General features: G+C 71.5%; 49 protein-coding genes and 1 pseudogene (2 of these 50 only partly in view). 27 read left to right on the top strand and 23 right to left on the bottom strand.

The annotated features are described in order from the left end of the window. Positions 1-463 carry the 3' portion of an ANTAR domain-containing response regulator gene (locus ABT078_RS09160; RefSeq protein WP_351225464.1) on the top strand. 203 nt of this gene lie to the left of the window's left edge, so 463 of the gene's 666 nt are visible here — the last part of the coding sequence; its start codon lies beyond the left edge, outside the window; it ends in the stop codon at positions 461-463. Between the two features lie 97 nt (positions 464-560). On the opposite strand, the gene ABT078_RS09155 is transcribed toward ABT078_RS09160, so the two are convergent. The 7 genes from ABT078_RS09155 to ABT078_RS09125 all read right to left on the bottom strand — a co-directional run bounded on the left by ABT078_RS09155 (position 561) and on the right by ABT078_RS09125 (position 8,321). Next, positions 561-1,277, bottom strand: coding sequence for an ABC transporter ATP-binding protein (locus tag ABT078_RS09155; RefSeq protein WP_351225462.1), 717 nt, complete (start codon positions 1,275-1,277; stop codon positions 561-563). Then, the gene (locus ABT078_RS09150; RefSeq protein ID WP_351225460.1) at positions 1,274-2,293 is read right to left on the bottom strand and encodes an ABC transporter ATP-binding protein; all 1,020 of its coding nucleotides are present in this window, start codon (positions 2,291-2,293) and stop codon (positions 1,274-1,276) included. The genes ABT078_RS09155 and ABT078_RS09150 overlap by 4 nt, the downstream gene beginning before the upstream one ends. A gap of 5 nt (positions 2,294-2,298) precedes the next feature. Then, positions 2,299-4,032, bottom strand: coding sequence for a branched-chain amino acid ABC transporter permease (locus tag ABT078_RS09145; RefSeq protein ID WP_351225620.1), 1,734 nt, complete (start codon positions 4,030-4,032; stop codon positions 2,299-2,301). Positions 4,033-4,037: 5 nt separating this feature from the next. Further along, complete coding sequence (locus tag ABT078_RS09140; protein WP_351225458.1) at positions 4,038-4,970, bottom strand: branched-chain amino acid ABC transporter permease; 933 nt, start codon at positions 4,968-4,970, stop codon at positions 4,038-4,040. A gap of 102 nt (positions 4,971-5,072) precedes the next feature. Continuing rightward, the gene (locus ABT078_RS09135; RefSeq protein WP_351225456.1) at positions 5,073-6,305 is read right to left on the bottom strand and encodes a branched-chain amino acid ABC transporter substrate-binding protein; all 1,233 of its coding nucleotides are present in this window, start codon (positions 6,303-6,305) and stop codon (positions 5,073-5,075) included. Positions 6,306-6,945: 640 nt separating this feature from the next. After that, on the bottom strand, positions 6,946-7,383 hold the full coding sequence (locus tag ABT078_RS09130; protein ID WP_351225454.1) for a hypothetical protein: 438 nt from the start codon (positions 7,381-7,383) through the stop codon (positions 6,946-6,948). 56 nt (positions 7,384-7,439) lie between these two features. Beyond that, the gene (locus ABT078_RS09125) at positions 7,440-8,321 is read right to left on the bottom strand and encodes a trypsin-like serine protease (RefSeq protein ID WP_351225452.1); all 882 of its coding nucleotides are present in this window, start codon (positions 8,319-8,321) and stop codon (positions 7,440-7,442) included. 202 nt (positions 8,322-8,523) lie between these two features. Here ABT078_RS09125 and ABT078_RS09120 point away from each other — a divergent pair, with 202 nt between their 5' ends. Then, entirely contained in the window at positions 8,524-10,500 is a 1,977-nt protein-coding gene (locus tag ABT078_RS09120; protein WP_351225450.1) for a Xaa-Pro dipeptidyl-peptidase, read from the top strand. A gap of 114 nt (positions 10,501-10,614) precedes the next feature. Here ABT078_RS09120 and ABT078_RS09115 read toward each other — a convergent pair whose 3' ends face one another. Together ABT078_RS09115 and ABT078_RS09110 are read right to left on the bottom strand one after the other, a co-directional pair. Continuing rightward, a complete protein-coding gene (locus ABT078_RS09115) occupies positions 10,615-11,103 on the bottom strand; it encodes a PaaI family thioesterase (RefSeq protein WP_351225448.1) in 489 nt (162 codons plus the stop codon). A 70-nt stretch (positions 11,104-11,173) separates the two neighbouring features. Beyond that, entirely contained in the window at positions 11,174-13,510 is a 2,337-nt protein-coding gene (locus ABT078_RS09110; RefSeq protein WP_351225446.1) for an FdhF/YdeP family oxidoreductase, read from the bottom strand. A gap of 178 nt (positions 13,511-13,688) precedes the next feature. On the opposite strand from ABT078_RS09110, the gene polA reads away from it, so the two are divergent. Further along, positions 13,689-16,343, top strand: coding sequence for a DNA polymerase I (polA, locus tag ABT078_RS09105; RefSeq protein WP_351225618.1), 2,655 nt, complete (start codon positions 13,689-13,691; stop codon positions 16,341-16,343). Between the two features lie 92 nt (positions 16,344-16,435). On the opposite strand, the gene ABT078_RS09100 is transcribed toward polA, so the two are convergent. Next, positions 16,436-17,284, bottom strand: a complete 849-nt coding sequence (locus tag ABT078_RS09100; protein ID WP_351225444.1) for a DUF4184 family protein — start codon at positions 17,282-17,284, stop codon at positions 16,436-16,438. Positions 17,285-17,523: 239 nt separating this feature from the next. Between ABT078_RS09100 and ABT078_RS09095 the strand changes: the two genes are divergently transcribed. Beyond that, positions 17,524-19,209 carry a lytic transglycosylase domain-containing protein gene (locus ABT078_RS09095; protein ID WP_351225442.1) on the top strand — a complete coding sequence of 562 codons (1,686 nt, stop codon included), beginning with the start codon at positions 17,524-17,526 and terminating at the stop codon, positions 19,207-19,209. A 246-nt stretch (positions 19,210-19,455) separates the two neighbouring features. Here the strand turns inward: ABT078_RS09095 and ABT078_RS09090 are convergent, their stop codons facing one another. Next, on the bottom strand, positions 19,456-19,746 hold the full coding sequence (locus tag ABT078_RS09090) for a hypothetical protein (protein ID WP_351225440.1): 291 nt from the start codon (positions 19,744-19,746) through the stop codon (positions 19,456-19,458). Positions 19,747-19,919: 173 nt separating this feature from the next. On the opposite strand from ABT078_RS09090, the gene ABT078_RS09085 reads away from it, so the two are divergent. Then, entirely contained in the window at positions 19,920-20,057 is a 138-nt protein-coding gene (locus ABT078_RS09085; protein ID WP_351225438.1) for an SPW_0924 family protein, read from the top strand. A gap of 17 nt (positions 20,058-20,074) precedes the next feature. Further along, positions 20,075-21,067, top strand: coding sequence for a cell envelope lipid trafficking protein PgfA (gene pgfA, locus ABT078_RS09080; protein WP_351225436.1), 993 nt, complete (start codon positions 20,075-20,077; stop codon positions 21,065-21,067). On the opposite strand, the gene hrpB is transcribed toward pgfA, so the two are convergent. Continuing rightward, entirely contained in the window at positions 21,057-23,549 is a 2,493-nt protein-coding gene (hrpB, locus tag ABT078_RS09075; protein WP_351225435.1) for an ATP-dependent helicase HrpB, read from the bottom strand. The two genes, pgfA and hrpB, sit on opposite strands and share 11 nt — an antisense overlap. Positions 23,550-23,553: 4 nt before the next feature. Next, a complete protein-coding gene (locus ABT078_RS09070; protein WP_502981178.1) occupies positions 23,554-24,447 on the bottom strand; it encodes a class I SAM-dependent methyltransferase in 894 nt (297 codons plus the stop codon). A 384-nt stretch (positions 24,448-24,831) separates the two neighbouring features. On the opposite strand from ABT078_RS09070, the gene rpsA reads away from it, so the two are divergent. The 5 genes from rpsA to ABT078_RS09045 all read left to right on the top strand — a co-directional run bounded on the left by rpsA (position 24,832) and on the right by ABT078_RS09045 (position 29,016). Continuing rightward, complete coding sequence (gene rpsA / locus ABT078_RS09065; protein ID WP_351225433.1) at positions 24,832-26,325, top strand: 30S ribosomal protein S1; 1,494 nt, start codon at positions 24,832-24,834, stop codon at positions 26,323-26,325. A 222-nt stretch (positions 26,326-26,547) separates the two neighbouring features. After that, a complete protein-coding gene (locus ABT078_RS09060) occupies positions 26,548-27,486 on the top strand; it encodes a PAC2 family protein (RefSeq protein ID WP_351225431.1) in 939 nt (312 codons plus the stop codon). Between the two features lie 31 nt (positions 27,487-27,517). Continuing rightward, positions 27,518-28,117, top strand: coding sequence for a dephospho-CoA kinase (gene coaE, locus ABT078_RS09055; RefSeq protein WP_351225429.1), 600 nt, complete (start codon positions 27,518-27,520; stop codon positions 28,115-28,117). A gap of 78 nt (positions 28,118-28,195) precedes the next feature. Further along, complete coding sequence (locus ABT078_RS09050; RefSeq protein ID WP_351225427.1) at positions 28,196-28,603, top strand: DUF3592 domain-containing protein; 408 nt, start codon at positions 28,196-28,198, stop codon at positions 28,601-28,603. Positions 28,604-28,653: 50 nt separating this feature from the next. Next, a complete protein-coding gene (locus ABT078_RS09045) occupies positions 28,654-29,016 on the top strand; it encodes a tetratricopeptide repeat protein (protein WP_351225425.1) in 363 nt (120 codons plus the stop codon). An 11-nt stretch (positions 29,017-29,027) separates the two neighbouring features. Here the strand turns inward: ABT078_RS09045 and ABT078_RS09040 are convergent, their stop codons facing one another. Beyond that, a complete protein-coding gene (locus tag ABT078_RS09040; protein WP_351225614.1) occupies positions 29,028-29,354 on the bottom strand; it encodes a DUF6343 family protein in 327 nt (108 codons plus the stop codon). Between the two features lie 270 nt (positions 29,355-29,624). Here ABT078_RS09040 and ABT078_RS09035 point away from each other — a divergent pair, with 270 nt between their 5' ends. Further along, positions 29,625-30,080, top strand: a complete 456-nt coding sequence (locus ABT078_RS09035; RefSeq protein ID WP_351225423.1) for a DoxX family protein — start codon at positions 29,625-29,627, stop codon at positions 30,078-30,080. Between the two features lie 99 nt (positions 30,081-30,179). Here ABT078_RS09035 and ABT078_RS09030 read toward each other — a convergent pair whose 3' ends face one another. Then, positions 30,180-30,515, bottom strand: coding sequence for a hypothetical protein (locus ABT078_RS09030; protein ID WP_351225421.1), 336 nt, complete (start codon positions 30,513-30,515; stop codon positions 30,180-30,182). 202 nt (positions 30,516-30,717) lie between these two features. On the opposite strand from ABT078_RS09030, the gene ABT078_RS09025 reads away from it, so the two are divergent. The 3 genes from ABT078_RS09025 to ABT078_RS09015 all read left to right on the top strand — a co-directional run bounded on the left by ABT078_RS09025 (position 30,718) and on the right by ABT078_RS09015 (position 36,276). Further along, complete coding sequence (locus ABT078_RS09025) at positions 30,718-31,806, top strand: SPFH domain-containing protein (RefSeq protein WP_351225612.1); 1,089 nt, start codon at positions 30,718-30,720, stop codon at positions 31,804-31,806. 98 nt (positions 31,807-31,904) lie between these two features. Continuing rightward, the gene (locus ABT078_RS09020) at positions 31,905-34,967 is read left to right on the top strand and encodes a DEAD/DEAH box helicase (protein WP_351225419.1); all 3,063 of its coding nucleotides are present in this window, start codon (positions 31,905-31,907) and stop codon (positions 34,965-34,967) included. Positions 34,968-34,977: 10 nt separating this feature from the next. After that, on the top strand, positions 34,978-36,276 hold the full coding sequence (locus tag ABT078_RS09015; RefSeq protein WP_351225417.1) for an SWIM zinc finger family protein: 1,299 nt from the start codon (positions 34,978-34,980) through the stop codon (positions 36,274-36,276). Positions 36,277-36,318: 42 nt separating this feature from the next. Here ABT078_RS09015 and ABT078_RS09010 read toward each other — a convergent pair whose 3' ends face one another. Beyond that, positions 36,319-36,699: a hypothetical protein gene (locus ABT078_RS09010; RefSeq protein ID WP_351225628.1), complete on the bottom strand. Its 381-nt coding sequence runs from the start codon at positions 36,697-36,699 to the stop codon at positions 36,319-36,321. A 14-nt stretch (positions 36,700-36,713) separates the two neighbouring features. Between ABT078_RS09010 and ABT078_RS09005 the strand changes: the two are divergent. After that, positions 36,714-37,346, top strand: a pseudogene (locus tag ABT078_RS09005) (amidohydrolase family protein); the annotation flags it as partial. A gap of 147 nt (positions 37,347-37,493) precedes the next feature. After that, on the top strand, positions 37,494-38,117 hold the full coding sequence (locus ABT078_RS09000) for a chaplin (RefSeq protein ID WP_351225415.1): 624 nt from the start codon (positions 37,494-37,496) through the stop codon (positions 38,115-38,117). 179 nt (positions 38,118-38,296) lie between these two features. Here ABT078_RS09000 and ABT078_RS08995 read toward each other — a convergent pair whose 3' ends face one another. Then, complete coding sequence (locus ABT078_RS08995) at positions 38,297-38,950, bottom strand: DUF2293 domain-containing protein (protein ID WP_351225413.1); 654 nt, start codon at positions 38,948-38,950, stop codon at positions 38,297-38,299. A gap of 92 nt (positions 38,951-39,042) precedes the next feature. Here ABT078_RS08995 and ABT078_RS08990 point away from each other — a divergent pair, with 92 nt between their 5' ends. After that, positions 39,043-39,774, top strand: coding sequence for a DUF7873 family protein (locus ABT078_RS08990; protein WP_351225411.1), 732 nt, complete (start codon positions 39,043-39,045; stop codon positions 39,772-39,774). Between the two features lie 449 nt (positions 39,775-40,223). Here ABT078_RS08990 and ABT078_RS08985 read toward each other — a convergent pair whose 3' ends face one another. After that, positions 40,224-41,435, bottom strand: coding sequence for a pyridoxal phosphate-dependent aminotransferase (locus ABT078_RS08985; RefSeq protein WP_351225409.1), 1,212 nt, complete (start codon positions 41,433-41,435; stop codon positions 40,224-40,226). 85 nt (positions 41,436-41,520) lie between these two features. Here ABT078_RS08985 and ABT078_RS08980 point away from each other — a divergent pair, with 85 nt between their 5' ends. The 3 genes from ABT078_RS08980 to ABT078_RS08970 are packed head-to-tail and all read left to right on the top strand — an operon-like array spanning position 41,521 to position 43,383. Further along, positions 41,521-42,243 (top strand): winged helix-turn-helix transcriptional regulator, encoded by a 723-nt coding sequence (locus tag ABT078_RS08980; protein WP_351225407.1) that lies wholly within the window; start codon positions 41,521-41,523, stop codon positions 42,241-42,243. Then, positions 42,240-42,731 carry a hypothetical protein gene (locus tag ABT078_RS08975; RefSeq protein ID WP_351225405.1) on the top strand — a complete coding sequence of 164 codons (492 nt, stop codon included), beginning with the start codon at positions 42,240-42,242 and terminating at the stop codon, positions 42,729-42,731. Before ABT078_RS08980 ends, ABT078_RS08975 begins: the two co-directional genes overlap by 4 nt. A gap of 7 nt (positions 42,732-42,738) precedes the next feature. Beyond that, positions 42,739-43,383: a nucleoside/nucleotide kinase family protein gene (locus tag ABT078_RS08970; protein WP_351225403.1), complete on the top strand. Its 645-nt coding sequence runs from the start codon at positions 42,739-42,741 to the stop codon at positions 43,381-43,383. 24 nt (positions 43,384-43,407) lie between these two features. Here ABT078_RS08970 and ABT078_RS08965 read toward each other — a convergent pair whose 3' ends face one another. Both ABT078_RS08965 and ABT078_RS08960 read right to left on the bottom strand, forming a co-directional pair. Continuing rightward, positions 43,408-44,334, bottom strand: a complete 927-nt coding sequence (locus ABT078_RS08965; RefSeq protein WP_351225401.1) for a carbohydrate kinase family protein — start codon at positions 44,332-44,334, stop codon at positions 43,408-43,410. After that, entirely contained in the window at positions 44,331-45,239 is a 909-nt protein-coding gene (locus ABT078_RS08960) for a pseudouridine-5'-phosphate glycosidase (protein WP_351225399.1), read from the bottom strand. Before ABT078_RS08960 ends, ABT078_RS08965 begins: the two co-directional genes overlap by 4 nt. 434 nt (positions 45,240-45,673) lie before the next feature. Between ABT078_RS08960 and ABT078_RS08955 the strand changes: the two genes are divergently transcribed. Then, the gene (locus ABT078_RS08955) at positions 45,674-46,081 is read left to right on the top strand and encodes a cupin domain-containing protein (protein WP_351225397.1); all 408 of its coding nucleotides are present in this window, start codon (positions 45,674-45,676) and stop codon (positions 46,079-46,081) included. Here ABT078_RS08955 and ABT078_RS08950 read toward each other — a convergent pair. Continuing rightward, complete coding sequence (locus ABT078_RS08950) at positions 46,041-47,456, bottom strand: MFS transporter (RefSeq protein WP_351225610.1); 1,416 nt, start codon at positions 47,454-47,456, stop codon at positions 46,041-46,043. The genes ABT078_RS08955 and ABT078_RS08950 overlap by 41 nt on opposite strands. A gap of 119 nt (positions 47,457-47,575) precedes the next feature. Further along, positions 47,576-48,196, bottom strand: a complete 621-nt coding sequence (locus ABT078_RS08945) for a methylated-DNA--[protein]-cysteine S-methyltransferase (RefSeq protein ID WP_351225395.1) — start codon at positions 48,194-48,196, stop codon at positions 47,576-47,578. Positions 48,197-48,358: 162 nt separating this feature from the next. On the opposite strand from ABT078_RS08945, the gene ABT078_RS08940 reads away from it, so the two are divergent. The 5 genes from ABT078_RS08940 to ABT078_RS08920 all read left to right on the top strand — a co-directional run bounded on the left by ABT078_RS08940 (position 48,359) and on the right by ABT078_RS08920 (position 55,610). Then, positions 48,359-49,255: an MHYT domain-containing protein gene (locus ABT078_RS08940; protein WP_351225393.1), complete on the top strand. Its 897-nt coding sequence runs from the start codon at positions 48,359-48,361 to the stop codon at positions 49,253-49,255. A gap of 91 nt (positions 49,256-49,346) precedes the next feature. Next, a complete protein-coding gene (uvrB, locus tag ABT078_RS08935) occupies positions 49,347-51,488 on the top strand; it encodes an excinuclease ABC subunit UvrB (protein ID WP_351225391.1) in 2,142 nt (713 codons plus the stop codon). Between the two features lie 220 nt (positions 51,489-51,708). Beyond that, complete coding sequence (locus ABT078_RS08930) at positions 51,709-52,275, top strand: TerD family protein (RefSeq protein ID WP_351225608.1); 567 nt, start codon at positions 51,709-51,711, stop codon at positions 52,273-52,275. 97 nt (positions 52,276-52,372) lie between these two features. Then, on the top strand, positions 52,373-54,304 hold the full coding sequence (locus ABT078_RS08925; RefSeq protein WP_351225389.1) for a TerD family protein: 1,932 nt from the start codon (positions 52,373-52,375) through the stop codon (positions 54,302-54,304). Positions 54,305-54,587: 283 nt separating this feature from the next. After that, the gene (locus tag ABT078_RS08920; protein WP_351225387.1) at positions 54,588-55,610 is read left to right on the top strand and encodes a TerC/Alx family metal homeostasis membrane protein; all 1,023 of its coding nucleotides are present in this window, start codon (positions 54,588-54,590) and stop codon (positions 55,608-55,610) included. Positions 55,611-55,770: 160 nt separating this feature from the next. Here the strand turns inward: ABT078_RS08920 and ABT078_RS08915 are convergent, their stop codons facing one another. Continuing rightward, positions 55,771-56,312, bottom strand: the 3' end of a protein-coding gene (locus tag ABT078_RS08915; protein ID WP_351225385.1) for an MFS transporter. It continues 739 nt past the right edge of the window; the window shows 542 of its 1,281 coding nt (coding positions 740-1,281); the start codon falls outside the window, past its right edge; it ends in the stop codon at positions 55,771-55,773.

Here is a 56,312-nt window from a genome sequence, read left to right as displayed (position 1 = left end):
GGAGCACCGGCCGGATCTGGTCATCCTCGATGTGAAGATGCCGGTGCTCGACGGCATCTCCGCCGCGGAGAAGATCGCCGAGGAGTCGATCGCCCCGGTCCTCATGCTCACCGCGTTCTCGCAGCGCGACCTCGTGGAGCGGGCCCGGGACGCCGGTGCGATGGCGTATCTGGTGAAGCCGTTCAGCAAGAGCGACGTGGTGCCGGCCATCGAGATGGCGGTGTCGCGGTTCGCGGAGCTGAGGGCGCTGGAGAAGGAGGTCGCGGACCTCGCTCAGCGGCTGGAGACGCGGAAGCTGGTCGACCGGGCGAAGAGCATCCTGCAGACGCAGTACGGGCTGACGGAGCCTGCCGCGTTCCGGTGGATCCAGAAGACGTCGATGGACCGGCGGCTGTCGATGCAGCAGGTCGCGGAGGCGGTCATCGAGGACGCCGAGGAGAAGAAGGCCGCGAAGGGGCAGTAGCCCCGGCTGCCGGGATGCCCGGTTGTAGGTGTCGGTACGTATGAGGAGGCCCGCCCCCCGATCCCGGGGTGCGGGCCTCCTCGTGTGCCTGTCGTGCTCAGTCCTCGCCGAGGTACGTCTTGCGGACGTTCTCGTCGTGGAGCAGGTCCTGGCCGGTGCCGGTGAGCTTGATCTCGCCGACCTCCATGACGTACGCCTGGTCCGCGAGGGAGAGCGCGGCCTGGGCGTTCTGCTCGACGAGCAGGATCGTCGTGCCCTGGGCCTTCAGTGCGGTGATGGTCTCCATGATCTTCTGCATCATGATCGGGGAGAGACCCATCGACGGCTCGTCCAGCATCAGGAGCTTGGGCTGGGACATGAGGGCCCGGCCCATCGCGAGCATCTGCTGCTCACCGCCCGAGAGGGTTCCGGCGGCCTGCTTGCGGCGCTCTCCCAGGATGGGGAAGAGGTCGTAGGCGCGCTGGATGTCCTTCTCGATGCCGTCCTTGTCGCTGCGCAGGAACGCTCCCAGCTGGAGGTTCTCGGCGATGCTGAGGCGCGGGAAGATGTGCCGGCCCTCGGGGGAGTGGGCCAGTCCGAGGGACACGATCTTGTGGGCGGGGATGCCGTTGAGGATCTGTCCGTCGAAGGCGATCTTGCCGCTGGTCGGCTTGAGCAGCCCGGAGAGGGTGCGCAGGGTGGTGGTCTTACCGGCGCCGTTGGTGCCGATGAGGGTGACGACCTGGCCGGCCTCGACGGAGAAGGAGATGCCCTTGACGGCCTCGATCTTGCCGTAGGCGACCCGGAGGTCCTCGACTTCGAGGAGTGCGGTCACTTCGCGTCCCCTTCCTTGCTGGTGGTGCTGGTGTCGCTGTCCGCGCCGGAGGTGTCGTCGGCGTCGCTCGGGTCCGCGGCGTCGTCCGAAGCCTCGGTATCGCCGGCGTCCGGGGTCTCGTCCGCGGCGGCCGCTTCGGCGGGTTCGTCGGCGGCGGCCCCCGCCGTCGCCTGCTCGGCCGCCTCGACCTCGGCGACCTCTTCCTGGCCCGGCGCGCCCTCGAAGGGCGTACCGAGGTAGGCCGCGATGACACGCTCGTCGCCCTGGACGACCGACGCGGTGCCCTCGATGAGCTTTTCGCCCTGGACGAGGCAGGCGACCCGGTCGCACAGGTTGAAGATGAAGCGCATGTCGTGCTCGATGACGAGGACGGCGATGCCCATGTCGCGGATCGCGAAGATGAGTTCTTCGGCGGCCCGGGTCTCCTGCGGGTTCATGCCGGCCGTGGGCTCGTCGAGGAGGAGCAGGCCGGGGTCGCTCGCGAGTGCCCGGGCGATCTCCAGCTTGCGCTGTTCGCCGTAGGGCAGGTTGCGGGCGAGGTGGTCGGCCTTGTGCGAGAGGCCGATGAACTCGAGGAGTTCCATGGCGCGTTCGTGGGACGCGGCTTCGGCCTTCTTGAAGCCGGGTCCGCGCAGCAGTGCCGACCAGAGGCCTTCCTTGGTCCTGGTGTGGCGTCCGACGAGGACGTTCTCCAGGACGGTCATGTTGGCGAAGAGCCGGATGTTCTGGAAGGTACGGGCGATGCCGGCCTTGGTGACGAGGTGCGGCTTGGGCGGTAGCACCGTGCCCTTGTAGCTGACTTTGCCCTCGGTGGGCACGTACAGACCGGTCAGGCAGTTGAAGAACGTCGTCTTTCCGGCACCGTTGGGGCCGATGAGGCCGACGATCTCGCCCGAGCGGACCGTCAGGTCGACGGAGCGTACGGCGGTGAGGCCGCCGAAGCGCATGGTGACGCCGCTCGCTTCGAGGACCGTCTCGGCCGTGGCGGTTGTGGTGGTTTCGGTGGTGGTCGTCATGACGTTCACGCCCCAGCCTTGGCGATGCCGACGCCGGGTTCCAGGCCCTTGTCCGGTACGTCGGTCTGGTCGGTCTCGTGGTATTCGAGCTGAGCGCGACGGTTGGCGATGAGGCCTTCGGGGCGGAAGCGCATCAGCAGGATGAGGGCGATACCGAAGCCGAGGAGCTGGTAGTCCTGGAGGAACTGCAGCTTGGCCGGGATCATGTAGAGCAGCGTGGCGCCCAGCAGCGGTCCGCTGATGGTGCCCATGCCGCCGAGGATGACGGCCGCCAGGAGGAAGGCCGAGTTGGGCGGTACGGGTCCGGCGAACTGGTACATCTCGGGGACCACGGTGTGCTGCACGTGTGCCTGCACGGTGCCGGCGAGGCCGGCGAGGGTGGCGCCGAGTGCGAAGGCGATGAGCTTGACCCGGAAGCCGTTGATGCCCATGGCGGTGGCTGCGGTCTCGTCCTCGCGGATGGCGACCCAGGCGCGGCCGATGCGGGAGCTGCCGGCCCGGGCGAAGACCACGATGACCAGGACCATCGCGAGCAGCATCAGCAGGTAGTAGTTGGCGTAGGCGCCGAGTTCGAAGCCGAGGATGTTGTGGGCTTCCCCGAAGTTGTATCCGAAGAACTCGAGGTCCGGGATGTTGGGGATGCCGTTGGGGCCGTTGGTGATCTGCGGGCCGGAGACGCCGTCGAGGTTGCCCATGGCGATGCGGAAGATCTCTCCGAAGCCGAGGGTGACGATGGCGAGGTAGTCGCCGCGCAGTCGCAGGGTGGGGGCGCCGATGACGACGCCGAAGATCAGCGAGACAACGGCGCCGGTGATGACCGAGGCCCAGAAGGGGAACTGGACGCCGAAGGCGGAGGCGGTCGAACCGGAGACGAGGGCGGCGGTGTAGGCGCCGACGCCGAGGAAGGCGACGTATCCGAGGTCGAGGAGGCCGGCGAGGCCGACGACGACGTTCAGGCCCAGGGCGACGGTCGCGAAGATGAGGATGTTGACCGCGACCAGCGTGTACTGGTCGGTGCTCTGGGTGAACGGGAAGGCAGCGGCTGCGGCGAAGGCCGCGATGACCGTGACCTGGCGGTACTTGGCGGTGACGGCGGAGAGGCGGGCGACGAGTCCGGCCTTGAAGAACGCGCCGACGCCGAAGCCGACGGTGATGAGGTAGCCGGTGAAGAGCTCGGCGTCCTCGGTGTCGATGCCGTACGTGATCACGAAGAGGCCGACCGCGAAGGCGGCGACGATGATCAGGATCTCGGCCCAGGAGGGGAGTTCCATGGGCCGGGGGGCCTTGCGGGTGTCGTCCGGCAGCAGGAATGCGGTGACGACGGGGATCGCGGAGGCCACGGCGGCGACGAAGCCGCCCGGTTCGAGGTTGACCACACCGCCGAGCTTGACGGAGATGGCGACGACGGTGAACCAGGTGGTGCCCACGGCGCCCAGGGCGAGCAGTTGCAGGGCCTTGGTGGTGCCGGCGGGGGCGAGCCAGCGGAGGCCCTTGATGCCGAGCGATGCCAGCGCGAACAGGGTGATGAGCAGTCCGGCGACGAGGGTCAGGACCTGCAGGCCGCCGGGGTATCCGGTGACGGTCAGGTTGCCGGGGAACTCCGAGGTCCAGGTCCATGCCAGGAAGGTGCTGGCGAGGGTGGCCAGGCCGCCTGCCGCGGTGAGCCAGCGCAGCATGGTGGCGCGGGTGGCGGTGTCAGCGGGGGCGATGTCCGTGGTCTTGGTGGTGTCGGTGGTCATCGTTCTCACGCCCGATCCGCGACGCGCTCACCGAGCAGGCCCTGCGGCCTGACGAGGAGCACGACGATGAGGAGTACGAAAGCCCAGACGTTGGACCAGGCGCCACCGCCGAGCTGCTGCATGCCGGGGATCTCTTCGATGTAGGCGATCGACAGGGACTCGGCGAGGCCGAGGACGACGCCGCCGACCATGGCGCCGTAGATGTTGCCGATGCCGCCGAGGACTGCTGCGGTGAACGCCTTGAGTCCGAGGATGAAGCCCATCTCGAAGTTGATCTGGCCCTTGTCGAGGCCGTAGGCGACCGCCGCGACCGCGGCGAAGGCGGCGCCGATGGCGAAGGCCATCACGATGATGCGGTCGGTGTTGATGCCCATCAGCTTCGCGGTGTCGGGGTCCTGCGCGGTGGCCTGCATGGCGCGGCCGCTGCGGCTCTTGGAGACGAAGAAGCCGAGGGCGAGCATGCAGAGAGGGGCGAGGACCAGCACGAAGGCGTCGGCGCGCTGGATGGCCAGGTTGTCCAGGAGCTTGAAGGACTCCCCGGTGAACTCCGGGAAGCTCCGGGCGGCCTTGGCCTCCGGGTAGAAGCCCCAGACGATCTGCTGCAGGGCGATCGACAGGCCGATCGCGGTGATGAGCGGGGCCAGGCGCGGGGCGTTGCGCAGTGGCCGGTACGCGAAGCGTTCCGCGGCGGTTGCGACGGCGACGGAGGCTATTGCGCCGCCGATGATCATGAGCGGGATCGCCACCAGGAGGGAGGTTCCACTGGGGAGCCAGATGTAGGTGGTGAGGGCGCCGAAGCCCCCGATCATGAAGATCTCGCCGTGGGCGAAGTTGATGAGCTGGACGATGCCGTAAACCATGGTGTACCCGATGGCGATGAGGCCGTAAAGGGCACCGAGGGCAAGGCCATTGGCCAGCTGTTGCGGCAGTTCGTTCACCGCAGGGCCTCCGATGAGCGTGTCGGATATGAAACCGCGCGAGGGCGCTGTTTGCGCCCTCGCGCGGGCTGGATCATGTGGTGCGGGGCAATGCTGTCGGGATCAGTCCTCGAACGTGGCGCTCTTGACGTCCGCCCAGGCGCCGCTCTTGACCGCGTAGACGGTGAGCTGCTTGTTCGTGGTGTCGCCGAACTCGTCGAAGGCCACCTTGCCGGTCACGCCGTCGAAGGAGACCTTGGACATCGCCTCGGTGACCTTGGCACGGGCGTCGGCCGGGACCTTGCCGTCGTTCGCCGCGACGACCGACTTGACGGCCTGGATGATGGCCCAGGCGGCGTCGTAGGAGTAGCCGCCGTACGCCGCGTACGGGTCCTTGTAACCGCCGGCCTGGTAGTCGGCGATGAACTTCTTGGCGGTCGGGAGCTTCTCGACCGGGTAGCCGACGGAGGTCGCGAGGTCGCCGTCGTTCGCCTCACCGGAGGCCTTGATGAACTGCGGGTCGTAGATGCCGTCGCCACCCATGGTGGGGATCTTCGCGCCGGCCTTCTTGACCTGGTCGGAGAGGAGACCGCCCTCGGGGTACTGGCCGCCGAAGTAGACCGAGTCCGCGCCGGAGGCCTTGACCTTGTCGGCGGTGCTGGAGAAGTCGGTCTCCTTCACCGTGACGTGGTCGGTGCCGACGACCTTGCCGCCGAGACGCTCGAACTCCTCGGAGAAGATGGCGGCGAGACCGGCGCCGTAGGTCTGCTTGTCGTCGACGACGAAGACCTTCTTCTTCTTGGCGTCGTTGTACAGGTACTGGGCGGCGAACTTGCCCTGGATGACGTCCGTGGTGGCGGTACGGAAGTACGTCGGGAACGGACGCTTCTTCTCGCCCTTGCCCCAGTTGTCGCCCTGGCTCAGAGCCGGGTTCGTGTTGGCGGGGGACACCTGGGTCAGGTTCGCCGTGTTGAAGACACCCTGCATCGACTGGGAGACGCCGGAGTTCAGCGGGCCGACGACGCCGAGGACGTCCTTCATGCCGACGAGCTTGGTGGCGTTGGCCTGGCCGGAGGCCGGGACGGCCTGGTCGTCGAGGGACTCGATCTTGAACTCGACGCCGGGGACCTCGTTGTTCTTGTTGGCGGTCTTGGCCGCCAGATCCACGGAGTTCTTGATGCCCTGGCCCAGCGCGGAAAGCGATCCGGTCAGCGGGGCGTCGACACCGATGACGACGGTCGTCTTGCCGCCGCTGTCGGTGCTGCCGCTGTTGTCGTCGCGCGACCCGCAGGCGGTGAGGGTGAGTGCTCCCGTAGTGATCACGGTGGTGAGAATGAGCAAGGAACGGTGTCGCACGCTGTGTCCTTTCCCTGGCGCGGCCTCCTCGTGGTTGAGGTGCCGTTTCCTCCGCCGGGCCGTACTGGTGGTGTAACGGGGCCGTGCTGCAGACACGCCCGGCGGCGCGGTGACTGGCCGTGACTCTAAGCGCAGCTGGTGGGGTCCGGGAGCGTTGAAGGTCAGGATGTGACTGTCTTGTTATGCCACGAGGGAGACGGCGTGGGTGCTGTGTGGGCACATAGGGCGTTTCCGCGCGGTGGCTGAGTGTTCACATGCTGAGAACGCCCAGTTCCGCTAAGGGGCATGAAGCAATCTTGGTGCTGACGTGGGTCGGGTTTGTCTCGGTGTCCGCGGGGGGTGTGGGAGGTCTGTCGCGCCAAGGGTGCCGCCCGGCCCTCCCATGTCCTTTCGGCTACACAGCGTTACGCGCAGGAAAGGCTGTTCGATACCCCGCGAAGCTCCGCCGCAGGTGCGTGGGGAGATCTTGAGGAGATCTCACGGCAGCCGGGCGATCACGGTGAGGCAGATGCCGCGGCCGTCGGTGCCGAGCGCACCTCGACGGCACCGGAACCGAAACCGGAACCGGGGCCGGTATCAGAGCGGTGGCCAGGCCCAGGCCCAGGCCCGGGGCCGGAACCGGAACCGGAACGGACTCCGTTCACCGTGGCGGCCGCCAGTTCTCCGAGCTGCCGGTGGCGCCGTTCTGCGCCTCGCACGTCAACCGGACCTGACGCCTGATCAACGCCAGGGCGGCGGGGCGGCCGTTGTGCTTCTCCTCCTCGCGTGCCTCGACCAGGACCTCGTCGTGGATGACGAGTTGCTCGTTGGAGAGGCCCTTCTGCTCCCAGTCGAGGCCCGCCCAACTGCTGCCCTTGAGGGCCTCTCCGACCCAGTACGTGACGAGGCCGGTGCAGATGTCCGCGGGTGTGCTGGGGGTGGGGGCGCCGGTCCGCTCCTGGTGGGAGGCGCTGCGTCCGTGGGGGCCGCCGGATGCGTCGGACCCTCCGGCCGAGCAGGCTGCCGCACCCACGAGAACACCGGCGGCCAGGGCCGCGCCGACGGCGGCCCTGGCCGGGCGGTACGCCTTGTGCCTCATGAGGGAACGCTAGGACCTTGCCCGCGGGAGCACAACATCCCGTTCCCGCAAGGGTTTCAGGGCAGCGCGACGAAAGGGGAGAGGAAGGCGCGGGCGCCGGGGGTGTCGAGCCGGTACGTCACGTTCGTGGCGTAGCAGGGGGTGTCTCCGGTGATCGTGGTGGCGACAAGGGTGCGCTTGCCCGCCAGCGTGGCGAAGTTCGGGCCGCCGGAGTCCCCGTAGCAGGCGCCACCGTTGCCCTGCGGGGCGGTCATGGCCAGCCGCAGCCAGGCGTCGTTGAGCGCGTTGTAGGTGACCGGGGCCTTCATCCGGACTCCGCCGCCGGGGTGGGTGTGCCCGCCGGGGCCGCGCTGGGCCTCCTGGGTGCCGTATCCGGCGACGAGGAACGACGTGTCGTCGAGACCCTGCGGGCCGAGCGCCGCGAGGGCCCCGGCCTTGGGGAGCGCGGCCGGGGTGAAGGACCAGCGGGCCTTGGCCTTGGCCGCGGGCAGTTCGATCACCGAGATGTCGTGCGTGTCGGATGCGGGCCCCGGGTAGGCCGGGTGGCTGTGCGCGGTGCCCTGGACGGCGACGGCGTTCGCGACGGCGGCGGGGTCGCCCGGGTGCTCGGCGGCGGCCTTGTCGAGTCCGGACTGCACGTCCTGGTCGAGGGAGACGTAGAACTTCACGTTCGCCGGCCAGTCGGTGGTGCAGTGCGCGGCGGTCAGGAACGTGTTCGTGTCGACCATCGTGCCGGAGCAGACCCAGTCGACGCGGTCGGGGGTGGCCGGATCGCCGTCGTTGTCCCAGGTGGCGACCAGGGCGCCCACTTCGGTGCGCTCGGGCGCGGGCGTGGCGTTGTACGAGTTGATGGCCGCGGACGGGATCGCGGTGGCGAGGACGACGGCGCAGGCGGCCGCGGTGGCGGCGGTGAGCGCGGTGGTGCGTACGGCGGTCAAGAAGAACCCCTCTGCGTGTGGTGGGGACGGGACCTCCTGTGGGGAGAGCGACAGTGAAGCGGTGAACGGCGGGTGGGGCAAGAGGACACGGGGTCACAGGTGTTGGCAGTGTCGCGGTCTGGTGCGGCTGGTGCACGAGCGGTGGAATGTGTCCGCGCTTCCCGCGTGATCGTCACTCATCCCGTCCCTGGAGGCAGGCACGATGGCGAGACCCACCCGAATAGGTACGGCCCGGACACCCCGACTCGTACGGAGAGTTCGGACCTGGGGGACAGCGGCTCTTGCCGCTTCCCTGCTGACGGCGCTCCCCGCGCCCGCCGCTCAGGCGGGGACCCCCGCGCTGAGCATCGTCGGCGACGAGACCCGGCCGGTCTTCTCCCGGGCCGACGCGATTTATCAACAGGTCGACATCGAGACCGAGGTGGACAGCGACGGCGACGGCTGGCGCGACACCGTACGGATGCGGATCCTGCGGCCGAAGGAGACGGACTCCGGGCTGAAGGTCGCCACGATCGTCGAGGCGAGCCCTTACTGGGCGGGCGGCAACGACGTGCAGAACCACAACGTGGACGTGGACGAGGACGGTCTTCCGGCGGGCAGGCGGCTCGCACCGACCGAACGGGTCCCGGGGCTCGTGGGCCCGTACGAGCAGTCCGGCGCCTCCCCGCAGTCCCGCCCGTCCGCGCAGTCCGGCGCCTCCGTGACCTGGTCCGGCTACACGGACAACTACTTCCTGCCGCGCGGCTACGCGGTCGCGCAGGTCGACAGCCTCGGCACCGGCGGCTCCACGGGCTGCCCGACCTCCGGCGGCCGCAACGAGACCCTCGGTGCGAAGGCCGCCGTCGACTGGCTGAACGGACGGGCCAGGGGCTGGGCCCTGGACGGCAGTCCGGTCGGCGCCGCCTGGGCGACCGGGAACACCGCGATGATGGGGATCTCGTACAACGGCACGCTGCCGACCGCGGTCGCGACCACCGGCGTCGAGGGGCTCAAGGCGATCGTGCCGATTTCCGGGATCTCGTCCTGGTACGACTACTACCGCGCCGGCGGAGGGGTCGTGGCGCCCGGCGGCTTCCAGGGCGAGGACACCGACGTCCTCGCCAAGTACGTCCACACGCGCACCGACCGGGAGATCTGCAAGCCCGTGATCGACCGGCTGACCGCCGAACAGGACCGGGTGACCGGAGACTTCACCCGCTTCTGGAAGGAGCGGGACTATCTCCGGGACGTGCCGAAGATCAAGGCAGGCGTCTTCGTCGTGCACGGCGGCAACGACTGGAACGTGAAGACCCAGCACTTCGGACAGCTCTGGGAGGCCCTGAAGAAGCACGACGTCCCGCGGAAGCTGTGGCTGCACCAGGCCGGCCACGTGAATCCGATGCCGCTGCGCATGGAGGAGTGGCTGCACCAACTGCACCAGTGGTTCGACCACTGGCTGTACGGGCTGGACAACGGCGCCCTCACCGCTCCCCGCGTCGACGTCGAGCAGGCGGACTTCAGCTGGCGGCAGCAGTCGGAGTGGCCCGCACGCTCCACCCGCGACCTCACCCTGCGGCTGAACGCCGACGGACTCTCGCCGCTCCCGGGCAGGCCGGTGCGGCAGACGATGACCGACGCGGGCCGTACGGTGCCTGCCGAGGAGCTGGTCGCCGCTCCTGACACGGCCCGCCCCGACCGGCTCGCGTACACGACGGGGCCGCTCCCGGCCGACCTGCGCCTGAACGGTGTCCCGGAGGTGTCGGTACGGGCCTCGCTCGCCGGCTCGTCACCGTACGTGACCGCGCTGCTGGTCGACTACGGCACCGACACGCGCGCGACAGCCGGGACCGTCGCGGACACCTCGCAGCTCGTCTGCTACGGCGAGGGGATCCCCGGTGACACCGGCTGCACCTACCGGACGAAGCACCGTACCGAGACCACCGACTTCAAGATCGTGTCGCGCGGCTGGCTGGACGTCCGGAACCGGCACTCCGTCGAGCGCCAGAGCCATGTCGTCGAAGGCCGCGAGTACCGCCTGGAGTGGGGCATGCAGCCGCAGGACCACGTCTTCGAGAAGGGGCACCGGCTGGGTGTGGTGCTGATCTCCACCGACTACGACTACACGCTCCGGTATCCGGCCGGGACGCAGCTGTCCGTCAGGGCCGGGCTCAGCACTGTCACGCTGCCGGTCCACCGGTGACGCTGTCCGACGCGCGGTAGCGCCGGAGTACCCGGGGAGGGCGTTCGCCCCCTCCCCGGGTCCTTCTCGCGTGCGCTGTACGGGGCGCGGTGCGGGCGAGGGCCGCGGGGCCGGTCAGCCCAGGTCGCGCACCCGTGCCTCGTCGCTCGGGTTCACGTCCCGCAGCAGGCAGGTCAGGCGGGCCGTGCACACCCGCTTGTCCTGCTCGTCGGTGATCACGATCTCGTACGTGGCCGTCGAGCGGCCCCGGTGCACGGGGGTGGCCACTCCGGTCACCTGGCCGGAGCGGACTCCCCGGTGGTGGGTGCAGTTCAGGTCCACACCGACCGCGATCTTGGAGACTCCGCCGTGCAGCATCGAGCCGACCGAGCCCAGTGTCTCGGCGAGGACCGCGGAGGCGCCCCCGTGCAGCAGCCCGTAGGGCTGGGTGTTGCCCTCGACGGGCATGGTGCCGACGACCCGGTCCGCCGAGGCCTCGACGATCTGCACACCCATCCGGTTGCCGAGAGTCCCGGCGGAGAACAGCGCGGGCAGGTCGACGCCGAGTTCGGCGTACTCGTCGAGTACCTCCTGCGGGAACTTCACGCTGGTCTGCTCGCCCATGGGCCCGGCTCCGTTCGTGTGCGTACGTCTTCGTACGTCGGTACGTCCTCAGCTGCTCCTGAGCAAACGCTCAGTCGGCCGGTGATTGTTCCAGACGCACGATCACGGACTTGCTGGCGGGGGTGTTACTGGTGTCCGCGGTGGCATCCAGCGGCACCAGCACATTCGTCTCCGGGTAGTAGGCGGCGGCGCAGCCCCGCGCGGTCGGGTAGTGCACGACCCGGAAGCCGGCCGCCCGGCGCTCCACGCCGTCCTTCCACTCGCTCACCAGGTCCGTGTACGAACCGTCCGCGAGGCCCAGCCCGGCGGCGTCCGCCGGGTGCACGAGGACGACGCGACGGCCGCCCTTGATGCCGCGGTAGCGGTCGTCGAGCCCGTAGATCGTGGTGTTGTACTGATCGTGGGAGCGCAGGGTCTGCAGCAGCAGCCGGCCCTGCGGGACGCGGGGGTACTCGACGGGGGCCGCCGTGAAGTTGGCCCTGCCGGTGGCCGTGGGGAAACGGCGCTCGTCGCGCGGGGCGTGCGGCAGCGTGAAACCGCCGGGACGCGCGATCCTCGCGTTGAAGTCCTCGAAGCCGGGGACGACCCGGGAGATCCGGTCGCGGATCGTCGCGTAGTCCTTCTCGAAGTCCTCCCAGGGCGTCTCCGACCGGGCGCCGAGGACGGCACGGGCCATGCGGGCCACGATCGCCGGCTCGGAGAGCAGATGCGGGCTCGCGGGCGGCAGGTTGCCGCGCGAGGCATGGACCATGCCCATCGAGTCCTCGACGGTCACGAACTGCGCTGTGCCTTTCCCACCGAGAGTGCTCGCCTGTATGTCCTTGTCGGTGCGGCCGAGCGTGGGCAGGATCAGCGCGCGCGTGCCCGTGACGGCGTGCGAGCGGTTGAGCTTCGTCGACACGTGCACGGTCAGACGGGCGCGGCGCATGGCCGCCTCGGTGACCTCCGTGTCCGGGCTGGCACCGATGAAGTTGCCGCCCATGGCGAAGAACACCTTGGCCTCGCCGTCGCGCAGCGCCCGGATGGACCGGACGACGTCGAGGCCGTGGTGGCGCGGCGGCGTGAAGCCGAACTCCCTCTCCAGGGCGTCCAGGAAGGCCGGCGCGGGCCGCTCGAAGATGCCCATGGTGCGGTCGCCCTGCACATTCGAGTGCCCGCGCACCGGGCACACCCCGGCGCCCGGGCGGCCGATGTTGCCGCGCAGCAGCAGGAAGTTGACGACCTCCCTGATCGTCGGGACGGCGTGCTTGTGCTGGGTCAGGCCCATCGCCCAGGAGACGATCGTGCGCTTCGAGTCCAGGACCATGCGCAGGGCCCGCTCGATGTCCGCCCGGTCCAGTCCGGTCGCGGCGAGCGTCTCGTCCCAGTCGGCCGCCCGCGCGGCGGCGGCGAACTCCTCGTAGCCGTGGGTGTGGTCCCGTACGAAGTCCTCGTCGACCGCACCGTCGCCCGCGCCGGAGGCGCTGTCGGACGCTTCGAGGACGAGCTTGTTGAGGAGGCGGAAGAGGGCCTGGTCGCCGCCGATGCGGATCTGGAGGAAGAGATCGGTGAGGGAGACGCCCTTGAGCATGCCCTGCGGGGTCTGCGGGTTCCTGAACTTCTCCAGGCCGGCCTCGGGCAGCGGATTCACCGAGATGATCTTCGCGCCGGAGAGCTTGGCCTTCTCCAGCGCGGACAGCATCCGGGGGTGGTTGGTGCCGGGGTTCTGCCCGGCCACGATGATCAGGTCCGCCTGGTGAAGATCTTCCAGGGAGACACTGCCCTTGCCGACGCCGAGGGTCTCGGTGAGCGCCGAGCCCGAGGACTCATGGCACATGTTCGAGCAGTCGGGGAGGTTGTTGGTGCCGAACTCGCGGGCGAAGAGCTGCAGCAGGAACGCCGCCTCGTTGCTCGTCCGTCCCGACGTGTAGAAGACGGCCTCGTCGGGGGAGTCGAGCGCCTGGAGCTCCTCCGCGATGATCGCGAAGGCCCGCTCCCACGTCACCGCCTCGTACCGCTCGGCACCCTCCGCCGACGCCCCTCGCTCCAGAAGCATGGGCTGCGTGATCCGGCCCTGCTGACCCAGCCAGTACCCACTGCGGGCCGCGAGATCGGCGACCGGGTGCGCGGCGAAGAAGTCGGGCGTGACCCGGCGCAGCGTCGCCTCCTCGGCGACCGCCTTCGCGCCGTTCTCGCAGAACTCGGCCACATGCCGCTTGTCGCCCTCGGGCCAGGCGCAGCCCGGGCAGTCGAACCCGTCCTTCTGGTTCACCTTGAGGAGGGTCTGTGCGGTGCGCCGCACGCCCATCTGCTGCTGGGCGATCTTCAGCGTGTGCCCGATCGCGGGGAGGCCGGCCGCGGCATGCCGGGGCGCCTCGACCTGCGGCGCGTCCTGGACCGGGTCACCTGCGGGCGGCTTGCTGGGCATCGTGCTCCTCTTCGAGCGCGGGATCGGTGTGTTCTCCCGATCCTGTCACGCGTCATCGACAGCGCCCGGGCTCCTGCTGCCGTGGACGGGGTTGTCGGTGGTCCGTGGCAGGATCGGGGGCGTGGCCGAGACAGCATCGAAGAAGACCCCAGACGAAACCCGTCCGCGCCTGCTCCTCATGGACGGGCATTCTCTGGCGTACCGGGCGTTCTTCGCGCTGCCCGCGGAGAATTTCACGACCGCGAGCGGCCAGACGACCAACGCCATCTACGGCTTCGCGTCGATGCTGGCGAACACGCTGCGCGACGAGGCGCCCACGCATTTCGCCGTGGCCTTCGACGTGTCCCGCAAGACCTGGCGCTCCCAGGACTTCCCGGAGTACAAGGCGAACCGCTCGGCGACGCCCGACGAGTTCAAGGGCCAGGTCGAGCTGATCGGCGAGCTCCTGGACAGCATGCACGCGGTGCGGTTCGCGGTGGACGGCTTCGAGGCCGACGACATCATCGCCACCCTCGCCACGCAGGCCGAGGCCGCCGGATTCGAGGTGCTGATCGTCACCGGCGACCGCGACTCCTTCCAGCTGGTCTCCGACCATGTGACCGTGCTGTACCCGACGAAGGGCGTGTCCGAGCTGACGCGCTTCACGCCGGAGAAGGTCCAGGAGAAGTACGGACTGACCCCGCAGCAGTACCCGGACTTCGCGGCCCTGCGCGGCGACCCGTCGGACAACCTGCCGGGCATCCCCGGCGTGGGTGAGAAGACCGCCACGAAGTGGATCAACCAGTTCGGTTCGTTCGCGGAGCTGGTCGAGCGCGCCGACGAGGTCAAGGGCAAGGTCGGACAGTCCCTGCGCGACCACCTGGAGTCCGTCAAGCTGAACCGTCACCTCACCGAGCTGGTGCGCGACGTCGAGCTGCCCAGGTCCGTCGTGGACCTGGAGCGGCAGCCCTACGACAGGACCGCGCTGAAGGGCTTCCTCGAGGTCCTGGAGATCCGCAACCCGAGCCTGCGGGACCGGCTGCTCGCGGTCGACCCGGGCGCCGAGGAGGACGAGACCCCGGCCCCGGAGGCCGGAGTCGAGCTGGACGGCACCGTGCTCGGCGCCGGCGAGCTGGCCCCCTGGCTGGAGCGGCACGGCGGGCAGCCGCTCGGCGTGGCCACCGTCGCCGCCTGGGCGCTGGGTGTCGGCAGCGTCAGCGAGATCGCGCTGGCGGCCGCGGACGGGAGTGCCGCCTGGTTCGACACGACCCAGCTCGACGAGTCCGACGAGCGGGCCTTCGCCGCCTGGATCGCCGACCCGGACCGGCCCAAGGTCATGCACAACGCCAAGGACGCGCTGCGGGTCTTCCCCGAGCACGGCTGGGACATCGCGGGCATCACGATGGACACCGCGCTCGCCGCGTATCTGATCAAGCCGGGCCGCCGTTCCTTCGCGCTAGACGCCCTCTCCGTGGAGTACCTCCACCGCGAGCTGGCCCCCGCCGCCGCCGACGGGCAACTGGCCTTCGGCACCGACGAGCAGGCCGAGGCCGACGCCCTGATGGCCCAGGCCCGTGCGGTCCTCGACCTGGGCGAGGCGTTCCGCGCCCGCCTCGAGGAGGTCGGCGCGGTCGAGCTGCTGCACGACGTGGAGCTGCCCACCTCGCTGCTGCTGGCCCGGATGGAGCGGCACGGCATCGCCGCCGACCGCGCCCATCTGGAGGCGATGGAGCAGCAGTTCGCGGGTGCGGTGCAGCAGGCCGTGAAGGAGGCGCACGCCTCGGTGGGCCATGAGTTCAACCTCGGCTCGCCCAAGCAGCTCCAGGAGGTCTTCTTCGGCGAGCTGAACCTTCCCAAGACGAAGAAGACCAAGACCGGTTACACGACGGACGCGGACGCGCTGGCCTGGCTCGCCGGCCAGACCGACCACGAGCTGCCGGTGGTGATGCTGCGCCACCGTGAGCAGGCCCGGCTGCGCTCCACCGTCGAGGGCCTGATCAAGACGATCGCCGGGGACGGCAGGATCCATACGACCTTCAGCCAGACCGTCGCGGCGACCGGCCGCCTGTCGTCGACCGATCCCAATCTGCAGAACGTGCCGGTGCGCACGGACGAGGGGCGGGCGATCCGGCGCGGGTTCGTGGTGGGCGAGGGCTTCGACGCCCTGATGACCGCCGACTACAGCCAGATCGAGCTGCGCGTCATGGCCCATCTGTCCGAGGACGAGGGTCTGATCGAGGCGTTCACCTCGGGTGAGGACCTGCACACGACGGTGGCCTCCCAGGTCTTCGGCGTCGGGCGGTCCGCGGTCGACGCGGAGATGCGCCGCAAGATCAAGGCCATGTCCTACGGACTGGCGTACGGCCTGTCGGCCTTCGGTCTCAGCCAGCAGCTGAACATCGAGGCGGCCGAGGCACGGGCGCTGATGGACACCTACTTCGAGCGCTTCGGCGGGGTCCGTGACTATCTGCGGCGCGTGGTGGACGAGGCACGGGCGACGGGTTACACGGCGACGATGCTCGGCCGCCGCCGCTATCTGCCGGATCTGAACAGCGACAACCGCCAGCGCCGCGAGGCCGCCGAGCGCATGGCGCTCAACGCGCCGATCCAGGGCACCGCCGCGGACATCGTCAAGGTCGCGATGCTGCGCGTCGACGGCGCCCTGCGGGCGGCCGGGCTCACCTCCCGGATGCTGCTCCAGGTCCACGACGAAATCGTCCTGGAGCTCGCGCCGGGCGAGCGGGCGCAGGTCGAGGAGATCGTGCGGCACGAGATGTCGACGGCGGTCGAGTTGAGGGCGCCGCTGGATGTGTCGGTGGGCGTGGGCCCGGACTGGGAGTCCGCGGCGCACTGATCGCGTGACGGGAGCGTCAGCCCCCGTCCGCCGGGTGGGGTGCCTGTGCTGTGGGCCGCGGGCGCCCTGCCCGTAAGCCGCGGGGGCGGTCCTCAGATGACGCCCGCGCGGTCGGCGTCCGGGGTCGGGGTGGTGCGGCGGCGGGTGCGGACGCGGGTGGTCGTCCCGTACAGCACCAGCCCCACGGCCAGCCCCGCACCCGCGCCGAAGCACGCGGTCGGGATGATGTCGAGGGGCGTCTCGATGCGTCCCCAGTACTGGTACCAGCGCACGCAGCGGTGGGTGATCCCCGCGAGCATGCACACCGCCAGCACCGCCATGGCGGCCCGCCGCTCCCCGCGCCCGAGCACCGGCACCGACGCGGGCGGCTCCGGCGTCGTCACCGGCAGCCGCCGAAGCGCCGAGACCGTGAACCAGACCATGCCGAGGAGTCCCAGCGCCGAACTGCCGTACTGCGTGTACGTGTAGAGCGGGAAGCCGGCCACGACCTCGCCGAGCACCGGCAGCATCCGCACGCCCCAGCGGTCGAAGTGGGTGAAGGCGTCCCACACCACATGCGTCGTCGCGCCGAGTACGGCGGACACGTAGAACCAGAGCGCGGCCGACGTCCATGGCCGCCCCCGCCAGGCCCGACCCCGCAGCAGCGTGTGCACCCGCCCCTGCCATCCGCGCGGGAGGAGCGCCACCAGCGGGTCGCGGATCGTGAGCCAGAGGCCCACCAGCGCGGCGGTGATGGCGACATCGGCCGTCAGGACGCCCACCGGCCCGTGCGTCACGCTCCCGAACTCCATGGCGCCAGGCACGACACTTGCCGCGAAATACGTCATGTCAGGCGAGAAAGACCCCGCGACGAGCGCCGAGGCGAGCAGCGGTCCACGGGCCGTGCCGTCCCTGCGGATTCCTGGCAGCACCGCCGCGGCATGGCTGAGCGTGAACGGCATGATGTGTCCCCCGTGTGCGACCGGCCTCGAACAACGGCGCCCAGTATGCGCGATGCCGGCCGTCCGCCATGCGAACGGGCTGTTCCGCAGGCCGTTCGCCGCACGCCGGATGGCCGGTCGGTGAACAACTCGCAAGAGCGGCCGGGGGGCCGGTGTTACGGGGCCCGTGGTTGCCGTAGTGTCACCCGGGACAATGCGCGGGGAGCGCTAACGGCCGTCCACGGGGAGGGAACAGACGTATGGCAGCGCATTTCGGCCGCCGGCTGCGCAAGGGGGCGACCACCACCGCGGTGGCCGCGGCCGCGGTGGCCGCGCTCTCCGCGTCACAGGCGCCAGGCGTCACGTCCGCCGCCGCGGGAGGCGACGGCAACGCCGCCGGGTCGACCGCCCCGCCGGAGAGCTCGGCCACCGGCAACTCCCCGTACTACACCGACCTGCCGCCGCTCAACACGTCGAACCGGCCAGGGAATTCCGACAACCTGCCCGTCGTGACAGGTCCGGCGGAAGCGGGCATACCGGCCACGGTCCTGGCCGCGTACAAGCAGGCCGAGACGGCCCTTGCGGCCTCCGACCCCGCCTGCCGCCTCCCCTGGCAGCTGCTCGCCGCCATCGGCAAGGTCGAGTCCGGCCAGGCGCGCGGCGGGCGCGTCAACGCCAACGGCACGACGACGTCCCCGATCCTCGGCCCGGTCCTCAACGGCGTCGGCTTCGCCAACATCTCCGACACCGACGACGGCGCGTACGACGGCGACCGCACCCACGACAGGGCGGTCGGGCCGATGCAGTTCATCCCGTCCACCTGGGAGACGTGGGGGCAGGACGCCAACAACGACGGCCGCAGGGACCCGAACAACATCTACGACGCGGCCCTCGCGGCCGGCAAGTACCTGTGCGCCGGCGGCCGTGACCTGTCCCGGCAGGCCGATCTGGACCGGGCGATCCTGAGCTACAACCACTCGCGGGAGTACCTGCGGACGGTGCTGTCGTGGTTCGAGTACTACAAGCGCGGCACCCACCAGGTCCCGGACGGCACGGGCACCCTGCCGGACGACCGCAGCGACGGCGCCACCCCGGCGAGCCCCACGCCGACCGCCCCTGTCACGCCCGGTCCCACGAGCCCCGGCCCCAGTCCCGCGCAGCCCGGCGGCACGCCCACCCCGACGCCGCCTCCCACCACCACTCCGCCCCCCGCGACCACTCCGCCGCCGTCGACGCCGCCTGCGACGCCCACCCTGGGTGTCGCGCGCATCGAGGACGCGGGCAGCGGGCCGCTCACCGCCTTCGCGGGCACGGAGTTCGCCGAGCGCATCAAGGTCCGTGCCGAGAACCGCATCGGCGGCGGTGTCGCCAAGACGGCGCTCGCCTTCGAGATCGTGGGTGACACCGACGCCCGCTTCGCCGACGGTAGCACCAAGGCCCTCGTCACCACCGGAGCCGACGGAAGGGCCGCCGCGCCGGCCCTGCGCGCGGGCGAGAAGACCGGCGACTTCACGGTCCGGGTCACCGTCCCCGGCCGCAGCCTGCCCGGACTCGACTACACCGCTAGCGTCACCCCCCGCCAGGCCGACGCGCTGGCCAGGATCGGCGACAAGGAGCTGACGGCCGCGCCCGGCACCGAGTTCGCGGACGCGGTCGAGGTCAAGGCGACGTTCAAGGGCGCCCCGGCCACGGGCGTCGCCGTCACCGCAACCCTGATCACCGCCGCCGAGGACCCGGCCGAGAACACCGAGGGCCCGTACTTCAAGAACGCGGAGGACAACCCCGTCCGCACCCTGACCGACCTGAAGACCGACGCGAACGGGGCTCTCGTCCTCCCGAAGCTCTACGCCGACGAGCAGACCGGCACCTTCCTGCTCCGCCTCACCACTCCGGGCGACGGCTCCCTCACCCTCGAGCTGAAGGTCGCGACCCCGCCGGCCGCCTAGGAAGGCGAATCGGCCGAGCCCCGGTCCTCGGCCCCCGTGAGCCCGCCCGGCACCGCCCGGCGTGCCCGCGGGGTCGGGCTGTCTCCGGTGTGCGGATCTGGCGCAGAGCCGCCGCGGGCGCCCAAGTTCCGCCCACCGCCGGTGCCTTCACCCGGAACGCGGGTTGCGCGCAGCGCCCCGCACCGTGCTCGTCACGGTGCGGGGCGCCGCGCGTTCAAGGATCGCCGCCGTGGGGCCGACAGGGCTTCATCCCGCACGTGAGGACCGGGCGAGCAGTCCGGAGAGCAGGACCTCGAGCGTCTCCCGCAGCGTGACGGCGAAGTCGAGGCGCATCGCGGCAAGCCCCGGATCGGCTTCGTACGCCGCGAGCATCGCGGCCGACGGATGCGCATGGGTCCAGACCGCACCGGTCGCCATGATCGTGGCGCCGGTGAACCGCAGGGCGTCGTGCTCGTCGAGTTCGGGCACATGGGCGGTCACCAGCCGGGCCAGCACGATGACGTTCGCGATGGCGGTGCGCTGAGGCGTGCGCGGCATGCGGAGCCGCGGCGTCCGGGCGGAACCGGGGCAGCCGGGGCGAGCGGATGGCGGTAGGGAACCGGGCGCAGGGTGCGGTGCAACGTGTTCTCATCTCGCGGCCGCGTTGCTACGGTGCCCCCGCCCCGCCGTCCTGACGACGTATCAGATCCGCATCCCCCGGGAGGCCGACCTTGCGCGCCCTCGTCGCTGCCGCCATCGGGCTGGCCCCGGTGCTCCTCATCGTGGTGCTCATCGCGGTCCTCGACGTACCGCCCGGGGAGACCTCCCCCAAGCCGCTGTACACCACCGTCCCCGGCCCCAAGAACTAACGGGAGGACCTGCCGTCATGCGCCGCCGAGCCAGCCTCGTCCTCCTGGCCTTCGCCGTCTTCTTCGCCGCCCTGGCACCGGTCCTGCGCTGGTACGCCTTCCCGCGGCTGGCGAAGATCCCGCCCAGCCAGTACCAGGAGATGGTGCTGGAGGCGAAGCCCGCGACCCTGCTGCAGTACGACACCATGCAGGCCGAACAGGTCGAGAAGGTCACCATCGTCCAGACCCTCAAGGGCAACGTCGAGGAGTCCGAGAGGATCGAACGGGACGCCGGCCGTGACGTCGTGGTCTGGGACTCGCTGTCGTACGTCCAGGGCCCCGACGGCAAGATGGTGTCCCGGATCCCCGAGCGATACATCTTCGACGCCCACACCCAGGCGCCCGTGCACGCGACCGGTGAGACCGTCGACGGGGACGCCGTGCGGCGCGAGGGCATCGAGTTCAAGTGGCCCTTCCTGACCGAGAAGCGGGACTACGAGTACTTCGACGCCCAGACCCGGACCTCCGCGCCCATCCACTACAAGGGGACGAGGGCCTTCCGGGGCATGGAGGTCTACTACTTCGAGCAGACGATCCCGTGGACGAAGGTTCCGTACCCGAAGAAGATGCCGATGCCCGGCATCGACGCGACGACGCTGGAGAAGCAGACCGGCACCACCCGCTGGTACACGACCAAGCGGATGTTCTGGGTCGAGCCGGTCACCGGCGCGCCCGTCAACGGCGAGGAGATCCACACCGAGGAGCTGCGCGGCGGGTCGCTGCTGGGCGGCCGGGACAAGGTCACGGCGTTCTCCGGGCACGTGAAGATGCGCGAGGACTACATCGACCACACCGTCGACCTGGTCTCGTCCAACCGCACCACCGTGCTGCTCCTCGTCTCGTACCTGCCCTGGAGCTTCGTGACGCTGGGGCTCCTCCTGCTCGCGCTCTCCCTCTACCTGGAGGCGCGGTCCCGGCGGCCGGACGACCCGGTCGTGGAGCAGCGCGAGCCGGAGCCGGTCAGCGCCTGAGCCCGCGGCTGACGCCCCGGGTGGGCTCCGCCGTCGACGGGTCCTCGGGCCACGGGTGCTTCGGATAGCGCCCGCGCAGCTCCGCCCGTACGGCCCGGTATCCGTCACGCCAGAAGGACGCGAGGTCGGCGGTGACGGCCGCGGGCCGGCCGGCGGGGGAGAGCAGGTGCACGAGCACCGGCACACCCGCGACGGCCGGGGTCGTCGACAGCCCGAACAGCTCCTGCAGCTTCACGGCCAGTACGGGCTGCTCGCTCGTGTAGTCGACCCGGATCCGCGAACCGCTCGGCACCTCGATGCGCTCCGGCGCCAGCTCGTCGAGCCTGACCGCGTCGCCGCTCGCCCACGGCAGCAGCCGCTGAAGCGCCTGCCCGGCGTCGATGCGCCCCAGATCGGCCCGGCGGCGGGCACGGGACAGCTCCGGCTCCAGCCACTCGCCGGCCCGCTCCAGCAGGGCGCCGTCCGACACGTCCGGCCAGGGCGCACCCAGCACGCGGTGCAGGAACGCCAGCCGCTCGCGCAGGCCCGCCGCGTCCTTCGACCACGCCAGCAGCCCGAGCCCCTCGCGCCGGAGCCCCTCCAGCAGCGCACCCCGCACGAGCCCGGGGCCGGGCTCCCTCAGCGGTCGTACGGCCAGCTCCACCGCGCCGAGCCGAACCACGTACCGGGCGACGACGTCCCCGTCCTCCCAGTGCACCTCCTCACCGCTGCCGAGCAGATGCGACGCGGCCGTACGCGCGGTCTCCTCGTCGATCACGGCAGCCAGCCGCACCCGCGCGGACGCGGCCTGTGCGACCCGGTCCGCCACGGCCACCGCCAGCCACGGCGCCGTCCGCAGCCGTGACGCCTCCCCGAGCTCGGCCCCGGTCCCGGAGGCCATCAAATACGCCGTCTCACCCCGGGCCCGCGCGACGCGCTCCGGAAAGGCGAGCGCGGCGACGAACCCGGCGGCGGCGTCGTCCCCCAGCGCCCGGCCGTCCGTCGGGGCGGCTCCCAGTGCTGCCGCCAGCCGCCCCGCCTCCGTGCGCCAGCGTGCGCCGTACGCGTCCCCGCCCCCGCCCCCGCGCGCGGAGCGCCACGCCGCCGTCAGGTCGTCGCCGTACTCCCGTGGCGGCTCCTCGCTCAGCAGGGCCACGATCTCCGCCGCGCGCCGGGCGCCGACCTCCGGTGCGCCGTCGATCAGGGCCCGCGCGAGCCGGGGGTGGAGGCCGAGGCGGGACATCCGGACGCCGCGGTCCGTGGCGCGGCCCGCGGTGTCGACGGCACCGATCGCGGCCAGCACGGACCGGGCGGCCGCCATCGCACCGCCCGGGGGCGGGTCCAGCAGGGCGAGCCCGGACGCCGAGGGGTCGCCCCAGCAGGCGGCCTGGAGGGCGAACGCCGTCAGGTCCGCGACCTGGATCTCCGGCGCGGGGAAGCGCGGCAGCCGCCCGTCCTCGGCCTGCGACCAGCAGCGGTAGACGGCACCCGGCGCCTCGCGCCCGGCCCGGCCGGCCCGCTGGCGGGCGGCCGCCTGTGACGCCCGCACGGTCGTGAGCGAGCCGATGCCCCGCGCGTGGTCGGTACGCGGCTCCCGGGCGAGGCCCGAGTCCACGACGACCCGAACCCCCGGCACGGTCAGCGACGACTCGGCGACCGAGGTCGCCAGCACGACCCGGCGCCCTTCGGTGGAACCGGCCAGCACCGCGTCCTGCACCGACGCCGGCGCCCGCCCGTGCACCTGCAGGACCTCGGCGTCCACGCCCGCCAGCAGCCCGGCGACCCGGGTGATCTCCCCGACCCCGGGAAGAAAGCACAGCACGTCACCCACGCGCTCGGCCAGCGCCCGCCGCACCACCGACGCCACATGCGCCAGCAGCGCGGGATCGACCCGCATCCCGTGCGGCGGCCGCACCGGCCGGGCCGGGGGAGCCCACACCACCTCCACCGGATGCGCGACGCCCTCGGCCTCCACGACCGGCGCGTCGCCCAGCAGCCGCGCCCACCCCGCCGCGTCCGTCGTCGCCGACGCCGCCACCAGCCGCAGCTCGGGCCGCAGCGTCCCCTTTATGTCCAGCAGGAACGCCGCCACCGTGTCCGCGTCCAGATGCCGCTCATGGCACTCGTCGAGGATCACCGCGTCGACGCCCGCCAGCTCCTGGTCCCGCTGGAGCCGCTGCAGCAGCACACCCGTGGTGACCACCTCGACGACCGTCCCGCGCCCCACCGCACGCTCCCCGCGCACCGTGAACCCGACCCGTCCGCCGACCCGCTCGCCCAGCAGCCACGCCATCCGCCTCGCCGCCGCCCGCGCCGCGATCCGGCGCGGCTCGGCGACGACGACCCGGGCGCCCCGCCCGGCCAGCGCCAGCGGCACGAACGTCGTCTTCCCGGTCCCCGGCGGTGCGCACAGCACCGCGGCCCCGTGCTCGTCCAGCGCCCGCTCAAGCGCGGGCACGGCGGCGCGTACCGGCAGCCCCTCCAGGGCGTCCTCGCGGATCACGCCCCTAGCCCCTTCCCCCGGGGGCACCCCCGGGGGAGGGGGCCCCTGTCTCGCTTCGCTCGCACACGAAGATCGCCGTTCCCGGGATCAGATGTCCCCGCAGCGGCGACCAGCCGCCCCACTCCTGGCTGTTCCAGGCCGGCCACTCCGGCTCGACCAGGTCGAGCAGCCGGAAGCCGCCCGCCACCACGTCCCGTACCCGGTCGCCGATGGTCCTGTGGTGCTCCACATAGACGGCCCTGCCCTGCTCGTCCTGCTCGACGTAGGGAGTGCGGTCGAAGTACGAGGCCGCCACGCTCAGCCCCTCGGGTCCCGGCTCGTCCGGGAACGCCCAGCGGATCGGATGCGTGACCGAGAAGACCCACCGTCCGCCCGGCCGCAGGACCCGCCGGACCTCGCGGAACACCCTCACCGGGTCCGGCACGAACGGCACCGCGCCGTACGCCGAGCACGCCAGGTCGAAGGAGGCGTCCGCGAAGGGCAGGGCCCCGGCGTCCGCCTCCACGAGCGGGAAGCCGGCTCCGATGCGCAGTGCGTGCTGCAACTGCCGGTGCGAGAGATCCAGGGCCACCGGCCGCGCGCCCTGCGCCGCCAGCCAGCGCGAGCACTGCGCCGCGCCCGCGCCGATCTCCAGTACGTCCAGCCCGCTGAGCGACTCCGTGGAGCCCAGCAGTCGCGCTTCCGCCTCGTCCAGCCCTTCGGGCCCCCAAACGAACCGGTCGTCGCCGAGGAACGTTCCGTGCTCGCTCTGGTACTCGTCCGCGTTCCGGTCCCACCAGCCGCGGCTCGCCCGGCTGCTCTCCGCGTCCCCGGTGTCACGCCGGGTGGCCTCGGGCTCCGCTTCGGGCTCGGTTTGCGGTCCGTACACCATTGCTTCGGGTTCGTACTCTTGGATCATCTCGCCCGTCGTTGTACGTTGCTCGAGCCCCGCCCGGACGTACTGCAGGCGTGTTCGCCGACGTGTCGCGGACGAGCGAGGCGCGGCCATTGTGGCCTCGGGAAACCTTAGTTGTGCCTGGTATGGGCCATTCCGCCCCGGGTGGGGGCCTTCGCGCATTGACCGTGCCCTGCCGTCCCCTTATGCTAAAGGTTGCGCTGCGGGCTTGCGCGCCTCAGACGGAGCAGGCCGCGCTCGCATCTGTTGTATGTCCCCTCGGTTGTCGAGGCGCCTTACCTGTCCGGTTGGCGCTTCCTTGGCTGTCCGGCTTCTTCAGCTGCGATATCGGGCTCACGGCGTAGCAGTACCTACGACTTCAATGTCCGTACCGGAGCCCTTTCCCACATGACGAGCAGCACCGAGACCACCGCCACCACCCCGCAGGTTGCGGTCAACGACATCGGTAACGAGGAAGCCTTCCTCGCCGCGATCGACGAGACGATCAAGTACTTCAACGACGGCGACATCGTCGACGGCGTCATCGTGAAGGTCGACCGGGACGAGGTCCTGCTCGACATCGGTTACAAGACCGAAGGTGTCATCCCGAGCCGCGAGCTCTCGATCAAGCACGACGTCGACCCGAACGAGGTCGTCAAGGTCGGCGACGAGATCGAGGCCCTGGTTCTCCAGAAGGAGGACAAGGAAGGCCGCCTGATCCTCTCGAAGAAGCGCGCTCAGTACGAGCGTGCCTGGGGCACCATCGAGAAGATCAAGGAAGAGGACGGCATCGTCACCGGCACCGTCATCGAGGTTGTCAAGGGTGGTCTCATCCTCGACATCGGCCTCCGTGGCTTCCTGCCGGCATCTCTCGTCGAGATGCGCCGTGTCCGCGACCTCCAGCCCTACGTGGGCAAGGAGCTCGAGGCGAAGATCATCGAGCTGGACAAGAACCGCAACAACGTGGTCCTGTCCCGCCGCGCCTGGCTCGAGCAGACCCAGTCCGAGGTTCGCCAGACGTTCCTCACCACCCTGCAGAAGGGTCAGGTCCGCTCCGGCGTCGTCTCCTCGATCGTCAACTTCGGTGCCTTCGTGGACCTGGGTGGCGTCGACGGTCTCGTCCACGTCTCCGAGCTGTCCTGGAAGCACATCGACCACCCGTCCGAGGTTGTCGAGGTCGGCCAGGAGGTCACCGTCGAGGTCCTCGACGTCGACATGGACCGCGAGCGTGTCTCCCTGTCGCTGAAGGCGACGCAGGAAGACCCGTGGCAGCAGTTCGCCCGCACGCACCAGATCGGCCAGGTCGTCCCCGGCAAGGTCACGAAGCTGGTTCCGTTCGGTGCGTTCGTCCGCGTGGACGAGGGCATCGAGGGTCTGGTCCACATCTCCGAGCTGGCCGAGCGCCACGTGGAGATCCCGGAGCAGGTCGTCCAGGTCAACGACGAGATCTTCGTCAAGGTCATCGACATCGACCTCGAGCGTCGCCGGATCTCGCTGTCCCTCAAGCAGGCCAACGAGTCCTTCGGTGCCGACCCGGCGTCGGTCGAGTTCGACCCGACCCTGTACGGCATGGCCGCGTCGTACGACGACCAGGGCAACTACATCTACCCCGAGGGCTTCGACCCGGAGACCAACGACTGGCTCGACGGCTTCGAGAAGCAGCGCGAGGAGTGGGAGCGCCAGTACGCCGAGGCGCAGCAGCGCTTCGAGCAGCACCAGGCGCAGGTCATCAAGTCCCGCGAGGCCGACGAGGCCGCCGCTGCCGAGGGTGGCGCCGCCGCTCCGGCCGCCGCGCCGCAGGGCGGTTCGTACTCCTCGGAGTCGGACGACAGCTCCGGCGCCCTGGCGTCGGACGAGGCCCTCGCCGCGCTCCGCGAGAAGCTGGCCGGCGGCCAGAGCTGATCACCGCTCACCGCTAGTCCGTAGTTGACAGCCGAGGCCCGCTCCCCATCGGGGAGCGGGCCTCGGCCGTGTCCGAGGGGCGGTGCGCAGGACGTCCGGAGCAATCCGGCCGCGGTCGGGCCCAGTTGAGGGTCCGGCGCCCTCGAGGAAGGGAACTCCGGAAGGGAATGCCCGTCCCGCGAACGGCGTTCCATCCTATGGACACGAGGAGGAGCGGTAATCGTGCTTGATCCACAGGGTTTGTACGAGTGGGAGCCGAAGGGCCTGGCCGTCGTCGACATGGCACTCGCGCAGGAGTCGGCCGGACTGGTCATGCTCTACCACTTCGACGGATACATCGACGCGGGGGAGACCGGTGAGCAGATCGTCGAGGCGCTGCTGGACTCGCTTCCGCACCAGGTGGTCGCCCGCTTCGACCACGACAGGCTCGTGGACTACCGTGCGCGCCGCCCGCTCCTGACCTTCCGGCGCGGCCGCTGGACGGACTACGAGACCCCGACGCTGGAAGTCAGGCTCGTCCAGGACGCCACGGGAGCGCCCTTCCTGCTGCTCTCCGGCCCCGAGCCCGACGTCGAGTGGGAGCGCTTCGCGGCCGCCGTCCGGCAGATCGTCGAACGTCTCGGCGTACGCCTCTCCGTGAACTTCCAGGGCATCCCCATGGGCGTCCCGCACACCCGCCCGGTCGGCATCACCCCGCACGGCAACCGCACCGACCTCATGCCGGGCCGCCGCAGCCTCTTCGACGAGGCCCAGGTGCCGGGCAGCGCGGAGTCGCTCGTCGAGTACCGGCTGATGCAGTCGGACCACGACGTTCTCGGCGTCGCCGCGCACGTGCCGCACTACGTCGCCCGTTCCGCCTACCCCGACGCGGCGCTCACCGCCCTCGAGGCGATCACGGCCGCGACGGGTCTCGTCCTGCCCGGCGTCGCGCACACCCTGCGCGCCCAGGCCCAGCGCACACAGACCGAGATCGACCGGCAGATCGGCGAGGGCGACGAGGAGCTCGTGGCCCTGGTGCAGGGACTCGAGCACCAGTACGACGCGGTGGCCGGTGCCGAGACGCGCGGCAGCCTGGTCGCCGAACCGGTGGACCTGCCCTCCGCGGACGAGATCGGGCGTGAGTTCGAGCGATTCCTGGCGGAGCGGGAGGGCGACGCCTAGCCACCGGCACCCGGCCCCTAAGCTTCCGCTCATGCTGAAGGTGGGCCTGACCGGTGGAATCGGTGCCGGCAAGAGTGAAGTGTCGCGGCTCTTCGTGTCGTACGGGGCGGTGCTGATCGACGCCGACAAGATCGCACGAGAGGTCGTCGAACCCGGGACCCCCGGGCTCGCGGCCGTTGTCGAGGCCTTCGGGCCCGGGGTCCTCGCTGCCGACGGCACCCTCGACCGGCCGAAGCTCGGCTCGATCGTGTTCGCCGACGCCGACCGCAGGGCGGAGCTCAATGCGATCGTCCATCCGCTGGTCGGGGCCAGGTCGGCCGAGCTCGAGGCGGCGGCCGGCGAGGACACGGTGGTCATCCATGACGTGCCGCTCCTGGCCGAGAACCGGCTCGCCCCGCTGTACGACCTGATCGTGGTCGTGGACGCGGCTCCCGAGACCCAGCTGGACCGGCTCGTACGCCTGCGCGGAATGAGCGAGCCCGACGCGCGGGCGCGCATGGCCGCGCAGGCCACCCGCGAGGAGCGGCGCGCCGTCGCCGACATCGTCATCGACAACGACGGCCCGCTGGAGGCCCTGGAGCCGCAGGTCCGCAAGGTGTGGGCGGTCCTGACCGAGCGCGCGAGCAGCTAGGGGCCGGCGTCAGGAGTCCGTACGATTCCGGTGTTCGAGAGGCAACGTTGGCGGAAGTGCGCCATCATGGCTCCCGCCATGGATTCGGTGCGGATCGTCTTCGCGGGTTTCACCCTGCTCGGTGGGTTCGTCGCACTGCTCGCGGGCGCGTACGGGCTGGACCGGACCCGCCGGATCGCCGCGACGGGCCGTGTCGCCGTCGCCTTCGTCAAGCCCGCCGCCCCGGGCGCGGACCGGCCGCTCCTCCAGTACGAGACCGAGGACGGCCGCGTCATGGAGCTGCCCGCGCCCGTGCCGCCGGGTCGCGGCCGGGCGCTGACACCGGGTTCGACCGTGCGGATCTCGTACAACCCCGAGGACCCGCGAGAGGTCCTCCTGCTCGGCCACGAGCGCCGCCGCGTCGACCGGGGTTTCGTGGTGGCCGGTGCGCTGATGGTGCTCATCGGGCTGACACTCGCAGTCACCGCGCTCCGACAATCGGAATAGCCCTGCCGTGAGGGATGTTGAATCGCGCGAGCGAGGGGAAGGATGGCAGCGTGCCCGAGACGAACCCGGAGACCCACGTCATCGATTTCCGCGCGGCCGAGCAGTTGCTCGCCGCCAGGGACCCGCGCGGCGCCATCAAGCTGCTCGACTCGGTCATCGCCGCTCATCCGGAGAGCGGCGCGGCCCGACTGCTGAGGGCGCGCGCCTACTTCGCGGCCGCCCAACTGCGCGCGGCAGAGCGCGAATTCCAGCACATCGTGGACCGTGAGCCGGACAACGCGTTCGCCCACTTCGCGCTGGCCCGCACCTTCCAGCGGTCCGGCCGCCCGGACCAGGCGCTGCGGCACTTCCGGCTGGCGGCGGCGCTCGACCCGAAGCCGGAATACCTGGAGGCGGCCCGGTTCGAGTCCTGAGACCTCTCGCCTCAGGGCCTCGTGCCTCCAGGCCTCGCACCCGGGCCCGGTGGTGGTCCGGGCTGGCGATGGGGCCTGTTGTCGCCGTGATCCGGTTCGTACGGCGGGATGTCGGGACCGGGCTGGTAGTGCGGCCCCTGCTGGAGCCGGTGCACCACCACCATCAGATCCGCCGAAACGATCAGGCACAGCACCGCGCAGGCGATCGCCCAGCCCGGCCTCTCCGCGAGCGCGAACACGGCCGTGCCCGCGACCGCCCACAGCAGGCCCCATACACTCAGCCAGAACCGCAGCCGGAGAGGACTGCGTGCGGTTGCCGGTTCACTCCCAGTGCGCATGGCCATCGCCTCTTCCTGTCCAGCATGCACCCGATTTCCGCCGCACAGTCGCGTCGACGGGCCGGAATCGGGGACCCGGGCCGCGGAGCCGCCTCCCTTTCGCGCTGCGCGTGCGCACCCGGCCCTGCCCGTCCCGGCATCCCCGTACGCCGCGCCGAGCGGATTCGCTGTCCGCACGCGTGAGAGTGCGATGAGTTCCGGCCGCGGGCCCGGTCTGACTCCGTGAAAGCGCTACGGATCGCCCGTCACGCTCATACGGAGGAGACCGCGATGTCCGCCACCGACCCCACCACCGCCACTGCCACCACGGGTACGACCACCCGCACGACCGCCAGGCCGCTGAGCCGGGGCTCGGACCTCGCCGTGCGCACGCTGCAGATCGTTCTCGCGCTGTTCCTCGCGATCCCGAGTGCGCTGCCGAAGCTCATCGGACACGCCTCGGCCGCGGAGTCCTTCGACAAGATCGGCTTCGGTGACTGGTTCATGTACCTGGTCGGGGTGCTCGAGCTGGCCGGTGCCGTGGCGCTGGTGATCCCGATCCTGTCCGGTCTGTCGGCGCTGGCCCTGATCGGCCTGATGGCCGGTGCGTTCATCACCCAGATGACGGTCTTCGACGGGCAGTACGCGATCACGCCGGTGCTGGTGGCGATCCCGCTCGCCGTCATCGCCTGGACCCGGCGCAACCGCACCGCCGAGCTCTTCGCCGTGGTCAGAGAGCGCCTTTGACGCGCAGCACGGCACGTGCAACTCCTGGCCCCGGCCGGTCGTCCCGGCCGGGGCCGAAGTCTGCTCGGGTTCGGACGCGGGCTCGGTCCGGTCCCGGCCTCAGTGCACGAAGGTGTAGCTGCGCCACGGCGGTGAGTCGGGGGCGATGTTGTCGAACAGCGTCGTCGGGATGTATGCCGACTGGGCGCCCTTGCAGTCCGGCGTCGTGTACATGATCATGTCGACCAGTGTCGCGTTCTCGACCCTGTGGGCACCGGGCGGTGCGAGCCGGTGACAGCCGTTCACCCCGGGGTTCGACACAGTGACGACCCGCTTGCCCTCGGTCTCGTAGGTGACGGTCCCCACCGCGGTCCGGCCGAGACCGGAACAGCCCGCGACGGCGACGGTCAGGAGCACTGCCCCGGCGGCGATGCCGGGACGCCGGAGATCGGACATGGCTGGTCCTCGTCTGTCGTGTGTGTCGTCCGTCGTCGGTGGTTCAGGACTCGTGCTCGCCACCCTGCCGGACATACGGCGGAGCGGCACCCCAGGTGCAGCCGCACAGGGGATCCCGGGCGCTCGACCGGGCGTCACGACGGGAATACCGTTGAGTCACAGACCGAACCTCCCGAACGCATGGACGGCAGGGGGTGCCGTGATGGTCGAAGAGCTGGTGGCGGCGGGCTTGGCGGCGGGATCCGCCTGCCTGGTCTACGGGCTGGCCGCGGCGAGGGTCGTCAAGCAGTACGAGCGAGGCGTGGTGCTCCGCCTCGGGCGGCTGAGCAACAAGGTGCGTGAGCCGGGATTCACCATGATCATTCCGCTCGTCGACAAGATGCACAAGGTGAACATGCAGATCGTGACGATGCCGGTCCCCGCCCAGGAGGGCATCACGCGCGACAACGTCACGGTGCGGGTGGACGCCGTCGTGTACTTCAAGGTGGTGGACGCGGCCGACGCGATCATCAGGGTCGAGGACTACCGCTTCGCCGTCTCCCAGATGGCGCAGACCTCGCTCCGGTCGATCATCGGCAAGAGCGAGCTCGACGACCTGCTCTCCAACCGGGAGAAGCTCAACCAGGGCCTGGAGCTGATGCTCGACAGCCCGGCCCTCGGGTGGGGAGTCAGCGTCGACCGGGTGGAGATCAAGGATGTGTCGCTGCCCGAGACGATGAAGCGCTCGATGGCACGGCAGGCCGAGGCGGACCGGGAGCGCCGGGCCCGGGTCATCAACGCCGACGCGGAACTCCAGGCGTCGAAGAAGCTGGCCGAGGCGGCCCACCAGATGGCCGACGCGCCGTCGGCGCTGCAGCTGAGGCTGCTGCAGACGGTGATGGCCGTGGCCGCTGAGAAGAACTCCACGCTGGTGCTGCCCATCCCGGTGGAGCTGCTGCGCTTCCTGGAGCGGGGCTCGCAGGTCTCCCCGCAGGCCGGTGCGGAGGCCGCCCCGCAGGCCTCACCGCGGCCCGGCGCATCGAGCGAAACCGGCGGACCGGCGGGCGTACCGGCCGGGCAGCGGCCGGCGGGGACACCTGCCGGGCAGGAGCCGTCGGGCATACCGGCCGAGCAACGGCCGGCCGCACTGGAAGGGCCGGACGGGCTGAGGGGTCCGGAGAGCCTGGCACTGCCGGGCTCGGAAGTGCCGGACGCCTCGGGGAGGCCGCCGGAGCGCGAGGCGCACGCTCACGGTGTGGACGGACACGGCGCGGACGTCCACAAGCCCGTCGACGAACCGAGTGAACGGTAAAGGCGCAGGCCGAAGGCCGGTCCAGGGGCATTGTCAGACCTCGCCCGTATGGTCGTGACTCCAAGGATCCGACCAGTGGGAGGGGAGGTGCCCCGCGCATGCTGCACACCTGTGCCGCCGTGTTCGTCCCGGCCGCGCTGCCGCGGGAGGGGCGGGTCGCCTTCTGGAGCCCGGACGGTGGCGCGCTTCCGGTCGCGCCTGGCGGGGCGGTCGGCGGGGGAGCCGAGACCGGCGAGACCGTCGAGTTCGGTGAGGGTGTCGAGTTCGGTGAGCTGACGGTCGTGCGGCCGCACGACCGCGGCGTCCGCAGTCGCACCGTGCGCGCCGTGCTGCTCCCGGTCGCCGATGCCGTGCCGCTCCTCGTGCGCGCCCGGCACGACGCCGCGGCGCATCCCGCCACGGTCTGCTGGGGCGCTGCGGCCCTGCACGCCCTGCACCTCGCCGCGCGCGGCAGGCTCCTGCCGGGGCTGACCCCCGACGACCACGACGCCTGGCGGGCAGGCCCGCTGGACGCCGACGACATCGCCCATCTGCGCGCCATCGCCGCCGCCATGCCGTACGAGGCGCATGCCACCCCGCTGCCCGGCCCGCGCCCCCTCCGGCTGCCCGAGCCCGAGGCGCTGATCAGGTCGTTCCTGGACGCGGTCGCGGACACCCTGCCCCGCACGCCCGCGGCCGAGCACGCGGCGGGCCGCCCGTTCGCCGCGAAGGCGCCGCAGCATCTGCCGGGGGCTCGTGACTGGGCCGCGGAGGCCGCGGCCGGCATGGACGCGGGGGTCCGGATCTCGCTGCGCCTCGATCTGTCGGCGTACGAGCTGTTCGACATCGCCGAGGACGGCGGGGCCGAGCGGCACGCGGGCGCCGCGCTCGTGCAGGTGCACAGCCTCGCCGACCCGACCCTCGTCCTGGACGCGGCCCGGCTCTGGGCGGGCGAGGGCGAGGAGCACTTCGGGCCGCGGGCCCGTATCGACGCCGTGCTCGCGCTGCGCCGGGCCGCCCGGGTCTGGCCCCCGCTCGGAGGGCTGCTGGAGCGCGAGGTCCCCGACGTGCTGCCGCTCACCGAGGACGAGCTGTACGAGCTGCTGGGCGAGGCCGCCGCCCGGCTCGGCGCTGCGGGCGTGGCCGTGCACTGGCCCAGGGAGCTGGCAAGGACGCTCAGCGCGGCCGCTGTCGTCCGCGCGCCCGCGCCCGGCTCCGCCACGGACGGCACGCCGTTCTTCGACAGCGAGCAGCTCCTGAGGTTCAACTGGCAGTTGGCGCTGGACGGGGATCCCCTCACCGAGCGCGAGATGGACGCACTGGCCGAGGCACACCGCCCGATCGTCCGGCTGCGCGACCAGTGGGTCGTGGTCGACCCCGATCTCGTCCGCAAGGCGCGCAAACGGGAGCTGGGTCTCCTGGAGCCTGTGGACGCGCTGGCCGTGGCGCTCACCGGCACCGCCGAGGTGGATGGCGAATCGGTCGAGGCCGTCCCGGAAGGTGCGCTGGCCGCGCTGCGCGACCGGCTGACCGAGGGCCCGGCGGTCCTCGCCCAGCCGGCCGGACTCGACGCCACCCTGCGCGACTACCAGCTCCGCGGTCTCGCCTGGCTGGACCTGATGACCTCGCTCGGTCTCGGCGGCTGCCTCGCCGACGACATGGGCCTCGGCAAGACGGTCACGGTCATCGCGCTCCATCTGCACCGCGAGGAGCGCGCCGAGCGACGCCGGGCGGAGCAGCGGTCCGGGGGCGCCGGCGGGCCTGGGGCCGAGGAGGCGTCGGGGAGTGCGGGCGGGCCTCCGGCCGAGGCGGAGGCCGGGGGCGCCGGCGGACCCGGGGCCGAGGAGGCGTCCGGAGGCCGGGCCGATGACCTGGCGGTGCAGGCCGGCGCGGAGCACCGCACGGGCGGTGCGCCCACCCTGGTCGTGTGCCCGGCCTCGCTGCTCGGCAACTGGCAGCGGGAGATCACCCGGTTCGCGCCGGGCGTGCCCGTGCGCCGCTTCCACGGCGCCGAGCGTTCCCTCGACGGGGTCCACGTGCCCGGCGAGCGCCCCGGCTTCGTCCTCACCACGTACGGCACGATGCGCACGAGCGCCGGAGAACTGGCCGCTCGGGACTGGGGCATGGTCGTTGCGGACGAGGCCCAGCACGTCAAGAACCCCTTCTCCGCGACCGCCAAGGCGCTGCGCACCATCCCTGCCCCTGCACGCGTCGCCCTGACCGGCACACCCGTGGAGAACAACCTGTCCGAGCTGTGGTCCCTCCTCGACTGGACCACCCCCGGACTCCTCGGTCCGCTCAAGTCCTTCCGGGCCCGTCACGCCCGCGCCGTCGAGAACAGCGAGCACGTGGAGAACGAGGCGGCGGTCGAGCGGCTCTCCCGACTCGTGCGCCCCTTTCTTCTGCGCCGCAAGAAGTCCGACCCCGGCATCGTGCCGGAGCTGCCGCCCAAGACGGAGTCCGACCACCCCGTCCCGCTCACCCGCGAGCAGGCTTCGCTGTACGAGGCGGTCGTGCGCGAGACCATGGCGCAGATCGAGAGCGCCGAGGGCATCGCGCGCCGCGGCCTCATCATGAAACTGCTGACATCGCTCAAGCAGATCTGCAACCACCCCGCGCAGTATCTGAAGGAGGACGCGGCCCGCCTCGCAGCCCGCTCCGGCAAGCTCGCCCTGCTCGACGAGTTGCTCGACACGATCCTCGCCGAGGACGGCGCGGTGCTGGTCTTCACGCAGTACGTGTCGATGGCGCGCCTCATCGCCGGCCACCTCGAGGCCCGGGCGATTCCGTCCCAGCTGCTCCACGGGTCCACCCCGGTGCCGGAGCGGGAGCGGATGGTGGACCGCTTCCAGTCCGGTGAGATCCCGGTGTTCATCCTCTCCCTCAAGGCCGCGGGCACCGGGCTGAACCTGACCCGCGCCGGCCACGTCGTCCACTACGACCGCTGGTGGAACCCCGCCGTGGAGGACCAGGCCACCGACCGGGCCTATCGCATCGGCCAGACCCAGCCGGTGCAGGTCCACCGCCTCATCGCCGAGGGCACGGTCGAGGACCGCATCGCGGAGATGCTGCTCTCCAAGCGGGCACTGGCCGACGCGGTGCTCGGTTCGGGGCAGGCGGCGCTGACCGAGCTCACCGATCGGGAGCTGGCCGATCTCGTCTCGCTGCGGAGGCCGTCATGAGGAGGCTGTCGTGACAGTCCACCGCCCCGGGTCCGGGCGGCCGCGCCGGGACGCGCCGCGCAGGCCGGACGACCGCCGGCGCACGTTCCCGGCGCTCGCACCCCGGTCCGGCGACGAGTCGTTCGCCGCATCCTGGTGGGGCAACGCCTGGGTGGACGCGCTGGAGGACACGGCGCTCGACCCGGCCCGACTGGCTCGCGGCCGCGCGTACGCCGGGCGCGGCCAGGTCGACGCGATCACCGTCACGCCCGGCCGGGTCACGGCGTACGTGCACGGGTCCCGCGCGCGCCCGTACCGCACGGACATCCGGCTGCGGACCCTCGGCGACGACGACTGGGAGCGGCTCCTCGACACCGCCGCCGCCCGCCCCGACCACATCGCCGCCCTGCTCGACAAGGACGTGCCCCACGCGCTCGCGAGCGCCGCCGACCTGCTGCCCGCTCCCGGCGATCTGATCCCCGACTGCTCCTGCCCCGACGATGGCTACCCCTGCAAGCACGCGGCCGCACTCTGCTACCAGACGGCGCGGATCCTCGACGAGGACCCGTTCGTGCTGTTCCTCATGCGCGGCCGCGGAGAGCAGGAGATCCTCGCCGAACTCACCCGGCGCAACGCCACCCGGTCGGCGGCGGAGCGGGCCGCCGCGGAGGAGCCCGGCACGCCCGGCTCCCCTCCCGCCCTCCCGACCGTCCCCGCCCGCGACGTCCTCGCAGCGCGCACGCGGCCACCGCTCCCGCCGCCGCTGCCCCTACCACCGCACCCCGGCCGCCCGCCGGTGTACCCGCAGTCCCCCGGTGCCCCGGATCCGCTCGCCCTCGACCTGCTCGCCACCGAGGCCGCCGCCCGTGCCCGCACCACCCTGCAGACCGGCCGGGACCCCGTCGCGGGCCTCACCCCGTGGCAGGACGCGGTCCGGCTGGCCGCCGCCCACCCGGGCTCCGGACTGACCGCCTCCACCCGCGCGCTGTACACGGCGCTGGCCCGCGCCACCGACCGCACCCCGACGGACCTGGCCCGCGCCGTCGCGGCCTGGCGGCAGGGCGGCCTCGCGGGCCTGGCGGTCCTGGAGGAGGAGTGGGACCCGCCCGCCGGCCCCTTCGACCGGGCCCGCCCCGCGCTGGCCGCGGCCGACTTCCCGGACTTCCGCCCCTCGCACAACCGCCTCTCCACCCCCTCGCTGCAACTGCGTCTGGGCCGTGACGGCTTGTGGTACGGCTACGAGTCGGACCCCGGCCGCGACGACTGGTGGCCCCGGGGCACGCCCGACGCCGACCCCGTCGGAGCGCTCGCTGCCCTGCTCGGCCGCTGACGGGTAGGCTCGGACAGCTCGTGTCGACGCCCGGTGACCTGCTCAAGGGAGCCTGATGGAAGCGGAGTTGGTGGCACTGGCGACAGCCGGGCGACCGCGCTCGTCCAGCAGATGGCGACGGACGGCTGGAGGCGCGCCAAGGAGCGGCCGGCCGCGTTCTTCGCCCGGCACGGGGGCGCCGACGAGGAGAGCGTCGCGACGGACCTCGACATCGCCCACGCCGAACTCGTGGGGGAGGGAGCCGAGGAGCGGGCAGCGGCCGATATCGCCGCCGAATGGCGAGGCCGACTGCGTCGCACCCTGCGAGCGGACCCCGAGGGGGCGGCCGAGCTCCGTGTGCTCCTCGACGAGCCGGCGCCCGAGCTTCCGGCACCGCAGCAGACCACCGAGGTGCACAACACCGTCAGCGGAGGAGTCCAGCACGGGACCGTGGTCGGGTCGCCGCCGCGGTCGTACGGAGCGGGCTGCGGGCCAACCTCGGCTGGGCGTACTTCTCCAGCCAGGGACCCGAAGGCCGGGAAGGTTCCCTCGACTTCGCGCTGCGCACGGCGGGCGGCGCCGGGGGCCGCATCACCACCTCACTGGCGCCCCACGCCCCGTACACCGTGGAGGACGCGGACCTGGCGGCCACGGCCGAGCCGGCACGCGAGCACGGGCTGCCCGTCCACGTCCACGCGTCGGAGAACCGGGCGCAGACCGACAGCAGTCTCGAGCGGTACGGCCGCACGCCCGTCGAGATCCTCCACCGCGCCGGCCTGCTGGACGTGGACGTCCTCATCGCGCACGGCACCGGCATTGTCGAGCGGGACCTTCCGGTGCTCCAGCGGGGCACCGGCCGGATCGGGATCGCGACCGCGCCCAAGGGCTACCTCAAGTTCGGCTGGGACACGACGCCCATCAGGGCGTTGCGCTCGACCGGCATCCCGGCCGGCCTGGCCACGGACGGGGCCGCGTCCAACAACACGCTCGACGTGTGGGAGAGCATGACGCTCACCGCGCTCGCGCCGCATTCAGGAGTGCGCCGCCGGGCAGGCCGCCGGGCCCGGCGGCGGAACGCGCTGAGGACAGCAATGTGAACACCCGGTCGATGAGGAGCAGTTCGATAAGTTATCCGCTCGATCGGGTGAAAGGATTGTCGGCCATAACCTGATTGGCGTAATCGCGTTATTTCCGGTGCGGGTGAGTACCCGAGTTCATCCTCCGGAAGGCAGGAACCCATGAGGCAGATTCGCCGAACAGGTCTGGTCGCAGCGATGGTCACGGGCGGCGCCCTTGCCGCTGCCGGGGCCGCCCACGCCGACTCGGGTGCGCACGGAAGCGCCGCCGGGTCACCGGGCCTGATCTCCGGGAACACGATTCAGGTCCCGGTGCATGTCCCGGTGAATGTGTGCGGCAACACCGTGAATGTGATCGGTCTGCTGAATCCGGCGGCCGGCAACAGCTGCGAGAACGAAGGAGCGGGCAAGGGCGGCCACAGTGGGGGCGGTGCCGTCGCCAAGGGAGGCGGAAAGGATTCTCCCGGGGCGATCTCCGGCAACACGATCCAGCTTCCCGTCGATGTGCCCGTGAACGTCACCGGCAACTCCGTCAACGTCGTCGGCATCGGCAATGCGTCCACCGGAAACTCGTCCTCGAACTCGCCCGGGAAGCCGGCGCCGAAGCCGGTGACCCCGCCGAAGCCGCGTCCCGCAGCGCCGGTTCAGCCCCAGCCGGGCTCCGGCCACCTCGCCGAGACCGGTGCCCCGACCGGCGTCGGCCTCGCCGTCCCGGCCGCCGCAGCCCTGATCCTCGGCGGCGCGATCCTCTACCGCCGCTCCCGCGCCGCCTCCGACGACGCCTAGTACCGGCGGATGAAGCATCCGGACGGCAGGGAAAGAGGGGCCCGGTTCCGACAACCGGTGCCCCTCTCGTCCGCCCCGGCGGGGCCGCCGCGCGGAACGCGCGCCTCGGTGACCGCCGTTCGGTGAGGCCCTGGCGCCGTCACCCGGTGACGCACCTGCCGCTGCCGCCCTGTGCCGCTTCAGCCGCGCCACACGGCCAGCACCGCCGCGATTGCCGGCGCCACGCGTTCCCGGGCCTCATGACGGGGCACCCCCTGCATCAGCAGTGCGTCGTACGGCGTGTCCAGATGGCGTACGGACGCACGCACCGCCGCCGTCACCGCCCCCTCGTCCAGTGCCCGGCCCGCCGCGGTGCGGCCCACCCGTCCGCTGCCGCGCACCGACGTGTGCGCCGCGATGTCCAGCGCCCGGTCGAGCGGGCAGGCAGGGAAGAGCCGCAGGATCTCCGCGGTGAGCGCGCCCGCGAAGCGCAGGTCCTCCACCGCCCGCCGGGCCGCGTCGCGCTCCCGGCGACGGGCCCGTAGGTCCGCGTCGGCTAGGCACGCCGCCTCCGCCCGGGCGAGGGCGGCCTCCTCGACGAGGAGGCCCTGGCGCTCGTACCGCGTACGACGCTTGTTGTGCCGGACGACGACGGTCCAGAGGGAACTCGCCTCGCGGGCCCGCCGGGTCAGCGCCGCGTTCCCCCGCGGCAGGAAGACGAGATGTCCGAGATCCGCGCAGTCCAGGCAGCGTGGTGCATGGAACTCCAGGACCATGCGCTCCAGCGGCCCCTGCCGGCACTCGGCACAGTGCCGCGCCTTCAGCGGCTCGACCACCACCAGCGGATCCGCCATCTCGAACCCCCTCACACATCCGCGGCCTTCTTCTGCGCGTACGTCCAATATTCGTTCGAGGAGTGGGTGTTGGTCTTGCTACTTTCCTGGACGTGGCGAAACTCAATCAGATCATCGCGGTCGAGAAGGGCGTCAAGTCCAAGGCGCATCAGGACCTCACGGCGGCCCATCACGGCCTGCAGAAGCCCGCGCTGCTGGCCGGTATCGCGCGGACGTACCAGCCCAAGGACGAAGAGGGCGAGCAGCTCCCGCCCGAGTCCACGCTGGTCCAGGTCAAGGCCGAGGACGTGCTGCGCGACACCGCGAAGACGCTGACCCGGCTGTTCGACGTGACCGCCACGAAGGACTGGGCGAACTGCACGGCCCGCGCCGACATCACTGTCGACGGGCGCGTGCTCGTGGCCGATGTACCCGTCGCGTATCTCCTCTTCCTGGAGAAGCAGCTGACGGACCTCAACACCTTCGTGCGCAAGCTGCCCGTGCTGGACGCCGCCGAGTCGTGGTCGCAGGACCCGTCGACGGACTCCTGGAAGACCGAGCCGGTCAAGACGGTCCGCACGAAGAAGGTGCCCCGCAACCACGTGAAGGCCGAGGCCACCGAGAAGCACCCGGCGCAGGTGGAGGTGTACTACGAGGACATACCCGTCGGGTACTGGACGACGGTGAAGTTCTCGGGTGCGCTGCCTGCCCGGCGGGTGAACGAGCTGCTGGACCGGGTGGAGAAGCTCCAGCAGGCCGTGAAGTTCGCCCGCGAGGAGGCGAACGGCGCGGAGGTCACCGACCAGCGGGTCGGCGACGCCGTGTTCGGCTACCTCTTCGGGTAGCCGCACCACAGACTCCCCGGCCGAAGAGCACATGGCCGGGGTGCGCGAGGAGCGCAAAGCTGAAGCTGAAGCTTGTCGTGAACGACGTGGCGGGCAGGAGACCGGCCGCGATGAATCTCAGACTCTCGCTCCAGACTCAGCATTCGCCGCTCATCGCCGGATCGACCGGGCCCGGGCCCTGGTGCGTCGAATTGCCGGTTCAAGTCCGGCCCGCGGAGCTCGATCCGCGGTGGTCCAAAGGCAGGACGCGACGCAATGAGACTGACCCGGACCCTCAAGCGTGCCGGCGTGTGATGTGAGTGGCATCAACAGGGCTCGGGGGCCGGCTACGCCCCCGGGCCCGCTCCCGCTTGCGGCTACCCCCGGGCCCGCTTCCTCTTGCGGCTGTGCCTCCGGGCCCGCTCCTGCTCCCTCTTCCGGTTCCGGTTTCGGTTTCCGCCCCCGGCGGCCTACTGGCGGTAGCCGCTCAGGAAGCGCCCGATCCGGCTGATGGCGGCGTCCAGGTCGTCCGCGTACGGAAGGGTCAGGATCCGGAAGTGGTCCGGGCGCGGCCAGTTGAAGCCGGTGCCCTGGACTACCTGGATCTTCTCCCGCAGCAGCAGATCGAGGACGAACTTCTCGTCGTCGTGGACCGGGTGCACCGTGGGGTCCAGTCGCGGGAACGCGTACAGCGCGCCCTTCGGCTTCACGCACGAGACCCCCGGGATCTCGTTGAGCCGCTCCCACGCGCGGTCGCGCTGTTCGTGCAGCCGCCCGCCCGGTGCCGTGAGCTCGCGGATCGACTGGCGTCCGCCGAGCGCGGCCTGGATGGCGTACTGCGCCGGCGCGTTGGCGCACAGCCGCATGGAGGCGAGCATCGTGAGCCCCTCCAGGTAGCTGCGCGCGTGCTGCTTGGGCCCGGTGACGACCAGCCAGCCGGAGCGGAAACCGGCCACGCGATACGTCTTCGACAGCCCGCTGAAGGTGAGGACGACCAGGTCCGGGGCGAGGGCGGCCGTGCTGTGGTGGACGGCGTCGTCGTACACGATCTGGTCGTAGATCTCGTCGGCGAACACCATCAACTGGTGCCGGCGCGCCAGATTCAGGATGCCCTCGAGGATCTCGGGCGGATACACGGCACCGGTGGGATTGTTGGGGTTGATGATCACGACGGCCCTGGTCCGATCGGTGATCTTCGAAGCCATGTCGTCGAGGTCCGGGTACCAGTCGGCGGACTCGTCGCACAGATAGTGGACCGGCTTTCCGCCGGAGAGGGTGGTGACGGCGGTCCAGAGTGGGAAGTCCGGTGCCGGGATGAGGACTTCGTCGCCGTCCTCCAGCAGGGCCTGTACCGCCATGGAGACGAGCTCCGAGACGCCGTTGCCCAGGAAGACGTCGTCGACGGAGACCTCGGTGAGCCCGAGCGACTGGTAGCGCTGGGCCACGGCGCGCCGCGCCGAAAGGATGCCCCGGGAGTCGGTGTAACCGTGGGCCTGCGGGAGCATCCGGATCATGTCCTGGACGATCTCCTCCGGGGCCTCGAAGCCGAAGAGGGCGGGGTTTCCGGTGTTGAGGCGCAGGACGCTGTGGCCCGCCTCCTCCAACGCGTTCGCATGCTCGATCACCGGCCCGCGGATCTCGTAGCAGACCTCGCTGAGCTTGCTCGACTGCCGGAACTCCATGCGGGTGGCCTCCCCAGAAACGGTGTTACTTGGTTTTACCAAGCGGGAGCTTGGAAAGTCCAACAACATGTCTAGACTGCGTCGCATGCCACGTCCTCCGCGCCGCCGAAGCTACGACCAGTACTGTGCCGCCGCCCGCGCCCTCGACGCCGTCGGTGACCGCTGGACCCTGTTGATCGTGCGGGAGTTGCTGGCGGGACCCCGGCGGTACACGGATCTGCACGCCGATCTGCCCGGAGTCAGCACGGACGTCCTCGCATCCCGGCTCAAGGACATGGAGCGGGACGGTCTGGCCGCACGGCACCGGCTCCCCGCCCCCGTCTCGGCCTTCGTCTACGAACTCACCGCACGCGGCAGGGCGTTGCTCCCCGTGGTGACCGCCCTTGCCGAGTGGGGAGCACCCGAACTGGCCGAGCCCCGGCCCACGGACGCCGTGCGTGCGCACTGGTTCGCGCTTCCGCTGCTGCGCCGTCTGGAGGCCATGGGAGTGACGGATGTCGTCGAAGTCCGGCTGCCCGAGGGGGTGTTCCATGTGCGGGTCGGGGGCGACGGGACCGGACCCGTGTACGGGGAAGGACCGGCGCCGCGAGGTGGGACGGCCTCACGGCTCGAACTGGGCGCGGACACATGCCTCGCTGTGAACCGAGGCAGCCTGACCGTGGAGGAGGGCCTACGGGGCGGGCGCATCCGGGTTTCCGGTGACGGATCGCTCGCGACAGCTCTGCGCGGACATACGGACCTCCGGGACCTGGCCGACCCTGTTGTGCAGATGCTCGGTCCCGCCCCAATGACGGGATCGGCCCCATGAGCACGAGCCGGTACGACGTCGAGAGCCTGTGGGCGGCACTTCCGGACGAGGTGCGCGAGCGCGTCGACGAACTTGTCGCACGGCGCCGCAGGCTTGCGGCTGTCTCGGTGATCTGGGATTCGGGATTCGAGCCCCGTCCCGATCTTGCCATGTCCCAGATTCTGATGGCCGCACGAGCAGAGGCGCTCGGCGACCGTGTGGAACCACCACCGCCCCGGGACGTGGAGACCCTCGCTTCGACCGTCGCCGGGCTGCCCCGGGCGCCTGTCGCGTTCGAGCTCAGCCGGGACGGCGACACCGGCGGCTGGATGCAGGTGCTGATGGCCGTGGTCGGTCCCCCGGCGCCCGACGGGACGCCGGGGGAGAGCGTGTGGCTCGCCGCCTTCCGTGATGGCGAGGCCGGGGCGGAGGAGGAGGCCGCGTCGGTGGCGTCGGCCCTGGCCGAGCGCTTCCGCGTCCCGCTGCGCACCCCGGGTGAGAAGCCATGATGGGCCGGTGAGACTCGAACCGATCACCTGGGAACGGCTGACCGAAGCCGTTGCCGACCGGACCGTGGAGCTCAAGGCCGGCGACGGGAGCCCCTGGCTGCGCGTCGCGGTCGACGGTGCCCCCGCCGCGGGGACCGGCACGGCGGCGGACGCGCTCGCCGAGGCGTTGCGGGTGCGCGGGCGCTCGGTGCTCGTGGTCGGCACGGAGGGCTTTCTGCGGCCCGCCTCGCTGCGGTACGAGTACGGGCGCGAGGACCCGGACACGTACTACGACGGCTGGTTCGACACCGGCGCCCTCTGGCGCGAGGTGTTCGGGCCGCTGGAGCCGGGCGGGTCCGGACGGGTGCTGCCGGACCTGTGGGACCCGGTCACCGACCGTGCGACGCGCAGCCCGCACCACGAACTCCCGCCCGGCGGCGTGCTGGTGCTGCAGGGACCGCTGCTGCTGGGGCGCTGGTTCCCCTTCGACCTGACCCTGCACCTGAGGCTCTCGCCGGGCGCACTGCGGCGCCGTACCGACGAGGCACGGCAGTGGACGCTGCCCGCCTTCGAGCGGTACGAGCGCGAGGTCGGCCCGGACGAGACCGCGGAGGTCGTCGTCCGGACCGACGATCCGCGCCACCCGGCGTGGAACAACCCGTGGGGGACGTAGGGCCCGGGCTTCGGAGGCGGCGGGTCAGCAGGTGCCGTCCGGCCGCCCCGGCGGGCGGCCCCCGCGCAGCGTGACGGCGAGCGCACCCGCCCTGCAGCCCTCGTGTCCGGCCGCCGCCGGGTCCGCGCCCGCCAGGAGGGCGGCCAGGAACGCACCGGTGAACGCGTCGCCCGCGCCCGTCGAGTCGACCGCCTTCGCCGGGACCGGCGGCACGCGGGCCGTCACCGCGCCCGACTCGGCCACCACCGCCCCGTCCGCGCCGAGCGTGACGACGGCCAGCGGCACCTGACGGCTCAGCTTCGCGGCGGCGTCGGCGACGTCCGGGATTCCGGTGAGGAGACGGGCCTCGTCGGCGTTGGGCAGCAGCACATCCGCCCCGGTCGCCGCCGCGAGGAAGCGGTCCACGCCGAGGGTGACCATGAAGCCGGCCGACGCCGGGTCCACGCTCACCGGCACGCCCCGCTCGCGGGCGTCGGCGAGGGCGAGGACGGCCAGCTCCCGGCTCGGCGGCGCGAAGAAGAGATAGCCGGACAGATGGAGCCGCCCGACCCCGTCGAGCAGGGCCGGCGACCAGTCGGCGGGCGAGATACGCAGCGCCGCTCCGCTGTCGGTGAGAAACGTGCGCTCCGCGTGCGCGTCGACGAGCGCGACGACCGTGGCCGTCTGCGCCTCGTCGTCGGGCACCAGGAGCGGCCGCACCCCGGCCCGGCGCAGGTGTACGGCGTGCCAGGACGCGGCGTCGGCGCCGACCCGGCCGAGCAGGCGTACGTCGGCACAGCCCGAGTGCGCGGCCCAGCAGGCGGCGTTGGCGCCCGCGCCGCCCGGCAGGGTCCGTATCTCGGCGGCCGTGTCCGTTCCGTGCGCGAGCGCCGAACCGTGCCGGGCCACGACATCGGTGGCCACGTCCCCGATGACCAGCAGCGCACCGGACGCGGCGGCAGGACACGTCACAGCGCCGCCGCGATCCGCGCCGCCAGCCGCACATTGCCGCGTACGGCCGCCAGATTCGCCTCCAGGGACGCGCCCTCCGTGCGCCGCATCAGATGGTCGAGGAGGAAGGGGGTGACCGACTGGCCCGTGATGCCCCGCTCCCGGCATTCGTCCAGCGCCTCCGCCAGCACCCGGTCGTGCAGCCGCGGGTCGAGCTGCTCGTTCTCGGGCACGGGGTGGGCGACGATCAGCGCCGTGTCGGGGCCGCCGAGCGCATCCTGGGCGCGTATCACCTCCGCCACCTCCTCCGGTGTGCGGACCGTCCAGTCGACGGGTTCGCCCGAGGAGGTCAGATAGAAGCCGGGGAAGTGGTCGGTGCCGTAGCCGAGGACGCCGACGCCCAGGGTCTCGAGCCGCTGGAGGGTCGCAGGGACGTCGAGGATCGACTTCACCCCGGCGCAGACGACGGCGATCCGGGTCTGCGCGAGCAGCCGCAGATCCGCCGACTCGTCCTGGGTCGTGGTCCACTCCCGGTGCACCCCACCGAGCCCGCCCGTCGCGAACACCCTGATCCCGGCACGGGCGGCGAGGAACGCCGTGGCCGACACGGTCGTCGCCCCGCTGGCCCCCTTCGCCAGGGCGGGTGCGAGATCGCGGTGGCCGAGCTTGCGCACCCCGGGGTCCGTGGCGACGCGCTCCAACTGGCCCTTGTCCAGGCCGACGTGGGCCCTTCCGTCGAGCACGGCGATCGTCGCGGGGACCGCGCCCCCGCTTCCGACCAGCGCCTCCAGCTCCTCGGCGACCGCCAGGTTGCGTGGGCGCGGCAGCCCGTGCGCGATGATCGTGGACTCCAGGGCGACGACGGGCCTGCGCGCGTCCAGCGCCTCCCGTACCTCTTCCGACAACAGCAGCGTGGTCTCGGGCATGTCCCCATCCCTGGCACACAGACCCCCTGCGCAAACGTTTCCGCACGTTCCGCCCGTGCAGCCGTGTGCCCGTTCGCCCCTCCCGCCGCGGACTCTCCGTCAGCCACCACCGTGGGCGCTGCGCGGGCCGGGGGTGCGGGCCGGCGGGCGAGGCCGCCGTACGGGCCCGCCACTCGCGTCGCTGCCGCAGACCTGCGGATGCTCCCCACGGGGACGGTCCCAGCTGCGCTCCGCTGCGGGCGGGGAACGCAGCACCAGGGTCCGGCCCGCGCTACCCGGGCGCTCATCGCGGCAGACGACTCACCGGGCAGACGACGGATGCCGTCGAGGACACGGGCTTGCGCGAGGCCGAGTGGCGGGACCGGAGCGCACGGGCTCCTTTCAGCCGGTCCGTGGCGCGAGGCACCCAACCGCCCCCGCTGAGGTGACGCGCCATGACGACCTTTGATCACAGCGCTGCCACGCCCGCTTCGCCTTCGTTCGCCGTGCACATCCCGGACGTCGAGCTGGAGGTCGAGCCGCTCGACCCCGGTCGGATCGTCTCCGGCGAGCCGGTCGTGACCGGAAAGGTGCTGTGGGAGTCCGAGGACGGCAAGCAGCTCCGCGGCATCTGGCAGATCACGCCGGGCGTGGTGACCGACACCGAGGCCAACGAGCTCTTCGTCGTCGTGCGCGGCCGCGCCACGATCGAGGTCGAGGGCGGCGACACCTTCGGCGTCGGACCCGGCGACGCGTGTGTGCTGCGCGAGGGCGACCGTACGACCTGGACGGTCCACGAGACGCTGCGGAAGGCGTGCCGCATCACTCTTCGAGGCCGGTGTCCTGAGCCGCCGGGCCGGTGAGGCCGCCGGAGGAGTCCGGAACGGCCGGGGCATCCGGAGCGCCAGGGTCGGCGGCCCGGGCGGCCGGGGCCTCCGGCGCCTCCGGGGCGGTCGGGGTGTCCGAGGTGGGAGGGGCCTGCGAGGTTGGAGGGGCCTCCGAGGTGTCCGGGGCATCCGCATGCGACCGGGCCAGTGCGCGGTGCATCGCCAGCGCGGCCAGAGGGAGGAGCAGGCAGGCTCCGACCGCGTTGAGCCAGCCGTAGCCCGCGTTCGACACGATGAGGCCCGCCACCACGCCGCCGATGCCCGCCGTCGCGTTCATCGTCAGGTCCGAGAGGCCCTGGACCGCGGCGCGGGCCGGGCCCGGGACCGAGTCCGTGAGGAGTGCGGAGCCCGAGACCAGTCCGGCGGACCAGCCGAGTCCGAGCAGGAAGAGACCCACCGCGGTACGGGCATGGCTCGCCCCGGCCGTACCCGCCAGCAGCGCCGCACACGAGAGCAGTCCCACGGCCAGGCCGATCACCGTGAGCCGCCCGAGACGGTCGGACAGCCAGCCCATCACAGGCGAGAACGCGTACATGCCCGCGATATGGCCGCTGATGACGAGGCCGATGAGCTCGATGCCCGCGCCGTGGTGGCTCAGCGCGACCGGGGTCATCGACATGATCGACACCATCGCGGTGTGCGAGACCGCGACGGTGACGAGCGCGAGCCGGGCGGGCGCGGACCCCCGCACCGTTCGCACGGCCGTCCGCAGGGAGCGTCCTTCCCGCGGACCCTCCTCGGCCGGCGCCAGTGCCCGCGCCGTCAGCAGCGGATCAGGTCGCAGCAGCACCGCGACGACCAGCGCCGATATCAGGAACACCCCGGCCGCCCAAAGGAACGGCCCGGCCGCCGCCGGAATCCCGAGCCCGGATACGCTCCGCCCCGCCGGCGCCGCGATGTTCGGCCCGAGCACCGCCCCGATGGTGGTCGCCCACACCACCGTGGAGATGGCCCGTGCCCGGCGGTCCGGCTCCGCGAGGTCCGCGGCGGCGAACCGCGCCTGCAGATTCGCCGACGAGGCCGCCCCGAACGCCGCCATCCCGAGCAGAAGCAGCGGAAAGCTCCCGATCACCGCGGCCACGACCACCACACCGGCACCGACAGCCCCGATGAGATAAGCCAGGACGAGCCCCGGGCGTCGCCCGCGTGCCGTCATGAGCGCCGCCAGCGGCAGCGACAGCAGCGCCGTTCCGGCGACGGTGGCGGTGGGGGCCAGGCCGGCCAGCGCCTCGGTGCCGCTCACCTCCTGGGCGAGCACCGTGGCCAGGGCGATGCCCGTCGCGACGCCGAGCCCTCCGAGAATCTGGCTGATGATCAGCACGGGCGTGATCCGCCGCCTCAGAGCGGGCAGATGCGACGCGCTGAGGGCGGTCTTCTCCCGGTCACGGGATGCACTGGCAGATGTACTGGGCACCGCCGCAGTGTGCCAGTTACGTACGTCTGTGCGGAACCGTCCGTCCGGGCCTCCCCTCAGAACAGCGGCTGCGGGAGCACCCCCTCCAGCGCCAGCAGCTTCCGCTTCGTCTCCCGCCCGCCCCCGAAGCCTCCGAGGCCGCCGTCGCTCTCCACCACGCGGTGGCACGGCACCACCACCGGCAGCGGATTCGACCCCATGGCAGCCCCCACCGCCTGTGCGGCGCCGGGCTGGCCCACCCGGTCGGCCAGGTCGCCGTACCCGACGACCCGGCCGTACGGCACCCCGGACGCCAGCTCGCGCAGCACCTGCCGGTTGAAGCCGGACGTCAGCGACCAGTCCAGCGGGAGCGCGAAGTCCCGGCGCCTCCCCGTGAAGTACTCCTCGAGCTGGCGTATCGGCTCGGCGAGCAGCACCGGGGCCGCAGCGCCCCCGGACCCGTCTCCTGGCGCATCCCCCTGACCGTCCCCCGGCCCGTTCCCCGACCTGCCGCGGGCCCTGTCCCTCGACGCGACCTCGACCGGCTCCGCGCCCAGCCGCGCGGCCAGCTGCCCGAGCGCTCCGTCGCGCACCGCCGCGTCGGCATGGAAGACCACGCTCACCAGCCCCTCCCCGGTGGCGGCGAGCAGCAGCGGCCCGATGTCCGAGCCCACGACGGTCCACTCGAAGCTGTTCATGCGGACCACCGTACGAGTGCCCACTGACAACCGGCCCCGACCTGCGAATACGGGCCCCGATGTTTGCTCGTCGCCCCGCTCGCATACTCTCGCCCCCACCGGGCCTCCCCGACGATGAGCGCACGGGGCACGGGCGGCACAAGCGGCGAAGGAGACCGAGGCATGCAGGGCACAGTCGACGGTTTCAGCTACGGCGTCGTCACACCTGTGATCGCCTACCTCATGGCCTGCCTCGGCGGCGCCCTGGGGCTGCGCTGCACCACCAGATCCGTGCGCAACGGCAGGTCCCTCAAGCCCGGCTGGCTGGCGCTCGGCGCCACCTCCATCGGCTCCGGGATCTGGACCATGCACTTCATCGCGATGATGGGCTTCACCGTGGCGGAGGCCCCGATCAGCTACGACCGGCCCACGACCTTCGCCAGCCTCGGCGTCGCCGTCGTCATGACCGGCATCGGGATCTTCATCGTGGGCTACCGCGGGGCGACCGCGATGGCTCTGGTCACAGGCGGCACCATCACCGGTCTCGGCATCGCGTCCATGCACTACCTGGGCATGGCCGGCATGCAGCTCCAGGGCCGGCTCGAGTACGACACCCTCACCGTCGCCCTCTCCGTGGTGATCGCCGTCGTCGCGGCCACGTCCGCCCTGTGGGCGGCGGTGTCCATCCACGGTTTCCTGCCGAGTCTCGGCGCCAGTCTGGTGATGGGTCTCGCCGTGAGCGGCATGCACTACACCGGCATGGCCGCCGTCGACGTCCACCTGCACGGCACCGTCCCGCCCGGCGCCGTCGGCGACTCGCCCGCCACGCTCATCGCCCCGATGCTGGTCGGGCCCGCCGTCTTCCTGGTCCTGGCGGGTGTGATCGTCATGTTCGACCCGCTGCTCGTCATGGGTGAGCCCGACCGGCAGCAGCCGGAGTCGGGCCGGAAGGCGACCGGGCGCCGGGCGCGGGCGGGCGTGGCGGCGCAGCGGCAGCAGCCCGCGTACGGCGAGCCCGCGAACTGGGCGGCACCCTCCCGCTCGGGCCGCCGCGCCTCCCACCGCTCCCGCAACCGCTGACCGCCTGCTCCCGCCCGCGCCCGCCCCCGCCGATCCGGGGCGGGAGCCGGGATCGGGCCCGGCTGTCACTGGTGGGTCGTACGGTGGTTGCATGCGGCCCGTTTCCCAGATCGAACGCACGATGGCGCCCTTCGAGGTCGTCAGCCACTACCAGCCGAGCGGTGACCAGCCGACGGCCATCGCCGAGCTCGAGAAGCGCATCCGCGCAGGTGAGAAGGATGTCGTCCTGCTCGGTGCGACCGGCACCGGCAAGTCGGCGACCACGGCCTGGATGATCGAGAGGCTCCAGCGCCCCACCCTCGTCATGGCGCCGAACAAGACACTGGCCGCCCAGCTGGCCAACGAGTTCCGCGAGCTCCTGCCGAACAACGCGGTGGAGTACTTCGTCTCCTACTACGACTACTACCAGCCCGAGGCGTACGTCCCGCAGTCGGACACGTACATCGAGAAGGACTCCTCGATCAACGAGGAGGTCGAGCGCCTGCGCCACTCGGCGACGAACTCGCTGCTGACCCGCCGGGATGTGGTCGTCGTCGCCTCCGTCTCGTGCATCTACGGTCTGGGCACGCCTCAGGAGTACGTGGACCGCATGGTGTCGCTGAAGGTCGGCGAGGAGATCGACCGCGACCAGCTGCTGCGCCGCTTCGTCGACATCCAGTACGCGCGCAACGACCTGGCGTTCACCCGGGGCACCTTCCGGGTCCGCGGCGACACCATCGAGATCTTCCCGGTCTACGAGGAGCTCGCCGTCCGCATCGAGATGTTCGGCGACGAGATCGAGGCGCTCTCCACACTCCACCCGCTCACCGGCGAGGTGATCAGCGACGACCGTGAGCTCTACGTGTTCCCTGCCACCCACTACGTGGCCGGCCCGGAACGCATGGAGAAGGCGATCAACGGAATCGAGCGCGAGCTCGAGGAGCGCCTCCCCGAGCTGGAGAAGCAGGGCAAGCTGCTGGAGTCGCAGCGGCTGCGCATGCGCACCTCGTACGACATCGAGATGCTCCGCCAGATCGGCTCCTGCTCGGGCGTCGAGAACTACTCGATGCACTTCGACGACCGCGCCCCCGGCACCGCGCCCAACACCCTCCTCGACTACTTCCCGGAGGACTTCCTCCTCGTCATCGACGAGTCGCACGTCACGGTCCCGCAGATCGGCGCGATGTACGAGGGCGACGCGTCCCGCAAGCGCACCCTGGTCGAGCACGGGTTCCGGCTGCCCTCGGCGCTCGACAACAGGCCACTGAAGTGGGAGGAGTTCCAGGAGCGGATCGGTCAGGCCGTCTATCTCTCCGCCACCCCGGGCACCTACGAGCTGTCCCGCTCCGACGGCTTCGTGGAGCAGATCATCCGCCCCACGGGCCTCGTCGACCCCGAGGTCGTCGTCAAGCCCACCGAGGGTCAGATCGACGACCTGGTGCACGAGATCCGCAAGCGCACCGAGAAGGACGAGCGCGTTCTGGTCACCACGCTCACCAAGAAGATGGCCGAGGACCTCACCGACTACTTCCTGGAGATGGGCATCCAGGTCCGCTACCTCCACAGCGACGTCGACACCCTCCGCCGGGTCGAGCTGTTGCGCGAGCTGCGCGCCGGTGAGTACGACGTGCTGGTCGGTATCAACCTGCTCCGCGAGGGCCTCGACCTCCCCGAGGTGTCCCTGGTGGCGATCCTCGACGCCGACAAGGAGGGCTTCCTGCGCTCCGGTACCTCCCTGATCCAGACCATCGGCCGCGCGGCGCGCAATGTCTCCGGCCAGGTCCATATGTACGCCGACAAGATCACTCCGGCGATGGAGAAGGCGATCGACGAGACCAACCGCCGCCGCGAGAAGCAGGTCGCGTACAACAAGGCGAACGGCATCGATCCGCAGCCGCTCCGCAAGAAGATCAACGACATCGTGGCCACCATCGCCCGCGAGGAGGTCGACACCGAGCAACTGCTCGGCACCGGCTACCGCCAGGGGAAGGACGGCAAGGGGGCCAAGGCCCCGGTGCCGTCGTTGGCGGCGCACGCCGTCCCGGGGGCCAAGGGTGGCAAGGCCGCGGCCAGGAAGGGCGAGATCACGAGCGACCGCCCCGCCGCCGAACTGGCCGGGATCATCGAGGAGATGACGGACCGGATGCGGGCGGCGGCGGCCGAGCTCCAGTTCGAGGTCGCCGCGCGGCTGCGGGACGAAGTCGGCGAGCTCAAGAAGGAGCTGCGGCAGATGAAGGAGGCGGGCCTGGCCTGAGAGGCGGCTGGGGCCGAAGAGGGTGCCGGCCTGGCCTGACGCACCGGCAGCTGTGTTTCAAGACCGACACAAAAGCTGCCCTGGTCTGCTGCGCTGTCGGAGCGACTGCGTAGGGTACGGGACAACCGCACACACGGACGGTTGCGGGGGAACCATGGAGAGGGGACTGCGCGTGGTGGACGTATCCAAGGGCGGTGCGCCCGGGGGGCCGGGCATCAACCTGACCAAGGGTCAGGCCATCAACCTGGAGAAGAAGGGCGGCGGCACCCTCACCGCGGTGCGGATGGGGCTCGGCTGGCAGGCGGCGCCCCGGCGCGGTCTGTTCGGCTCGCGCACACGGGAGATCGACCTGGACGCGTCGGCGGTGCTCTTCGCCGACAAGCAGCCGGTCGACGTGGTGTTCTTCCGCCACCTCGTCAGCGACGACGGCTCGGTCCGGCACACCGGTGACAATCTGGTCGGCGGCGCCGGCCAGGGCGGCGACGACGAGGCGATCCTCGTCGACCTGCAGCGTGTTCCGGTGCACATCGACCAGATCGTCTTCACGGTGAACTCGTTCACCGGCCAGACGTTCCAGGAAGTGCAGAACGCGTTCTGCCGCATCGTCGACGAGACCAACGGTCAGGAGCTCGCGCGCTACACCCTGGACGGCGGCGGGCAGTACACCGCGCAGATCATGGCGAAGGTGCACCGCGTCGGCTCCGGCTGGCAGATGACGGCCCTCGGCAACCCGGCCAACGGCCGCACGTTCCAGGACCTGATGCCGTCGATCCTGCCGCACCTGTAGGCACGGCTTCCGCACGGCGTGACCACGCAGCTCCCGGAGGCAGCAGGCCGCCGGGAGCTGCACCGCTCACCACCGACGCACCGAGGGGACACAGGCGATGACGGCCGAGCTGGTCAGGGGGCAGAACCATCCTTTGCCCCACACCCGTCTCGAGATCCGGGTGTCGGCCGGCAAACCGGTCGTGGCCGGAGCCACGCTCGGCGACGAGGACGGCAGGGTGCCGGGCGCCGAATGGGTCGCCCACCCCGGTCGGCCGGGCCTCCCCGGGGTGGAGGTCTCCCGCCAGGCCACCGCCGATCACCGGATCGCCGTCGAACTCGACGCCGTTCCCGCGGCCGTGCACCGGGTGACCGTGCTGCTCGCGCTGCCCCTCGGGCCCGCGTTTCCGGTCCGCTTCGGTTCCGTCGCCGCACCGTTCGTCGCCGTCGCCGACCGCGACGGCGCCGAGATCGCCAGCTACACGATCACGGGCCTGGAGGCGGAGTCAGCCGTCGTCGCCCTGGAGCTCTACCGCCGCCGGGGCGCGTGGAAGGTCCGCGCCGTCGGCCAGGGATACGCGGGCGGCCTCGCCGAGCTTCTGGCCGACCAGGGCCTCGACCGCGCCGGTGAGCTGGCCGCCGCCGTCCAGGAGGCCGTCGCGCCCGGTCTCGCCCGTACGGTCGGGGCGCCCCCGCCCCGTACGACGGAGGTGCGCCGGAGCGCGGCGACGGCCGCAGGCGGCACGGGCGGCGACCCGGGCCCAGGTCCGGGACCCACCACCCAGCCGCCGGACCGTACGGCGCCCCAGCCTCCGGCGCAGACCCACGACGGGCCCGTCAACTACACGCACCCCGGCAGGCAGTCGGTCGCGCCCCCGCCGCCACCGGCCGCACCGCCCGCCGAGCCCGGCCGGCCGCCCGTCCCGGTCGCCGGGGACGCCACCGGCTGGTCGATGGAGGAGCGGCTCTACAACCAGGTGTGGGGCATGTTCGAGGACCTGGCCCGCACCGCGGCGGCGTACCGCAGCGCCGTCGACTTCGCCGAGTCCCGCCTCGACCAGGAGCTCGACCGCGCCCTGTCCGACCCGCGCAGCCGCATCGCCGGCTCCGGGGACGCCGCCCGCGCGGCGGCCCGAGCCAGGCACGATCAGCTGACCGAGCAGGCCCGTGAGGTCCTCGACCGCGATCTCGCCCAGCTCGCCGCCGAGTCCGACGTCGTCGAGCCGGCCCTGCCGGCCGCCTTCGCCCGGTGGGACAACCCCGTCTGGCACGCCTACCGTGTCCCGATGGAGGTCCCGATGGCCCTGCGCCTCGGTGATCTGCACCTTCCCGAGCGCCCTGAGCTGCGCATCCCCATGCTCATCCGGCTGCCGCTGGAGCGCGGTCTCTGGGTCGACAGCGGCCGTGCCACGTCCGAGGCGGCGTCGCTGATGGACGAGGGGCGGATACGCCGGCTCGCCATGGACACCGCGGTCGCGCACGCCGCCCGGCTGATCGCGGTCTACCCGGCCGGCGACTTCACGGTCCATGTCATCGACCCCGCCGGCTCCGCGGCGGCCGCTCTCGCCCCGCTCGTGCAGTCCGGGGTGCTGGACCAGCCGCCCGCCGCGGGTGCGCACGGCGTCTCGTCCGTGCTCGCGAAGCTCACCCAGCGCGTCGACCTCGTGCAGATGGCGGTGCGCGGCGGCGCCGCCGACGCCCTGCCGCCCGACCTCGACACCGCAGAGCAACTGCTGATCGTCAACGACTTCCCGCACGGCTTCGACGACCGGGCCGTCACTCAGCTGCGCTATCTCGCCGACGAGGGCCCGGCGGTCGGTGTCCATCTGCTGATGGTCGCCGACCGCGAGGATGCCGGCGCGTACGGCCCGGTGCTCGACCCGCTCTGGCGCTCCCTGCTGCGGATCACCCCGGTCCCGGACGACCACCTGGCCGATCCCTGGGTGCAGCACATCTGGACGTACGAGCCGCCGCGCATCCCGCCGGGCAGCCAGGTCCTCCAGCAGGTGCTGGCCCAGGTCGCCGAGGCGCGCCGGACCTGGCGCCGCTGAGCAAGGAAGACGCCCTCCGGGCCGACCGGTCTGTCACAGAGCCGCTGACCTGCTTATTTGACGTTTACATTACCCTCCTCTTTACCTTTCTTTGGTCTTTCCTGTAATCTCCTTTGCGCGGAGGGGAGTATTCCCACGTGCGGCGTGCCCGTCAGTACGGACGGACAGGACAATGACCCGTCCCGGGGCGCCGGCCCGTGACTGCGGCAGCATGCCGCCCGGGTGGAAGAGACCTCCGGCAGCGACGACGCTGATCAAGTAGCCGTACGACGCCGGAGGCGCAGTGGACGTTTCATTGACCATGTGGGTGCTGACCATTCTCGGTCTGATTGCCCTGATCGCGGTCGACTTCTTCATCGGGCGCAAGCCGCACGATGTGTCGACCAAGGAAGCAGGAATCTGGACGCTCGTCTGGATCGTCCTCGCCGCCCTCTTCGGTCTCGGCCTCCTGCTGGCCGGCGAGAGCCAGGCGTCGGGAGAGTTCTTCGCGGGCTTCATCACCGAGAAGTCACTCAGTGTCGACAACCTCTTCGTCTTCGTCCTGATCATGGCGAAGTTCGCGGTGCCGTCCCACCTCCAGCAGCGGGTGCTGCTCGTGGGTGTCCTGATCGCCCTGGTTCTGCGGGCGATCTTCATCGCGGCCGGCGCCGCGATCATCGCCAGCTTCTCGTGGGTCTTCTACATCTTCGGCGCGTTCCTGATCTACACCGCCTGGAAGCTCATCCAGGAGGCGCGCTCCGACGAGGAGGAGGACGAGTTCGAGGAGAACCGCCTCCTCAAGTCCATCGAGAAGAAGTTCGGTGTCGCCGACCGGTACCACGGCACGAAGCTCTTCATCCGCGTCAACGGCAAGCGCGTGCTGACCCCGCTGATGGTCGTCATGCTCGCCATCGGCACCACGGATGTGCTGTTCGCGCTGGACTCCATCCCGGCGATCTTCGGCCTGACCCAGGACCCGTACATCGTCTTCACGGCCAACGCCTTTGCCCTGATGGGCCTGCGCCAGCTGTACTTCCTGATCGGCGGACTCCTGAAGAAGCTGGTCCACCTGAGCTACGGCCTGTCGGTGATCCTCGGCTTCATCGGCGTCAAGCTGGTGCTGCACGCGCTGCACGAGTCGGGGGTCCATGTCCCCGAGATCTCCATCCCGTTCTCGCTGGCGGTCATCTGCGGTGTGCTGATCATCACCACGATCACCAGCCTCATCGCCTCCAGGAAGCAGGAGCAGCGTGAGGCGGCCGAGGCCGCCGAGCAGGCTGCGGCCGAGGGGGGCGGCACGGCCCAGAAGGACAGCATCGACGTCTGAGGGGCTTGAGCCGGCGCGCCGGACGCATCTCCGCGCGCGACGTCGGGACGTGCCGTACGCGGCAGAGCGCCGGCCGGGTTGCCCAGCAACCCGGCCGGCGTTCACGTGGAGGCGCGTCCGCGTCCGGTCCGCCGCGGCCGCACCGGACCGGACGGCGCGCTCAGACGGCCGCTCCCTCCTCCGCCGGCTCCGCCGCGGCCATCCGCGCCGGCAGGGTCTCCGGCAGCAGTGCGAAGCACCCCAGACTGATCAGGGCGATCACGGTCAGATAGGCGGCGACGCCCCACGGCGGACCGCTCCCGCCCGCCACCGCCGTGGCCACGATCGGTGTCAGCGCGCCGCCCAGGACCCCCGCCAGGTTGTAGCCGACGGCCGCGCCGGTGCACCGCACCCTCGGTTCGTACAGCTCCGGCAGATACGCCGCGACGACCGCGAACATGGTGATGAACGCCAGCAGGGCGCCCAGGAACCCGGCGAACATCAGCAGCGGCTCGGCGGTCTGCAGCAGCGCCACCATCGGGAACATCCACAGCGCGGTCGCGGTGCACCCGATGAGGCACAGCGGCCGCCGACCGAAGCGGTCGCCGAGCATGGCCGCGAACGGCGTGGCGGCGCCCTTGATCGCCACGGCCGCCATGATGCACGTGAGCATCGCCGTCCGGCTGACGCCGAGCCGCTCGGTGCCGTACGCCAGGGACCAGG

Source organism: Streptomyces sp. NPDC002133, assembly GCF_040296405.1.
In the GTDB taxonomy this organism is placed as follows: Bacteria; Actinomycetota; Actinomycetes; order Streptomycetales; family Streptomycetaceae; genus Streptomyces.
The sequence above is the reverse complement of the archived record's forward strand: the minus strand, read 5'-3'. Positions and strand labels throughout refer to the sequence as shown.

Excerpts from the sequence above, each read along its gene's own strand:
- ABT078_RS09150 (WP_351225460.1), bottom strand. The coding sequence starts at position 2,293 with ATGACGACCACCACCGAAACCACCACAACCGCCACGGCCGAGACGGTC.
- ABT078_RS09145 (WP_351225620.1), bottom strand. The coding sequence starts at position 4,032 with ATGACCACCGACACCACCAAGACCACGGACATCGCCCCCGCTGACACC.
- ABT078_RS09130 (WP_351225454.1), bottom strand. The coding sequence starts at position 7,383 with ATGAGGCACAAGGCGTACCGCCCGGCCAGGGCCGCCGTCGGCGCGGCC.
- ABT078_RS09120 (WP_351225450.1), top strand. The coding sequence starts at position 8,524 with ATGGCGAGACCCACCCGAATAGGTACGGCCCGGACACCCCGACTCGTA.
- ABT078_RS09115 (WP_351225448.1), bottom strand. The coding sequence starts at position 11,103 with ATGGGCGAGCAGACCAGCGTGAAGTTCCCGCAGGAGGTACTCGACGAG.
- ABT078_RS09110 (WP_351225446.1), bottom strand. The coding sequence starts at position 13,510 with ATGCCCAGCAAGCCGCCCGCAGGTGACCCGGTCCAGGACGCGCCGCAG.
- polA (WP_351225618.1), top strand. The coding sequence starts at position 13,689 with ATGGACGGGCATTCTCTGGCGTACCGGGCGTTCTTCGCGCTGCCCGCG.
- ABT078_RS09100 (WP_351225444.1), bottom strand. The coding sequence starts at position 17,284 with ATGCCGTTCACGCTCAGCCATGCCGCGGCGGTGCTGCCAGGAATCCGC.
- ABT078_RS09095 (WP_351225442.1), top strand. The coding sequence starts at position 17,524 with ATGGCAGCGCATTTCGGCCGCCGGCTGCGCAAGGGGGCGACCACCACC.
- ABT078_RS09090 (WP_351225440.1), bottom strand. The coding sequence starts at position 19,746 with ATGCCGCGCACGCCTCAGCGCACCGCCATCGCGAACGTCATCGTGCTG.
- pgfA (WP_351225436.1), top strand. The coding sequence starts at position 20,075 with ATGCGCCGCCGAGCCAGCCTCGTCCTCCTGGCCTTCGCCGTCTTCTTC.
- ABT078_RS09070 (WP_502981178.1), bottom strand. The coding sequence starts at position 24,447 with ATGATCCAAGAGTACGAACCCGAAGCAATGGTGTACGGACCGCAAACC.
- rpsA (WP_351225433.1), top strand. The coding sequence starts at position 24,832 with ATGACGAGCAGCACCGAGACCACCGCCACCACCCCGCAGGTTGCGGTC.
- coaE (WP_351225429.1), top strand. The coding sequence starts at position 27,518 with ATGCTGAAGGTGGGCCTGACCGGTGGAATCGGTGCCGGCAAGAGTGAA.
- ABT078_RS09050 (WP_351225427.1), top strand. The coding sequence starts at position 28,196 with ATGGATTCGGTGCGGATCGTCTTCGCGGGTTTCACCCTGCTCGGTGGG.
- ABT078_RS09040 (WP_351225614.1), bottom strand. The coding sequence starts at position 29,354 with ATGCGCACTGGGAGTGAACCGGCAACCGCACGCAGTCCTCTCCGGCTG.
- ABT078_RS09035 (WP_351225423.1), top strand. The coding sequence starts at position 29,625 with ATGTCCGCCACCGACCCCACCACCGCCACTGCCACCACGGGTACGACC.
- ABT078_RS09030 (WP_351225421.1), bottom strand. The coding sequence starts at position 30,515 with ATGTCCGATCTCCGGCGTCCCGGCATCGCCGCCGGGGCAGTGCTCCTG.
- ABT078_RS09025 (WP_351225612.1), top strand. The coding sequence starts at position 30,718 with ATGGTCGAAGAGCTGGTGGCGGCGGGCTTGGCGGCGGGATCCGCCTGC.
- ABT078_RS09020 (WP_351225419.1), top strand. The coding sequence starts at position 31,905 with ATGCTGCACACCTGTGCCGCCGTGTTCGTCCCGGCCGCGCTGCCGCGG.
- ABT078_RS09000 (WP_351225415.1), top strand. The coding sequence starts at position 37,494 with ATGAGGCAGATTCGCCGAACAGGTCTGGTCGCAGCGATGGTCACGGGC.
- ABT078_RS08995 (WP_351225413.1), bottom strand. The coding sequence starts at position 38,950 with ATGGCGGATCCGCTGGTGGTGGTCGAGCCGCTGAAGGCGCGGCACTGT.
- ABT078_RS08985 (WP_351225409.1), bottom strand. The coding sequence starts at position 41,435 with ATGGAGTTCCGGCAGTCGAGCAAGCTCAGCGAGGTCTGCTACGAGATC.
- ABT078_RS08980 (WP_351225407.1), top strand. The coding sequence starts at position 41,521 with ATGCCACGTCCTCCGCGCCGCCGAAGCTACGACCAGTACTGTGCCGCC.
- ABT078_RS08975 (WP_351225405.1), top strand. The coding sequence starts at position 42,240 with ATGAGCACGAGCCGGTACGACGTCGAGAGCCTGTGGGCGGCACTTCCG.
- ABT078_RS08960 (WP_351225399.1), bottom strand. The coding sequence starts at position 45,239 with ATGCCCGAGACCACGCTGCTGTTGTCGGAAGAGGTACGGGAGGCGCTG.
- ABT078_RS08955 (WP_351225397.1), top strand. The coding sequence starts at position 45,674 with ATGACGACCTTTGATCACAGCGCTGCCACGCCCGCTTCGCCTTCGTTC.
- ABT078_RS08945 (WP_351225395.1), bottom strand. The coding sequence starts at position 48,196 with ATGAACAGCTTCGAGTGGACCGTCGTGGGCTCGGACATCGGGCCGCTG.
- ABT078_RS08940 (WP_351225393.1), top strand. The coding sequence starts at position 48,359 with ATGCAGGGCACAGTCGACGGTTTCAGCTACGGCGTCGTCACACCTGTG.
- uvrB (WP_351225391.1), top strand. The coding sequence starts at position 49,347 with ATGCGGCCCGTTTCCCAGATCGAACGCACGATGGCGCCCTTCGAGGTC.
- ABT078_RS08925 (WP_351225389.1), top strand. The coding sequence starts at position 52,373 with ATGACGGCCGAGCTGGTCAGGGGGCAGAACCATCCTTTGCCCCACACC.